55 protein-coding genes (2 of these 55 only partly in view) are annotated in these 57,671 nt (G+C 27.2%); 34 read left to right on the top strand and 21 right to left on the bottom strand.

Going from position 1 to position 57,671, the window contains the following annotated elements; translation table 11 throughout:
• On the top strand, positions 1–543 hold the end of the coding sequence (locus tag BFL38_RS09830; RefSeq protein WP_069726873.1) for a methyl-accepting chemotaxis protein. Its footprint begins 1,722 nt before the window's first position; 543 of the gene's 2,265 nt are visible here — the last part of the coding sequence; its start codon lies off the left edge, out of view; its stop codon occupies positions 541–543.
• A gap of 4 nt (positions 544–547) precedes the next feature.
• Here BFL38_RS09830 and BFL38_RS09835 read toward each other — a convergent pair whose 3' ends face one another.
• From BFL38_RS09835 to argC, 5 genes are all read right to left on the bottom strand, one after another.
• Positions 548–1,105 (bottom strand): DUF4416 family protein, encoded by a 558-nt coding sequence (locus BFL38_RS09835; protein ID WP_069726874.1) that lies wholly within the window; start codon positions 1,103–1,105, stop codon positions 548–550.
• Between the two features lie 244 nt (positions 1,106–1,349).
• On the bottom strand, positions 1,350–2,588 hold the full coding sequence (locus BFL38_RS09840) for an aspartate aminotransferase family protein (RefSeq protein WP_069726875.1): 1,239 nt from the start codon (positions 2,586–2,588) through the stop codon (positions 1,350–1,352).
• Positions 2,589–2,628: 40 nt separating this feature from the next.
• On the bottom strand, positions 2,629–3,495 hold the full coding sequence (gene argB, locus BFL38_RS09845; RefSeq protein ID WP_069726876.1) for an acetylglutamate kinase: 867 nt from the start codon (positions 3,493–3,495) through the stop codon (positions 2,629–2,631).
• A gap of 20 nt (positions 3,496–3,515) precedes the next feature.
• Entirely contained in the window at positions 3,516–4,748 is a 1,233-nt protein-coding gene (argJ, locus tag BFL38_RS09850) for a bifunctional glutamate N-acetyltransferase/amino-acid acetyltransferase ArgJ (protein ID WP_069726877.1), read from the bottom strand.
• A gap of 75 nt (positions 4,749–4,823) precedes the next feature.
• Positions 4,824–5,882, bottom strand: coding sequence for an N-acetyl-gamma-glutamyl-phosphate reductase (argC, locus tag BFL38_RS09855; protein ID WP_069726878.1), 1,059 nt, complete (start codon positions 5,880–5,882; stop codon positions 4,824–4,826).
• A gap of 451 nt (positions 5,883–6,333) precedes the next feature.
• On the opposite strand from argC, the gene BFL38_RS09860 reads away from it, so the two are divergent.
• On the top strand, positions 6,334–8,043 hold the full coding sequence (locus BFL38_RS09860; protein ID WP_069726879.1) for a hypothetical protein: 1,710 nt from the start codon (positions 6,334–6,336) through the stop codon (positions 8,041–8,043).
• Between the two features lie 79 nt (positions 8,044–8,122).
• Positions 8,123–8,800, top strand: coding sequence for an 8-oxoguanine DNA glycosylase (locus BFL38_RS09865; protein WP_069726880.1), 678 nt, complete (start codon positions 8,123–8,125; stop codon positions 8,798–8,800).
• Between the two features lie 8 nt (positions 8,801–8,808).
• On the opposite strand, the gene BFL38_RS09870 is transcribed toward BFL38_RS09865, so the two are convergent.
• Positions 8,809–10,089 (bottom strand): tetratricopeptide repeat protein, encoded by a 1,281-nt coding sequence (locus tag BFL38_RS09870; protein WP_069726881.1) that lies wholly within the window; start codon positions 10,087–10,089, stop codon positions 8,809–8,811.
• Positions 10,090–10,280: 191 nt separating this feature from the next.
• On the opposite strand from BFL38_RS09870, the gene BFL38_RS09875 reads away from it, so the two are divergent.
• Together BFL38_RS09875 and BFL38_RS09880 are read left to right on the top strand one after the other, a co-directional pair.
• Positions 10,281–11,408, top strand: coding sequence for a sialidase family protein (locus BFL38_RS09875; RefSeq protein WP_069726882.1), 1,128 nt, complete (start codon positions 10,281–10,283; stop codon positions 11,406–11,408).
• Positions 11,409–11,472: 64 nt separating this feature from the next.
• Positions 11,473–11,901, top strand: coding sequence for a hypothetical protein (locus BFL38_RS09880; protein WP_069726883.1), 429 nt, complete (start codon positions 11,473–11,475; stop codon positions 11,899–11,901).
• Between the two features lie 65 nt (positions 11,902–11,966).
• Here the strand turns inward: BFL38_RS09880 and BFL38_RS09885 are convergent, their stop codons facing one another.
• Entirely contained in the window at positions 11,967–13,034 is a 1,068-nt protein-coding gene (locus tag BFL38_RS09885; RefSeq protein ID WP_069726884.1) for a M42 family metallopeptidase, read from the bottom strand.
• Between the two features lie 310 nt (positions 13,035–13,344).
• On the opposite strand from BFL38_RS09885, the gene BFL38_RS09890 reads away from it, so the two are divergent.
• From BFL38_RS09890 to BFL38_RS09905, 4 genes are all read left to right on the top strand, one after another.
• Positions 13,345–14,973 carry a phytoene desaturase family protein gene (locus tag BFL38_RS09890; RefSeq protein ID WP_069726885.1) on the top strand — a complete coding sequence of 543 codons (1,629 nt, stop codon included), beginning with the start codon at positions 13,345–13,347 and terminating at the stop codon, positions 14,971–14,973.
• A gap of 79 nt (positions 14,974–15,052) precedes the next feature.
• Positions 15,053–15,553, top strand: a complete 501-nt coding sequence (locus tag BFL38_RS09895; protein WP_069726886.1) for a DUF2147 domain-containing protein — start codon at positions 15,053–15,055, stop codon at positions 15,551–15,553.
• 293 nt (positions 15,554–15,846) lie between these two features.
• Positions 15,847–16,740: a hypothetical protein gene (locus BFL38_RS09900; protein WP_069726887.1), complete on the top strand. Its 894-nt coding sequence runs from the start codon at positions 15,847–15,849 to the stop codon at positions 16,738–16,740.
• Positions 16,741–16,823: 83 nt separating this feature from the next.
• Positions 16,824–17,333: a DUF2147 domain-containing protein gene (locus tag BFL38_RS09905; RefSeq protein WP_069726888.1), complete on the top strand. Its 510-nt coding sequence runs from the start codon at positions 16,824–16,826 to the stop codon at positions 17,331–17,333.
• Positions 17,334–17,370: 37 nt separating this feature from the next.
• On the opposite strand, the gene BFL38_RS09910 is transcribed toward BFL38_RS09905, so the two are convergent.
• The 3 genes from BFL38_RS09910 to BFL38_RS09920 all read right to left on the bottom strand — a co-directional run bounded on the left by BFL38_RS09910 (position 17,371) and on the right by BFL38_RS09920 (position 20,371).
• Entirely contained in the window at positions 17,371–18,288 is a 918-nt protein-coding gene (locus BFL38_RS09910) for a DMT family transporter (protein ID WP_069726889.1), read from the bottom strand.
• A gap of 65 nt (positions 18,289–18,353) precedes the next feature.
• On the bottom strand, positions 18,354–19,490 hold the full coding sequence (locus tag BFL38_RS09915; protein ID WP_069726890.1) for an MFS transporter: 1,137 nt from the start codon (positions 19,488–19,490) through the stop codon (positions 18,354–18,356).
• Between the two features lie 110 nt (positions 19,491–19,600).
• A complete protein-coding gene (locus BFL38_RS09920; protein WP_008725738.1) occupies positions 19,601–20,371 on the bottom strand; it encodes an HAD-IIA family hydrolase in 771 nt (256 codons plus the stop codon).
• A 259-nt stretch (positions 20,372–20,630) separates the two neighbouring features.
• Between BFL38_RS09920 and BFL38_RS09925 the strand changes: the two genes are divergently transcribed.
• The 3 genes from BFL38_RS09925 (at position 20,631) to BFL38_RS09940 (ending at position 25,178) form a co-directional block, all read left to right on the top strand.
• Complete coding sequence (locus tag BFL38_RS09925; protein WP_069726891.1) at positions 20,631–22,589, top strand: hypothetical protein; 1,959 nt, start codon at positions 20,631–20,633, stop codon at positions 22,587–22,589.
• Between the two features lie 1,219 nt (positions 22,590–23,808).
• Positions 23,809–24,492: a hypothetical protein gene (locus tag BFL38_RS09935; protein WP_083249413.1), complete on the top strand. Its 684-nt coding sequence runs from the start codon at positions 23,809–23,811 to the stop codon at positions 24,490–24,492.
• 8 nt (positions 24,493–24,500) lie between these two features.
• Entirely contained in the window at positions 24,501–25,178 is a 678-nt protein-coding gene (locus tag BFL38_RS09940; protein ID WP_069726894.1) for a hypothetical protein, read from the top strand.
• 54 nt (positions 25,179–25,232) lie between these two features.
• On the opposite strand, the gene BFL38_RS09945 is transcribed toward BFL38_RS09940, so the two are convergent.
• Together BFL38_RS09945 and BFL38_RS09950 are read right to left on the bottom strand one after the other, a co-directional pair.
• The gene (locus BFL38_RS09945; protein ID WP_069726895.1) at positions 25,233–26,237 is read right to left on the bottom strand and encodes an aldose epimerase family protein; all 1,005 of its coding nucleotides are present in this window, start codon (positions 26,235–26,237) and stop codon (positions 25,233–25,235) included.
• Positions 26,238–26,518: 281 nt separating this feature from the next.
• Positions 26,519–26,914, bottom strand: coding sequence for a secondary thiamine-phosphate synthase enzyme YjbQ (locus tag BFL38_RS09950; protein WP_069726896.1), 396 nt, complete (start codon positions 26,912–26,914; stop codon positions 26,519–26,521).
• 95 nt (positions 26,915–27,009) lie between these two features.
• On the opposite strand from BFL38_RS09950, the gene BFL38_RS09955 reads away from it, so the two are divergent.
• From BFL38_RS09955 to BFL38_RS09975, 5 genes are read left to right on the top strand one after another with little or no spacing between them, the layout of a single operon-like run.
• Positions 27,010–27,504 (top strand): pyridoxamine 5'-phosphate oxidase family protein, encoded by a 495-nt coding sequence (locus BFL38_RS09955; protein WP_069726897.1) that lies wholly within the window; start codon positions 27,010–27,012, stop codon positions 27,502–27,504.
• Complete coding sequence (locus tag BFL38_RS09960) at positions 27,505–28,893, top strand: TldD/PmbA family protein (protein ID WP_069726898.1); 1,389 nt, start codon at positions 27,505–27,507, stop codon at positions 28,891–28,893.
• Positions 28,894–30,258, top strand: a complete 1,365-nt coding sequence (locus BFL38_RS09965) for a TldD/PmbA family protein (protein WP_069726899.1) — start codon at positions 28,894–28,896, stop codon at positions 30,256–30,258. It begins immediately after the preceding gene.
• Between the two features lie 50 nt (positions 30,259–30,308).
• Positions 30,309–31,490, top strand: a complete 1,182-nt coding sequence (locus BFL38_RS09970; protein WP_069726900.1) for a two-component system sensor histidine kinase NtrB — start codon at positions 30,309–30,311, stop codon at positions 31,488–31,490.
• A 3-nt stretch (positions 31,491–31,493) separates the two neighbouring features.
• Positions 31,494–32,843 carry a sigma-54-dependent transcriptional regulator gene (locus tag BFL38_RS09975; RefSeq protein ID WP_069726901.1) on the top strand — a complete coding sequence of 450 codons (1,350 nt, stop codon included), beginning with the start codon at positions 31,494–31,496 and terminating at the stop codon, positions 32,841–32,843.
• Positions 32,844–32,903: 60 nt separating this feature from the next.
• Here BFL38_RS09975 and BFL38_RS09980 read toward each other — a convergent pair whose 3' ends face one another.
• Positions 32,904–33,368, bottom strand: a complete 465-nt coding sequence (locus BFL38_RS09980; protein ID WP_069726902.1) for a PTS sugar transporter subunit IIA — start codon at positions 33,366–33,368, stop codon at positions 32,904–32,906.
• Positions 33,369–33,596: 228 nt separating this feature from the next.
• Here BFL38_RS09980 and nagE point away from each other — a divergent pair, with 228 nt between their 5' ends.
• Entirely contained in the window at positions 33,597–35,057 is a 1,461-nt protein-coding gene (gene nagE / locus BFL38_RS09985) for an N-acetylglucosamine-specific PTS transporter subunit IIBC (protein ID WP_069726903.1), read from the top strand.
• 116 nt (positions 35,058–35,173) lie between these two features.
• Positions 35,174–36,172 carry a PTS sugar transporter subunit IIB gene (locus BFL38_RS15705; RefSeq protein ID WP_069726904.1) on the top strand — a complete coding sequence of 333 codons (999 nt, stop codon included), beginning with the start codon at positions 35,174–35,176 and terminating at the stop codon, positions 36,170–36,172.
• Positions 36,173–36,568: 396 nt separating this feature from the next.
• Here the strand turns inward: BFL38_RS15705 and BFL38_RS09995 are convergent, their stop codons facing one another.
• Entirely contained in the window at positions 36,569–37,540 is a 972-nt protein-coding gene (locus BFL38_RS09995; RefSeq protein ID WP_069726905.1) for a tRNA dihydrouridine synthase, read from the bottom strand.
• 155 nt (positions 37,541–37,695) lie between these two features.
• On the opposite strand from BFL38_RS09995, the gene BFL38_RS10000 reads away from it, so the two are divergent.
• Both BFL38_RS10000 and BFL38_RS10005 read left to right on the top strand, forming a co-directional pair.
• A complete protein-coding gene (locus BFL38_RS10000; protein WP_069726906.1) occupies positions 37,696–39,468 on the top strand; it encodes a SpoIIE family protein phosphatase in 1,773 nt (590 codons plus the stop codon).
• Positions 39,469–39,516: 48 nt separating this feature from the next.
• Entirely contained in the window at positions 39,517–40,986 is a 1,470-nt protein-coding gene (locus BFL38_RS10005; protein WP_069726907.1) for a hypothetical protein, read from the top strand.
• A 102-nt stretch (positions 40,987–41,088) separates the two neighbouring features.
• On the opposite strand, the gene BFL38_RS10010 is transcribed toward BFL38_RS10005, so the two are convergent.
• From BFL38_RS10010 to BFL38_RS10035, 6 genes are all read right to left on the bottom strand, one after another.
• A complete protein-coding gene (locus tag BFL38_RS10010; protein WP_069726908.1) occupies positions 41,089–41,532 on the bottom strand; it encodes a (R)-mandelonitrile lyase in 444 nt (147 codons plus the stop codon).
• A gap of 27 nt (positions 41,533–41,559) precedes the next feature.
• Positions 41,560–42,069: a flavodoxin gene (locus BFL38_RS10015; protein ID WP_069726909.1), complete on the bottom strand. Its 510-nt coding sequence runs from the start codon at positions 42,067–42,069 to the stop codon at positions 41,560–41,562.
• 329 nt (positions 42,070–42,398) lie between these two features.
• The gene (locus tag BFL38_RS10020) at positions 42,399–43,376 is read right to left on the bottom strand and encodes an aldo/keto reductase (protein ID WP_069726910.1); all 978 of its coding nucleotides are present in this window, start codon (positions 43,374–43,376) and stop codon (positions 42,399–42,401) included.
• A gap of 438 nt (positions 43,377–43,814) precedes the next feature.
• Complete coding sequence (locus BFL38_RS10025; protein ID WP_069726911.1) at positions 43,815–44,735, bottom strand: aldo/keto reductase; 921 nt, start codon at positions 44,733–44,735, stop codon at positions 43,815–43,817.
• Positions 44,736–45,020: 285 nt separating this feature from the next.
• A complete protein-coding gene (locus tag BFL38_RS10030) occupies positions 45,021–45,482 on the bottom strand; it encodes a cyclophilin-like fold protein (protein ID WP_069726912.1) in 462 nt (153 codons plus the stop codon).
• Positions 45,483–45,493: 11 nt separating this feature from the next.
• Positions 45,494–45,883, bottom strand: coding sequence for a MerR family transcriptional regulator (locus BFL38_RS10035; RefSeq protein ID WP_069726913.1), 390 nt, complete (start codon positions 45,881–45,883; stop codon positions 45,494–45,496).
• Between the two features lie 318 nt (positions 45,884–46,201).
• Here BFL38_RS10035 and BFL38_RS10040 point away from each other — a divergent pair, with 318 nt between their 5' ends.
• The 13 genes from BFL38_RS10040 (at position 46,202) to BFL38_RS10100 (ending at position 57,106) form a co-directional block, all read left to right on the top strand.
• Entirely contained in the window at positions 46,202–46,906 is a 705-nt protein-coding gene (locus BFL38_RS10040) for a beta-ketoacyl synthase chain length factor (protein WP_069726914.1), read from the top strand.
• A gap of 49 nt (positions 46,907–46,955) precedes the next feature.
• Positions 46,956–47,216 carry a phosphopantetheine-binding protein gene (locus BFL38_RS10045; RefSeq protein ID WP_008725666.1) on the top strand — a complete coding sequence of 87 codons (261 nt, stop codon included), beginning with the start codon at positions 46,956–46,958 and terminating at the stop codon, positions 47,214–47,216.
• Between the two features lie 7 nt (positions 47,217–47,223).
• A complete protein-coding gene (locus BFL38_RS10050; protein WP_069726915.1) occupies positions 47,224–48,570 on the top strand; it encodes an AMP-binding protein in 1,347 nt (448 codons plus the stop codon).
• A 1-nt stretch (position 48,571) separates the two neighbouring features.
• Positions 48,572–48,916: an ApeI family dehydratase gene (locus tag BFL38_RS10055; protein WP_069726916.1), complete on the top strand. Its 345-nt coding sequence runs from the start codon at positions 48,572–48,574 to the stop codon at positions 48,914–48,916.
• 10 nt (positions 48,917–48,926) lie between these two features.
• Complete coding sequence (locus BFL38_RS10060) at positions 48,927–49,889, top strand: lysophospholipid acyltransferase family protein (protein ID WP_069727460.1); 963 nt, start codon at positions 48,927–48,929, stop codon at positions 49,887–49,889.
• A 3-nt stretch (positions 49,890–49,892) separates the two neighbouring features.
• A complete protein-coding gene (locus BFL38_RS10065) occupies positions 49,893–50,324 on the top strand; it encodes an acyl-CoA thioesterase (RefSeq protein ID WP_069726917.1) in 432 nt (143 codons plus the stop codon).
• 5 nt (positions 50,325–50,329) lie between these two features.
• Positions 50,330–50,908: a LolA family protein gene (locus BFL38_RS10070; protein WP_069726918.1), complete on the top strand. Its 579-nt coding sequence runs from the start codon at positions 50,330–50,332 to the stop codon at positions 50,906–50,908.
• Entirely contained in the window at positions 50,901–53,213 is a 2,313-nt protein-coding gene (locus BFL38_RS10075; RefSeq protein WP_083249414.1) for an MMPL family transporter, read from the top strand. Before BFL38_RS10070 ends, BFL38_RS10075 begins: the two co-directional genes overlap by 8 nt.
• 47 nt (positions 53,214–53,260) lie before the next feature.
• Positions 53,261–54,433, top strand: coding sequence for a beta-ketoacyl synthase N-terminal-like domain-containing protein (locus BFL38_RS10080; RefSeq protein WP_069726919.1), 1,173 nt, complete (start codon positions 53,261–53,263; stop codon positions 54,431–54,433).
• 18 nt (positions 54,434–54,451) lie between these two features.
• Positions 54,452–54,943 (top strand): ApeP family dehydratase, encoded by a 492-nt coding sequence (locus tag BFL38_RS10085; RefSeq protein WP_069726920.1) that lies wholly within the window; start codon positions 54,452–54,454, stop codon positions 54,941–54,943.
• 16 nt (positions 54,944–54,959) lie between these two features.
• Positions 54,960–55,688: a 3-oxoacyl-ACP reductase FabG gene (gene fabG / locus BFL38_RS10090; protein WP_069727462.1), complete on the top strand. Its 729-nt coding sequence runs from the start codon at positions 54,960–54,962 to the stop codon at positions 55,686–55,688.
• Positions 55,689–55,762: 74 nt separating this feature from the next.
• Entirely contained in the window at positions 55,763–56,431 is a 669-nt protein-coding gene (locus BFL38_RS10095) for an ankyrin repeat domain-containing protein (RefSeq protein WP_069726921.1), read from the top strand.
• A gap of 48 nt (positions 56,432–56,479) precedes the next feature.
• Complete coding sequence (locus BFL38_RS10100; RefSeq protein WP_069726922.1) at positions 56,480–57,106, top strand: D-sedoheptulose-7-phosphate isomerase; 627 nt, start codon at positions 56,480–56,482, stop codon at positions 57,104–57,106.
• A 91-nt stretch (positions 57,107–57,197) separates the two neighbouring features.
• Here the strand turns inward: BFL38_RS10100 and BFL38_RS10105 are convergent, their stop codons facing one another.
• Positions 57,198–57,671, bottom strand: the 3' end of a protein-coding gene (locus tag BFL38_RS10105) for an ABC transporter substrate-binding protein (protein ID WP_069726923.1). It continues 510 nt past the right edge of the window; 474 of the gene's 984 nt are visible here — the last part of the coding sequence; its start codon lies beyond the right edge, outside the window; it ends in the stop codon at positions 57,198–57,200.

Consider the following 57,671-nt stretch of genomic DNA (forward strand, 5'->3'; position numbering starts at 1 on the left):
GCCATGTCCAATATGGATGCACAAACTCAAGATAATAGTACATTGGTTTCATCTATGCATGAATCATCTAAAGAACTTGAAGATCAGATGGAGCAGTTATCAAATGCTATGTCTTTCTTTAAGGTTGGTGCTAGAAAGTTAGAATGGCTTGATCAGTACTATACTCATAATAAAACTATAGATGGTCAGCATGTTCAAATTATAGAATATGCTAATAAAGTTCATTCTGCTTTATATAATGGTGTAAAAGAGGATGTTGATGAAGCATTTAAGGGGGCTATTAATTATACTAAATACCATTTTGCTGAAGAACAAAAAATACAGGTGGCACATAAAGATAAATATCATAAGATTAAAGAACATTTTGAAGAACATAGAAGATTTGAAAGAGCTATTGATGATCAATATAAAGCATTTAAATCAAGCAGTGATTGGCGTCAGATAGCAACTGATTTCTCAGAACTTTTAGCTCAACTTCTAATAGAACATATTGGTGTATGGGATAAAGAGTTTGTAAGAATTGCAGGTATAAAAGATTCTTAAAATATTATTTCCAATTAGAACCAAATGGAGAGCTTTCTATGAGTCTATTATAGAAAAGCTCTCTTATTTTATTTAAAAACTTTTTTGTTTCTTCGCTTGAATAATCCGCATAAGTCCATTGTAATTCAGTATAGCCTTTTTTCTTTTTATATATAAGAGTTAAATCTGCAAATACTCCGTCTTTTAAATATATCCTATGTGTAAAGTTTTTATTTGTAACTAAAATAAAATTTTCTAAAGTCAATATTGCAGGATCTATATTAATTTTTCTTTTATTATTTTCATCTGAATATTCTTTTTCTATGCTATCTGTTATCTTTTTTACATCACTTATGTAGTCTCTTTCTATCATATATTTGAAAACCACAAATCTCTTATTTAGGGATTCTCCCATCTCTTCTTTATAATAAATGGAATGCGAAAATAAATATTCATCACTTATAATCTCAATTTCACCGAAATTATCAATAAGTTTTTCTAATACACAATTATATATATCTATGTCATTATACATTAGGGCAGTAATAAGAACTGCCTTTGATTGTTTTAATACTTTACTCATAATAATATATTATATTATTTTTATTTATATTTCTATATGTTTTAATCTGCATCATATTATTATTTTCTTATTATTGCTAATAAAAATTGTTCGCTAAATATGTATAGCAAATGACTTTGCTATACGCTCACAATTTTTATATTTATCTTTCTAGTATCTAAAAATTATTATTAATATAATTACTGTAACAAACTTATGATAAAGTGTAATTATAATTCACTTTTATTTTATCAAAACTATATTATTATTCTATACATTCACAAAGTATAGAAACTGCTTTCTCTAATTCTTTTTCTGTTATTGTAAGAGGAGGAAGAAGTCTTATTTTTGTTTTGGCAGTTAATGGAATGGCTCCTTTGGATATACATTTTTCTACTATTTCTTTAGCATTCAAACCTTCTTTAAGTTTTATTCCAAGCATTAAGCCTATACCATCAACACTTTCCACATTATCAAGTTTCATTAATTTATCTTTTATATATTTAGATTTCTTCTCAACTTCTTTTAGTAAATTTTTATCTATTATATTTAATACTTCCAAAGCACCGCTTGCCACTATAGGGTTAGCACCAAATGTAGAGCCATGATCTCCGTTATTAAATACATTAGAGCAAGTTTTACTCATAAGCATAGCGCCTATAGGAAGTCCTCCTCCTAAGCCTTTAGCTAATGTAGTTATATCTGGTTTGATACCGAAATGTTCTGAGCATAAAAATTTACCTGTTCTTCCAACTCCAGTTTGTACTTCATCAACTATAAAAAGTATATCATTTTCTTCACAGTATTTTCTTATATTTTGTACATATTCTTTATCAAGCGGTATAACCCCGCCTTCTCCCTGTATAAGTTCAAGCATTAAAGCACAAGCATTATCTTCTAATTTAGAAACAGTATCTTCATAATTGTTAGCCTCTGCAAATGAAAATCCTTCCAAAAATGGAAAAAAGTAATTATGAAAAACTTCCTGACCTGTAGCAGATAGTGTAGCCATAGTTCTGCCATGGAATGAGTTTTTTAATGTTACTATTTTATTTCTTTTATATTCTTTATCATTATTAGCATATTTATCAAAAGAGTATTTTCTTGCACATTTTATAGCAGCTTCATTAGCCTCAGCACCTGAATTGCAGAAAAATACTTTATCATATTTTGTTATAGTGCATAGTTTTTTAGCTAAATCAATATAAGGTTTTGTATAGTACAAATTAGAAGTATGCTGAAGAGTTTTAGCCTGATTATTTACGGCATTAATCCAGCTTTTATTGCCGTATCCTACGCTATTAACACCAATTCCGCTTCCTAAATCAATATATTCTTTTCCTTCAATATCTTTTAATTTAGCACCGCTTCCAGATTCTAAAACCAAATCAAATCTGGCATAAGTATTAGCAACATATTTTTTGCTGTTATTTATATATTCTTTTTTTAATTTTGACTTTTCATTATTTTCAGTATTTTGTTTATTTGTTTTTTTGCATGGCATATTTTTACCCTCATTTTTATTTTATTTACTCATTACTATTTTAGTCTTTATAAAACATAGTTCCTATACCTTCATCGGTAAACATTTCTATTAGTAGGGAATGGCATAATCTTCCGTCTATTATAAATACTTTTGATACTCCATTTTCAACTGCATCTATACAATGCTTAACTTTAGGTATCATTCCTCCTGATATAGTGCCGTCTTTTATTAAATTATCTACATCTTTAATATTTATCTGACTTATTAAAGAGTTTTCATCATCTTTATTTTTTAAAAGTCCCGGAGTATCTGTCATATATATTAAAGTTTCAGCTTTGAGACTTTCTGCTATTTTAGCAGCGGCAGTATCAGCATTGATATTATATACATTTCCTTCATTGTCGCATCCTACAGTTGCAACTATTGGAATATATTTATTTGTTATAATTGTATTTAATAAATCTGTATCCACTTCATCAACATCGCCTACAAATCCTAAATCATCATCTCCCTTGTATTTACTTACTTTAAACATACCTCCGTCAATACCGCATATACCTAAACATTTACCGCCTGAATTTTCAAGAGAAGCCGCTAAATCTTTATTAACCTTTCCAGCAAGCACCATTTTTACTACTTCTGCAGTTTCTTTATCAGTATATCTAAGTCCGTTTATGAATCTAGATTCTTTGCCTATTTTATTTAGTACCGCAGTGATATCTTTACCGCCGCCATGAACCACTATAACCTTTATACCAACTGTAGATAAAAGTGCAACATCAGTCATAACTTTCTTTTTTAATTCAGGGTTTTCCATAGCACTTCCGCCGTATTTTATGACAACGGTTTTTCCTGTATATTTTTGTATATAAGGAAGAGCCTGATTTAATATAAACGCTTTATCTCTATTTGAAATATTTTCCATTTTTATTTCCTTTATATTATTTAACTTCTGTAAGAGCCATTAATTTTTACATAATCATAAGTTAAATCACAGCCCCAAGCAACAGCCTTACTTGTACCGCAGTTCATATCTATTGTAATTTTTATCTCATCTTCTTTTAATATTTTCAAAGCCTCTTCTTCGCTGAACTCTACACCATATCCATCTTTATAAACATTCATCTCGCCGTATTTAGAACCTACATTAATAGATACTTTATTAATATCAAAATCAGCATCTTCAGTATACCCTATAGCACATGAAATTCTTCCCCAATTCATATCGCATCCGAACATAGCAGCTTTTACTAAATTTGAAGTGATTACAGATTTTGCTATTTTTCTAGCTAATTTCATATCGCTTGCATTTATAACTTCGCATTCTATTAATTTTGTAGCACCTTCTCCATCTTTAGCCATCTGTTTAGATAAATAAGTATTTGTCATATTTAATGCTTTACAAAATATTTTATAATTATCATCTTCTTTATCTATTATATTATTTTGAGCTTCTCCGTTAGCAAGCACTACGCACATATCATTAGTAGAAGTATCTCCGTCAACACTAATCATGTTATATGTATATTTCACATCCTCGCTTAAAGCCTTTTGCAGCATCTCGCTTGTAATATTGCAGTCTGTAGTTACAAATGCAAGCATGGTAGCCATATTAGGGTGAATCATACCGCTTCCTTTTGACATTCCTCCGATATGAACTTTTTTTCCGTCTATTTCAAATTCATAAGCAATTTCTTTCATAGTTGTATCTGTAGTCATTATAGCTGCTGCTGCATTTTGAGCATGCTCTTTAGAATGTCCTAAATTATCTATTAATACTTTCATATTTTTTTGTATAGGCTCTATATTAAGAGGGACTCCTATAACACCTGTAGAAGCAACTGCTACATCTTTTTCATCAATACCCAATACATCAGCTGCAAGTTTACACATTTCCTTTGCCTTTTCAACTCCGTCTTTATTGCAGGTATTAGCATTTCCAGAATTGCATATAACTGCTTTTGCTTTGCCGTCTTTTAAATGCTCTTTGCTTACAGTGATATTTGCTCCGCATACTTTATTTTGTGTATAAACAGCGGCTGCTGAACATAAACTTTCACTGTAAATTATTGCTAAATCTTTTTTTTCACTATTCTTTTTTATACCAGCATGTACTCCATTTGCTTTGAAACCTTTAGCAGCACATACACCGCCTTCAATTTGTTTAATGTTTGTCATCTATTTAATCTCCTATTGTTGCTAAAACTTATCATTAATAAAAAATTGTTATATGCCTATAATTATTATATTTTATTAAAAAGCTGGAGGAATAAAATTAAGCCCTTCATCTTCTTTCAAGCCTAATGCTATATTCATGTTTTGTATTGCCTGTCCTGCTGCTCCTTTTACCATATTATCTATTGCTGATACTATTATTAATTTATTTGTTCTATTATCTATATGCAAAGATATATCACAGTAGTTTGAATATTTAACATATTTTAAATTTGCTGTTTCGCCGATATTAAGCACTCTTACAAATGATGAATCTTTATAAAACTCATTATAAATATTATGTATATTTTCTAATGTATCATTTTTATTTTCTAATTTGGCATATATTGTTGAAACTATACCCCTATTTAATGGAAGCAAATGTGGTACAAAAGTTACTTTTATATCTTCTCCGTATATATTTGATAATGTCTGTTCTATTTCCGGAGTATGTCTATGTTCTGCGATTTTATACGGTGCAAATGCTTCATTACATTCTGTAAAGTGAGTATTTAATTTTAATTCTCGTCCTGCACCTGTAGCACCTGATTTAGAATCTATTATAATATCATCTTTTATTATCAATTTATTCACCAAAGCAGGAGCTAATGCTAAGCCTATAGAAGTAGGATAGCAGCCCGGATTTCCTATAATTTTTGCATTCTTTAATTCTTTTTTACCGTATACATTATCATATTTAATTATTTCTGGTATTGAATATATTGCCTCTTTATGAAGATTTTTATATTTATATTCTTTGCCGTACCATTTTTTATAATCTTCTTCATCTTCCAATCTAAAATCAGCACCTAAATCTATAAACAAAATATTTTTTTCAAAACATTTATTTGCAATATCATCGCTTAAACCTGCAGGCAGCGATGCAAATACAACATCAGTATCTTCAAATATTTCATTTTCATCTAATAATAGTTTATCTAAGTTTTTATTTAAATTGGGATATACTTCATTTATATTTTTTCCTACAAAACTTTTTGAAGATAAATTTTTTAATTCTACTTTGCTATGAGATAATAATAATCTTATTAATTCTGCACCTGCATATCCTGTAGCACCTATAACAGATACTTTTATCATATAAAACACTCCTATAATAATATTGATAAAGAATAATATATAATTGCTTTTATTTTTGAGAAATTTATTTTAATATGTGAATGAAATGAATGGAGGCTTAACGCCTTGAGAGATAATTTTTCATGTAAAAAAATATATTATACATTTTTATTTTTCCTAAAACTGTTTAATATTTGCGTATTATTATACTATTTATAATAAAAAAGTCAAGAATTTTTATTAAGTATTATAATATTTTATTTAATTATTAATTATAAAGAAAATGCAGAATATATGTTGAAAAATTCATATTTATAGTATAAAATGAGCGTATGTTTGATTTGTTATTGAATAATTTGCTTAAGGTTCCAAGCCAATAATATGAACTCGGTTTATTGTCAAGCATCAAAAAAAATTGCATAAAATTTTTTAGTAATAATAGTTTTATATCTAGCAGTAATAGGATTATATTATGAAAAAAATGTATTTTTTACTTCTTTTACTTATTTTAATAATAGTGATGATAATGTCCTGTAAAAAGATAAACATTTTAAGCCCTACACATATACCGCCGCCGACAGATTTTAGATTGCCTGAAGACACAATACCAAGTCATGTTGATGTTAATCCAATACCTGCTAAAGACGGCGAAGTATTCGGAGGTTTTAGAAGGAAGTTCAAATATCAAGGCAAATGGTATATATTGGCTGACTATATGTATGATTATGACCCTAAAAGTAAAGCATTAAATAAAAAAGCTGAAGACATAATACTTCAAATAGATGAGAGCGGAAATATAGTAGTTTATGATAAAGACAGTAAGGGCTATAGTGATTTATTAAGAATGAATATAATAGAAGAAAACAGAGTTTTATATGAAGATTCTTATTATGGAACTTATTCATATTCTTCAAGTTCTTATACTACTATAAACTGTAAAGGCGGAGAAAATTATCATTCATTTCGTACAGGCATAATTTTTAATAATGAGATAAAAACATCATCAGATTTAATAAATTGGACAACGGAGGGATCTAGTGATAATGTTTATAAAACTTTTCCTTCAGTAAGTACAGACCCTAATGCTAGCTTTCAAGGAAGATTTGGTGTTAGCAGTTATAAAATTGTAGAGTTTAAAGATTATATATATGTAATTGGTTTAAAAGAAGATTTTGATGAGCAAAATCCAAGCGGATGCCGAAATGAAAGTCAGGGACCATTTACAACAAGTAAAAATGTTTATTATAGAATAGATAAAAATAAAGATACATCTATGGGTGCTAATTGGGATAAGATTAATACGCCTTGGGGACAAAGAAGCAATCTTAGTATTCGCTATGATGAAAATAAAATATATGTTACAAAAGGTGAAAGGGTATATTATGAAAATGATTCTTCTATTAGTAAATGGGTGGATAAATATGAAAAATTTGAAAATGATAATACTATATGGTCAACTACTGACGGCGTAAATTGGCAAGTAGAGCCTAATTCTTCAGCTTATGATAATGCTGATTCGGTATATTCTCGTGATTCTTATATTGGAGGAGATTTACCTCCTATACAAAAAAAGATAAGAACTCCTGAAGAGCCTAATTGGATAAAACTTGATAATGGAAGATATTATAAATCTGACAATTCTCCTTATTCAACTTATACAATAAATAAGAAAACTTATTATGTTCCTATACCTCCTTATGAAGAAATAAGAGCTGCTTATGACAGCGGGCAGGAATATTTTACTATTACAGAGGCTCATATAAAGAGTGCTGGGCTTAATCAGTTTTTAACCAAGGATAAAGAGCCGAATAAAGATGAAGATTGGACAGTAATAACTCCTATAGACTATACAGATAAATTAATGGTATGGCAGAGCGGAGGTGAAAAAGTTATGCTTAATATTAATAATAAGGCAGTGCAGCTTGTAGACTATGAACAAATAGAAGTTATGTACAATACCATTAAAGAATATTCTATTGTAATAAATGATTTGAGAAAAACAGCAAAAGAATTGAGAGATGGAACTTATTGGAGTGATTTTTCCAATAGTTATATAAAAGATGTATGTGTTGGTATGGAGTATGATGCTAGGGCGGATATGCTTGAGCTTTTAATGAATAACAGAGAATATATTATGCCCGATGAGGCTGTTACGCATTATACTGTGGAGTTTAAATATTAATAAAGTATTTTATATATTGAAATTTAATTTATATAGTAGTATCATCAGTCTAATAATATTTTAGTTTTAGAGGCTGATTATGGATAAAGAATATGCTAAACATTTGATGGGTATATATAAAGATAAAGTTCTTCATGAGAGAATGAAAAGAAGACTTGAATATTTTGAGAGGGTTTTTAAAAGAGATAATGATAAAAGACTTTTTGCTGAACTTGCATTTTGTATATGTACGCCTCAGACTAAGGCTAGAAGCGGGGCGGCTGCTATAATTGATTTGTATAATAATAATTTGCTTTTCAAAGGAAGTGCTGAAAAAGTAGCTAATATATTAATAAAACATGTTAGATTTCATAATATGAAGGCTGAAAATATAGTGCTTGCCAGAAAGATTTATTTTCCTAATGAAAAGTTTGTATTAAAAGACAGAATAAATGAAGCTTTAAAAAATGATACTATGGTGGAATTAAGAAATGAACTTGCTAAAGAAGTTAAAGGCTACGGACTTAAAGAGGCTAGTCATTTTCTTAGAAATATAGGGTTTGGACAAAAAATTGCTATACTTGACAGACATATAATGCGTGTAATGGATAAGTTAAGCATTCTGCCTGAAGGTATGACGCCTAAAACAAGCCTTACAAAAAATAACTATCTAAGATGCGAAGCAAATCTGGTTGAATATTCAAAAAGCGAAAAAATACCTATGGAGTATTTGGACTTTGTATTCTGGTATGATGCCACTAATGATATTTTTAAATAATATTTAAGTTATTTAAATTTATTTCTTATTCTATTGAATATGGATATTTTTTCTTCCTTTTGCTGCAATGATTTATAATCTATATTTTCATTGCGGCAAAATTGAATAGCTTTTTCTATATTTTTATTTGCAAGTTCTATAATATTTTTTAGTACCAAGTCTTTTATTGAACTATCTATGTTATTATTATATAAATCTATAAAGTTAGAAGTGCATTTATCATAGTCATTTATATAATAGTATGATACTGCCTTGTTATAAATGCCGTAAATAAAATTATTATCTAATTCCAGCACCTTATCATAATAGTAAATCGAATTATTATAGTCTTTTAAGTCAAACAAAGTATTTGCTAAGTTATAAAGAGTATTTATTTTTAAATTATTATCATTTTCTTTTTTTAATTTTTCAAAGTTTTTAATATGTATTTTTATTTTTTTTAATTTTTTATCATAGTTATTATTAAATAGTTTTATTTTTCTTTTTGATTTTTTTAATATATTATTATTTATTATTAATGTTATTAATGTAAATACTATTATTATAACAGTTAAAAATGCAAACCAAAAATTGATAAGATTATTAGAAGATTTTACAGTTTCATTTAATGAAGTTTGAAGTCTTATATTATAATTATCCAAAATATTTTTTAATGAAGTTTCTAAATTGTCTAAAGATGTGCTTTTTAGTATTATATTATTTGTGATATTTTTATTGCTTGATATTTTACTTATTATAATATTTGTGTAATAATCTTCTTTTGCTATTATTATATTATTTAATGATGGGGCAAAATTTGTAATTGAATAATTAAGAGAGTTTTCTATTTTTTCATTATGAGTGATGTATATATTTCTAAATACTAAAATTGATATTATAAAGAGTATTAAAAAAGTGAGTATATAATATCTATGAATAAATTTTAAAAATCTAGTTATATATTTCTTTTTTGAATGCTCTTTTATTTTATCAATGCCGGCATTTGTAATATTTTTTACTTTTCCTTTTATATCTTTTTCATCAAGATATTTTTGAAATTTATCTATATTGTCTGATGTAAAATCTTTAGCTTTTTCAAATCCTTTTCCTGCAGCATCTTTAATTTTTTTTATGTTTTCATTATTTATATATTCTTTAGCTTTATTTGAAATATTTTCCTGAAATTCTTTTAATTTATTATTTTTTATTGTTTGTGAATTATTATTATTTTTTTTATTATATCTTCTTCTTTTTTTATTTATATTTTGTCTTTTTATATTTCTGTATTTATTTCTATTAATTTTACTCATTATATCTACCTTTATTATTTAGTATTTTAACATATTGATAATTTAATTTAAAGTGTAAATTTTTTTTATAATAACAATTTTTGTTATATGTTTTAGCATATAATATTATCAAAACATATGGTCTATTATATTTTTGTATATGCAGGACTTTTTATACCGAAAATTATTATATATAAATTTGAGGCTATATTATGAAAATAAATATTTTAGATGAAGCTATAATCTTTGAAGATAAAAATCTATATCCTGCTTTTCCTAGCATTATTAAACTTGATAATAATAATAAATATTTAGTAAGTTTCAGACTAGCACCAAAAATAAAAAAACATTATTCTCATCTTCATTCATTAAGTAAATCAATGCTTGCTGTCATCAATAAGAATAGGGTAGAGAAGATATTTGAGTTTGCTCAAGATGATGAAGCAGCAAAACAAGATGCACAGCTTTTTAGAATAGATGATAAAACTATAATGGCATATTATTTTAGATACACATTTCACCCTATTAATGAAAAAGATTTATTTAAAGATTATACTTTTATAGAATATGATGGTACTATAGCATTGCTTGATGGAATAGGAGTATGTATAAGCTATGATAATGGAAAAACTTTTTCAAATCCTCATATTATAAAAATAAATAATGATAATGGTATAATGAAAAACTTTGCAATTAGAGGCAGTATGTGTAAGTTAAATAATAATGAAATACTTGCTCCAATATATGCTTATAAAAAAAATATAAATAAAAATAATTCAAAATATCAGTGTTATATTATTTCTAGTAAAGATTTAATTAATTGGAAACTTAAAAGTTTTTTAGCTGAAACTGATTATAAAAAAATAAATGGAAAAAAGTCAAAAATAGAATATGTTGAGCCTTCTATTTTTAATGATAAAAATAATGTCATAGCTTTTATTAGAACGCATGTTAATAATGAATACGCCCTTACCTCTATAAGTTATTCAAAAGATAAAGGCAAAACTTTTTCAAGCCCAATATTTACTAATATAAAAGGCTATCCTTTAAATCCTTTATTTTTAAGTAATGGTAAAGTTCTTCTTACTTACGGATACAGATTAAAGCCTTATGGCATAAGAGCTATTTTACTTGATAATGCTGATAATATATTTGATATAGAAAAAATTAATTATAAAGCTTTAAATGAAGAGATAATAATAGACTCTTCTATGAAAAGCACAGACTGCGGATATCCTTGGTGTGTTGAGGATAACGGTATTGTATCATGCGTTTATTATGGATATAAAGATAAAAATAAAGTAAGAAAAATATATATGAAAAGGTTTACTTTTAATTAAAAATATAGTATAAAGTAAATATAACTATATGATAATGAATATTAATAGTGTATTGGAGGTTTTTATGGATGATAAAGATATAATGGATCCTAGTGTTTATCAGATAAAGCAGTCTGATTGGGAAGTTTTAGAAAATGATGATTATTATATTTATAAATTATTAGCATACAAATTATCATCTTGGAGTGAGGATACATATTTAATTGTAAAAGTTAATAAAGAAAATAACAATAAAGAAATAATAATAGATTGGAATAGTAAAGATTTTGTATTTGCTAATCATAAAACATTTTTTAGATTTGATAATGATTTGCCTGATAATTTAGACTGTAAAGCAAGCGAAGATAGATTAAGCTCAATAGTTTTAAAACCAGATTATGTTTATGATAATTTACTTGATGCTGATATGCTAATAGTTCGTGCTTCTTTAGAAAAAAGTAAAACTACAAGAATGTTTGATGTTTCAAAGTTTAAAGATATAGTAAAAAAATAAATATATAAAAAATGGTACTATGTTTTTTATAGCATAATACCATTTTATTATTTAATTAACTTTTATTAAAATTCTTTTATTTTTTCTTTGTTTAGAGTTTTTATCAATTCTTTAGCGATATTGATAGAAGCTATTATATCGTCATAAGAAGCATAACAGTAATGACTATGAGCATATCTTGTTGCTACTCCCAATACTACACTTGGAGTACCTAAATTAGTTTTATGATAAACAGCCCCGTTAGTAGAACCTTTTTCACGCACAATCACTTGATGAGCTATATTATTTTTTTTGGCTATATCTATTGTGTATTTATTTAATCTAGGATTAGTAATCATACCGCCGTCAATTATTCTAAGCTGAGAACCTCTTCCTATGGCACCATGAGCTCTATCTCCATAATAAAATGTATCATCAGCAGGAGAGCCTTCAAATACTATAACCAAATCAGGCTTTACTTTATTAGAAGCTACAGCAGCCCCTCTAGTTCCTACTTCTTCCTGAGCGGTCATCATTCCAACTAAATTAACATCTAGTTTTTCATCTTTTAAAGCTCTTAAAGTTTCTATTACGCATAAAGCTCCAACTCTATTATCTATTGCCTTAGCACATATACTTTTTGTCCTGTCATCATATCTAAAATCAACATCAGGAGATATAGGGTCTCCTATTTGTATGCCGAATATTTCTTCAGTTTCCTTTTTACTTCTAGTTCCCACATCAATATACATATCATGTAATGAAGGAAGTTTTCTTTTATCTTCTTCAGTCATAAAATGAGGAGGTTTTGAACCTATTACTCCTTTAACATATTCTCCGCTTGAAGATTTTATCACTACAGAGTTTGATACTATATTAGGTATATGCCAGCCTCCTAATGGTATAAAAGAGATTGTACCATTATCATTAATATGTTCTGTCATAAATCCTATTTCATCTATATGGCAGTCTAAACCTACTATAGGTTTATTTTTATCTATTTTGTTTAATCCTAAATAAAGATTATTAATAGAATCTCTTTCATTATCTATAAATGCTGTGTTTTTTCTTATAACTTCTATAACATCATCTTCAAAACCAGAAGGTCCGAATGCATTAGTTAAATCTTTCATTAAATTTAAAATATCATTCATAAAAAGTCCTTATATAAAAAAAATTTTAATTGCAAACATAATAAATCATTTGAATAAAATATCAATTGCTAAAGTGTAATATTATTGATTGATTTTTTACAACAATACAATTATGATGTAAAAATCATATTACATTTACTTCTTTTTTTAAAAAAAATGTAAATTTTTTAAAAAAAAGGAACTATATATACGCATTTTTTATAAAAAATGCTTGTATTTTTTATTTTTTATATTATTATTAATATATAAGCAAAAACAAATAAAAATGCTTATGATAGATAAATACAATTTATCAAAGGAGATTATGAATATGACTAACAATAAATATGATATAGTAATAATAGGTTCTGGTTTAGGCGGATTAACTTCCGGAGCTTATTTAGCAAAGCAAGGAAAAAAAGTTCTTGTATTAGAAAGCCATAATATAGTTGGCGGATGTGCCACAGGCTACAAAAGAAAAAATGTAAAATTTGAAGTAGGACTTCATGAATTGGATATGGCTAAAAAAAATAGAGAGATGAAGCATGTAATATTTAGCAAATTAGGTCTTTATGATAGAGTTAATTTGGTACAGCTTCCTCAAACTTGGAGAATAAAAACAGAATCTACAGATTTGGTTATACCTGAAGGTTATGAGAATGCTATAAATACTTTAGAGAAAGAGTTTCCAGAGGAGAAAGAGGGCATAAAAAAATATTTTTCCGGACTTTCAAGAATGATGTATATGATAAGAAGAGTACCTTATGACTTGAAGTTTTGGGATTATTTCTTCTTCCCTGTAACAACACTTCCTATGATTTTATATCAATTGTTTAAGCAGAAAAATACAGGAGATGTTTTAGATTCTATAATAAAAAGCGATAAGTTAAAAAGAATATTGAATATAAATATTACTTACTATCACCAAAACCCTTATGAGTTTACTTGGTATTATCATGCTTGTGCTCAGGGGGCTTATTATAATTCTGCTTATTTTATCAAAGGAGGAAGTCAGAACCTATCAAATGCTTTGGCTGATATAATCAAAGAAAACGGAGGAGAAATAAAAGTTTCTTCAGAAGTTAAAAAAATAAATGTAAAAGGAAATATTGCTGAGGGAGTAACTTATTATGATAAAAGAGCAAAAGAGGAAGTTACAGTTAATGCTGATTATGTAATAGCAAATGCAGCACCTCAAATAGTTTATGATGAATTACTTCCTAAAGGATATGAAGATAAGAGAATAAAGAAACTTAAAAACTCAGTATCGCTTTATACAGTTTACATAATATTTAAGAAAAAATTCTCAGAGCTTTATCCTAATAATGCATACTCTACTTTTATAACTACAGAAAAAACTTTAAATACAAATTTCAAAGAAGATGCTAAAGGACAAAGAGGTATACCAGTAGAAGACAGAAACTTTGTATTTGTAGATTATTCAGCAATAGACAGCGGACTTGTAGAAGAGGGAGATAACCGTTCATTTGCCGTACTTACAGGACCTTCATTCTTAGACGAATGGAAAGATTTAAGCGATGAAGAATATAAAGCTAGAAAAAAAGAAATGGCAGAAAAACTAATAGACAGAGCAGAGCAGCATTATCCCGGATTTAGAGATAATATAGAGTATTATGAGGTAGCTACTCCGAAAACAATTAAGAGATACATTAAAACACCAGACGGTACTCCTTACGGATTTGTACAGGATACTTACTTGAAAAAAAGCAGATGCGTAAGAGTATCGCCTACAGTTAAAAACTTACATTTTGCTAGTGCTTGGAACTTCCCCGGAGGAGGATTTACAGGTGCTTTATTAAGCGGATATTTTGCAGCACGTAATATATTATTCCCATTAAAACCTTATATAGTGCTTAGATTCCTATTATGCGGTGTTGTAGGAACGGCTATAGGTACTGCTTATCAATGGATCCCTGCTTTAATTAATTTGTTTAAATAAATAAAAGTTAATGGTTTTGTATAAAGCGATAGACAATGAAATATTTGTTTATCGCTTATATCGAAAAAAGGAGAATTTAATGAAAAATAAAATAATTACAATATTAATTTTTACATTTGTATTTAATGTATTAGCTTTTTCTCAGAATGCTGATGATATAACAGGTTTATGGTACAGTCAGGCAGATTCTCAAAATAGAATATCTGTAGTTGAAATATATAAAGAAAACAATAAATATTACGCTTATTCATTTGCCTATAAAAATTCAAATGATATAGTGAATGATGTTAATAATCCTAAAAAAGAATTAAGAAACTTACCTTTAAAAGGACTTGTTTATTTATATGATTTAGAGTTTGTTAAAGGTGAGTGGAAAAATGGAAAAATATACAATCCAGATGACGGTAAAACTTATCATGCCAAAGTAACTTTATCAGATAATGGTACAGAAATAAAAATAAGAGCTAGTGCTGACGGAGCAGGAATTTTTGGTAAAAATATAGTATGGCAAAAATTACCAAGCAGTGATGCAGCTAAATATAAACCGCTTAACAAAAGCGAGCTTAGAAAATTAAATTGATAAATACTTACACTTACACTAATTATATTTTTATGTTTATTGCTGGGGATTTGCTTTTTAGCAAACCCCCGCTTATTTTATTTTGTTTCAAATGTATGTATTAGGTGAATAAAATTCATATTTCTATATATTAAAATAATAACAAAATTAAAAGATTATCTTTATAGTTGTAAAATTAAATTATTTATTAATCTTTTATGTATTTATCAACATGTTTAATATAATCAATATAGATTGTGATTACTGCACAATAATAAAAATAAAATTTTATTTAATAATATTTAAGGAAAGTTATGAAAAAAATATTTATAATACTATATGCTATAATTATGAGCATACCATTATTGGCACAAGAAAATGCAGATTCTAAAAGATATTCAGATGAAGGCTGGTATTTCTCAAATCATTTTTTAGGAAGATGGAATCATTTTGGGGCTTTATATCAAGGGCAATTATTTTATAAAAAGGCTTTATTTAGAGAGATGAATAATTTCTTTTTTAATGATTCATATATTCTTGCAGGGATAGAACAAGAGTTAAGCAGTTTTTCAAGAACTTCAGCTTATGTTGAATTTCAGCCTCTAATAGCATTAAAAGTATTATTAAAGTTTACTTATGAAGCAGGACTTGCTGATGCTGGAAAACCTGTATTAGTTGATGGAAGTACAAAGGAGTTTAATCATGCCCTTCCTCCATTTACAGGACTTAATCCTATGACTAAAAAGCCTCAATATGTAGGAGGAAATACTATATATTTTCAAGTGGCACCTACTATTACAATAGGAGGACCGGCAGGCGAGGGATTAATAGCTTTAATATATACTCCTTATATAAATTATATAAGAGCTTTTGGAATTGATAAAGATGATTATATTTATTTGGCTAGAGAATCTATAGTGGTGAAAGCAGAAGATATGTATTTTAATCATGATATAAAATTGGGATACAGTATGAAAGAATGGGGTATGTCTTTTGCTATTAACACAACAATAGAGCAAATGCTTTCTAGTAAGGATTTATATAGGGTTGGTTTGTTTGCCGCTTATTCGTATAAGAAAGCATTAAATAGTGTGCCTAGTCTTTCTCCATTTGTCAGCACTAAAATTGGTACTTGGCTTATTGAGAAGCATACTCAATATAAATTTGCTGTACAGCTTGATGCTGGGATAGAATGGAAATTTTATTAAAATAACAATTATAAATATTTTACTAAAAATAAAAACTTATGTTTTATAATCGAATAATATTATTTAATAAATTAGGGTAAATTATGAAGAAAAAAATTTTATTTATTGCAGCAGCATTTACTTTTTTAGTATTATCATTGAATGCTCAGAATGTTAAGGCGAATGATGTAGTGGGATTATGGTATGCTGAAAAAGATTCTTTAGGCAGAATTCCTGTTGTTGAGATATATGAGGAAAATGGTAAATATTACGGTTATTCTTTTGCATATAAAGAGCCTTATAATGGTAAGGAAAGTTTAGATGAAAAAAATCCAAATCCTGAATTAAGAAAACTTCCATTAAAAGGACTTGTATATATAATGGGCTTATCTTTTAATAAGAATGAATGGAATGATGGTAAAATATATAATCCTTATGATGGAAAAACATATAATGGAAAAATGTCTATAGATAAAGAAGGAAAACTTATTTTAAGAGGTTCTATAGATAAGGCTGGAATATTAGGTAAATCTATGAAATGGACTAGGGTGCCTGATGCTGAAAAATCAAGATTTAAGCCTTTAAATAGAAATGAATTAAGAAAACTCAATTAAATATTGACTCATAACATAAACTATTTTTTATTGGAGGTTAATTGCCTCCTTTTTTTATTTTATCTCCTACAGAACTATATATTATCCCAGCGAGTATTAATATTCCGCCTATTACTTGCGATATCAATATATTTTCATGCAAAAGTATAACTGCTTCCAAAGATGAGAAGAAAGGTATTGAATCGTATATTATTCCTCCTTTTATAGCCCCTATTTTAGCAACAGCCATATTCCATAGTATAAATCCCAAAGCTGATGGAAATACTCCTACATATATAAGTATTAGGGCAGATTCCATATCAAGAGCATGCATATTATTTGAAGTATATGTAAACAGCATTCCTATTGCAAGCGGTATAAGTCCTATTATTACCATAAGATAAAAAAATGTTGATTGCGAAACTTCTTTAGGTCTTATTTTTAATGTTAATGTGTAAACTGCAAATAGTATAACAGCAAACAGCATGTATAAATCCCCAATAGCAAATTTTAAATTCATAAGAACTTCTATACTTCCTTTTGTTATTAATATTACAACACCAACTATAACTACAAGAAGCCCTAATTTCTGATTTAAAGTCAATTTAGTTTTCCATACTATTCTGCTTATTATTGCCATTACAATAGGAGACAATGTAGCAAGCAAAGACATATTAGCAGCATTACTTGTATGTGCCGCTAAATAAACAAATGTATTAAATATCGTTATTCCAAGTATTGATATTATTATAACTTTAATCCATCTTCCTTTGATATATTTTATACTTTTTATCAATTTTTTTATACAGAATGGAGTTAATACTATAAAAGTTACTAACCATCTGTAAAAAGAAATTTCTATTGGGGTGAAATGTACAAGAAATCTGGCAGCTACAAAATTACCGCTCCATATAATAACTGCTAGTATTGCTAGTATATAGCCTGAATTATTATTTGCTTTATTATTCTCTGACATAAGAAATCCATAAAATTTAATGCAACTATACTATTATAAATTTTATTTTTTGCAATTATTTTTTATTATTTTTCATGTTTATTTGAACTATAATAAACAATAGAAATTACAGCCGATAATAAAGAAATTAAAGTAAGTACAATATAAGCAATATTTATAGAGTATATATCTATTAGTTTTCCTGTTATTATAGGGAATATAAAAATACCAAATGAATAAGTTGATTGAAAAAATCCCATTGCAGATGATTTTTTATCTATGTCTATATCTTTTACAGATTCGCTTGTTAGAAGCGATGCTAATATTCCAGAAGAAAATCCCCCTAACACCTGAGAAGCTATTATTATAAATACATTATTAACAGATATAACTATAATGCAGTATAAAGCCATAATTATAAATGATATAGGTATATATTTCTTTATATTATTTTCATTTTTTATTTTACTAGGTACAAAAGCTCCTAGTATAGCAAAGAACATACTTATTATTGATGCAGCTCCTATATTTTGAGATGATCCTCCTAATTCTTTTATTCTATTCAAAGTAAAAGAAATGACAGCGGACATTTGTACTCCCTGCATTACAACAGCAAGCAGAGAAAATACTATTAATCTTTTATTTTTTATCACTGAAAATAAATCATTAAAAGACATTTTTTTATTATGTTTGCTGTCTTTTAAAAATAATCCTAATAATGATACCAATGCTCCAGATACAGTACTTACAAGAAGTATAAATTTCATTCCAAGTTTATCATAGAAAATAGCCGCTATTAAAAAGGCAATAAACATACCAAGTACGCTTGCAACTAATGCCTTACTAGTAGCCTTGTATTCTTCATTTTTGTCAAAATACGAAGCATATAAAACCATAAATACTGTCCAAATAGAAGCTGATATTCCGCATAATGTTCCTCCTATCAAAAATCCGTACTGATTTGTATTTAATAATCTTATTACTCCTCCAAGTGAAGTGAGAAATCCAGCTAATATTATGAGTGAACGGCATTTTCCTATATAATCATTGAGAAGCCCGAAAGGAAATTTTAAGAACATCTGAGCGGCACCGTAAACACCTATGATAATACCTATCATAGAAGATGTTATATTTAGAGATGATAAAAAAGTAACTTGATAGGGAATATAAACATACAACGAAAGCCATAAAAGAGTCATTATAATAAATAGTAAATTAGACATATATAATTCCTATTTTTATATAGTTTTTTAATATATAAATAAAGCTGCCTAATAAAATTAAACAGCTTTAATATCTACTATTATTATATATCTAAAAGATTATTTGTAAATTAAAATTTATCTACATCTATATCTGCCACAGAATTAAATATATAATTTGGTCTGTATGGGAACTCTTCTATCATATCTCTATTAGTAACCCCTGAAAGTACAAGAGCAGTTTTCATACCTGCCCCAAGTCCTCCAAGTATATCCGTATCCATTCTATCTCCTACCATAAGCGTATTTTCACTATGAGCATTTATTTGATTCTTAGCAATGGACATCATAATAGGATTAGGTTTTCCAACAATATAAGGTTTTTTTCCTGTAGCAGTTTCTATTGCAGATAGTATAGGTCCTACTGCCGGTATTAATTCACCGTTTGGTGCAGGATCTACTATATCTGGATTGCATCCTATAAACTTAGCACCTTTATTAATAAGATGCACAGCCTTTTGAAGCATATCAAAATTGAAAGCATTAGTTTTACCAACTACTACATAATCAGGGTTAACATCATTTATACTGTAACCCACATTATAAAGTTCGCTTACTAGTCCTCCTGTCCCTATAACATAAGCAGTACCATTGGCAAGCTGTCTTTGAAGAAATATTGCTGTTGCCTGTGCTGCGGTGAAAAAATGCTTTTCATCTAATCCATTTACACCTAATGACTCTAATTTTCTTTTTAAATCTCTTGGAGTTTGTTCAGCATTATTGGTTAAAAATAGAAATGGCACATTTTTATATAATAGCATTCTTATAAAATCTTCTGCACCTTCTATTAAATTATTGCCTCTGTATATAACTCCGTCCATATCTGATATTATACTAATCATAGATTCCTCTCTCTTATTTATTTTTAATTGTCAGATTGATATTTTTACTTAATTTTTATGATTCTGACAATTTTATTCTTAATTAAACTTATTTTATTTTTTATTTTAACACATGAATTGTATAAATATAAAATAAAAAGTCAATTACAATTTTTTTATTTTCTTTGTATAAAAAGCAGCGTAAAATTATAATACTTGTAAAAAAAGATATTTTATATATAATAAAAGATATTTTGTAGGAATGGATTGCGGGGGGATGATGTTCAAAAAGGTATTTTATATTTATATATTGTTTTTTACATTAATTTTTTTTAGCTGTCAGAAAACTTCAGAAAGCTCTTCTAATACTTCTAATAATTTAAATACTAATGATGTAAATACTAATGATGTAAAAGTAATAGAAAGTCAAAAACAGAATTCATCTTTTGATATGAAATATGTTTATAAATCAATCAGGGTTGATAGAGAATCTTTCAGTAATGCTTTGATTAGTTACTATCAGGATCCGAATTACAGCAACATTATAAATAGAAATAAAGATTTTCTTAATAGAAAACTTGTAGGGGATAATGATATAAAAAAGTATGCTATAGATTATATATCAAATACATATCATAATCGTTATAGTGATAGTGTACATGATAATAACTCAGTTTTTTCTTATGCATCTGAATATAATTATGTTGAACAAAATTTAGCTTTGAAAAAGGCTAGGGAACTTCTTTTGAGCATCAAAAATAAAGATGCCGATATTTATTTAGCTTTATTTTTATCTCATTTTACTACAGATTCTTTATATAACTTTCATGATATTCAAAATTATTTAAAAGAGTGGAAGAAATTTGGTGCTACAAATATAGATATGATGATTGGTATTGTTGGAGAAGGCAATAATGTAAATAATATCTATTCAAATAAAATGAAATTAATAAATTACATAATAGAAGCACCTTCTGATTTAGGAGCAGAAAAACTGATTGCCGATGCATATGAAAATGGTTTTTTAAGTGATATATCAAAAGATACAGGGTATTTGGATATTTATAATGAAAATAATTATAATTTATCTTCTGTAATATATAATAATACTTCTAACATATCATATTTTACATTGGCAAAAGATATAGTAAATACTAATATAATGGACAAGTATATTAGAACTTATACAGGAAAAACTTTAAGCAGAGATAAAATGATTTCGCCTGTGTATTATGAAAATTTTTATTATATATATAATCCTTCTCTGGACAGGAAATATGAAGATTTTGCAGATTTATATTTTTTAGAGTTTAATAAAAATACATTTATTTATTCAATAAAAGGAAATAAACTTAAAGGTATATATTATTTAAATCCTATGTTTCTTGATAATATTAAATATGCTGATTACGAAATAGGAGAAATATTTAACTTCCATCTTGGAGACGATTCAAAATTAGAGAGTGCAAAAATATCTGCTATTAAGACAGCCGATTTAAAAAATATAGCTTCAAATTCACAATTCATATTAGAAGGCAAATTTGATAAAAATAAATATATTGAATATTTAGATGATATACTCTCTTTTCCAATATACAATCCTGAGTTTTTCTTATGCGATATAAACAATGATGGAAAAGATGAAATAATGGTTAGAGGAACTTATGAGCATTCAGGTGAAAGGAGCGGTATAGCTTCATATACTTTGCTTTTAAAAGATGATTTAGAATTGAATTTAGAAAGTACTATTGGAAAATCTATAAATGGAAGCAGTAAGCAGGGGCTTAATAATATTCAAAGAATGTATTTAGAAGATGGTAAAAATAAAATACTTCTTATAGATCCATTAGCAAATACTGCACAGGATATGTTTGCAGAGAATGGTGTTGTAAATGTATATGAGTTTACATACAAAACATATAAGTATGAACCTAAATTGCTTTGGAAAGGAAAGATTATTAATGGTGTTCCTTACGGAGTTTTGAAAACAGATGCAGGTTTTGATATGTATAAAGCAGAAAGTGATTCTGATAGAGCTATAGTATCAGATAAAACTTTAAGAGTAGCAGATAAACTTATAAACTATGAATATTATAAAGAGGCTCAAAGGTTGGATAAAGATAAACAAGAGGAGTTTTTAGAAAAAAGACGCTCAGATATGAAAGCTATTCAGGATAAGTATGGAGATGTATTAGCGATAGAAAGTGAAATGATGAAAATCTTGGGTATAGATAAATAATAGTGAATAATGATAATATAAATACTTCTGCTTATAAAAATATAATTAGGAATTTTAATATAGTTATAGGTATTGGTTTTGTATTGCTTATCTCGGCAATATATGTTACTTATATATTAAATATTAATATTCCCCAATTAAATTCTAATACCAATTTAGAAACATTAGAAACTATTGCAGCAGAAAGTTTTATTTACAATATAAGAATATTCTTTTCTTTTTTAATTCCGCTATCATTTTTTATATTTTTATTTCTTTTTGTGCTTAATCCTATTAGTGTTAGAGCTATATTAATATCTTTTATTCTTATTTTTTTAACGGCCTTTTATTTATATAAACTTCCTTATGAAATATTAATTACTCCGTTTCAAAATTTATATTCATTTATTAATCTAATAATAAATATTATATCAGCGAATTTTATTATGCTTTTTATTTCTGGTTTATCATTTATCAGATATGATATAAAAAAGTTTTCTGCTTTATATGATTTTTATACTATGATTACTGAGATTATAATATGGAGTTTATTAATACTATTTATAATATTTTCTATAGCAGCAGTATTATATTTCGTATTATATTTCAATGGTAGAATAGATGCTAAGAGAATTTTTAGATTTTTAATAATAAATGATATGAAAAATTTGAAAATGATTTTATCTATTTTAGCAGTATTAAATTCTTTTGTAATTTATTTTTCGTATATGCTGTATAATAAGATGACTAATACTAAATTGTCTATAAGTGTTTCAAGAGTTATTACACCTTTTATGTCTTTATTATCTGTTATAATAATAGTATTAACTTTTAAATATGATTTAATTAATAATAATTATTTTAAATTGTTGTTATTATCATATTTTTTATTTATGATATTTTTTATATTTAATATTTTTTTGTTTAGAATAGACATAGAACATAACAAATTAGAATACTATATATATATAGTTTCAAATGTATTTGGAATTATATTTTCATTATTTTTATTATATATTTCCTTAGGTAAAATTTTATATAATTATTTTATTATCTTAAATATAGCATTTATTATAAATTGTTTATATAATATATTTGTTTCAATTATGAAAAAGTACATAAAATTCATATTTTTGTACAATTATATATATATAATTTTTTTTATTATATTGATGTTTATTGACTTTATATAATATTTTGCTATACTATATATATGTATGATAGTGCAATAGGAGATAAATTGAAAAATAGAATATTTTTAACAATTATTTTAATTCTTGTTATATCTTTTAACTTAAAAGCTGTAAATTTATCAGTTGGATTTATAAGTCAGTTTGGCTTAAGCGGAGCTAACACCAATGCCTCAAAGATATTTCCATCTGGTTTCAGAGATTTTGATACAGGATTTTCATTTTCAATAGGTATTAATCAGCCTATAGGGGATTCTATGTCTTTTTCTGTACTTCTTGATTTAGGATATTATCATGATTCTTATGATTTCAGATATACTATAAATGGAAAGAGGGTAACAGAAAATTATCAGTTTGATAGCTTTTTAGTAGGAGGATATGCAAGATTCAATTTTGCATTTTTATCAATAGGAGCAGGCGGAGGTGTTAAAATTCCGGGATCGGCTACATATAGAGTGAACGGATATAATATTGGAGGAAGGTATAGATTTTCTTTTGGTGATTTGAATGATATATTTGAAAGTGCCGTTATACCATATCTAAGATTTTCTATTGATTTTAGTATATTTAATTATTTACTTATTGGAGTATATGCCAATTATGATTTTCCGCTATACTTCCAGCATAATAATTATATGAGGGATGTATTTGTTAATAAAGATTCTATAAGTGCTTTTGATATAGGAATTCAATTTGGATATTATCTTAATATTAGTTTTGATAGGGATTATTAGGAGTTATTATGAAAAGAATTTTTGTATTATTAGTTTTATTATTATCTTTCAATGCTCTTTATTCTGCTGATTTTGTAGCTGGTTTTATAGGCCGTGTTGGAGGAAGCAGTGCCACTACTGACAAAAGCAAAGTATTTACATCAAATTTTAGAGATTTTGATAATTCTTTTTCTTTTCAGCCTGGAATATTTTGGGGATATGATGATTTATTATCAGCAGCTTTACTCTTTGATATAGGATATAATAAGGACAGATATGAAATTAAATATACTGTAAATGGAAAAAGAGTATTAGAGAATTATAATTTCAGCAGTTTATCTATAGGATTATTTCCTAGATTTAATATAGGATTTTTTTCCATAGGTGTAGGCGGCGGAATTAAAATACCATTACATTTACAATATTCTAAAGATGGAGATGAACTTAGCAGAAACAGATATTCATTAGATTTTGGAGATATACAGGATGCTTTTACAACTTCATATATACCTTATATAATGGCTTCTGCAGATTTTCTTATAAGATTCAGCAGAAAATTTATGATGTCATTTGGAGTATATGCGAATTATGATTTTCCGATTGATATAGATAAAAATGGCATATTCAAAGACTTTACAATTAATCAGGATTCTTTAGCTTCATTTGATATAGGTTTTCAACTAGGACTTTATTTCTTAAATAGATAATTTTTTATAAATAATAAATGAGGGCTTTATTTTTTATATTGCCCTCATTTTTTATTATATTAAACTAAATTTATATATTGTTCTATGATTATATTCTCTATCAGGATAAAGTATAATGCTTGGGAAATGATTAAAGTTTAAAGAACATGATAAATATTGAGTTTCTAAACAGAACGCTTCATGTTTATTTAATATTTGATTTCTCACTTTTAGGTTATTCAGATGATTAGCTGTATAAAATAATACAGAAGGCTTAGTCGTAAATACTTCTAAAGCTATATTTGTTTTTCTTGACAGTATTTTTACTCTTTGTTTATTTATATTATTATCATCAAAAATAAAGCAATTATCACATCCGTCTTTTGCTTTTATTATTTCATCAACTTTTTTTAATGAAGTGAAATCATAGGGAGTATTTTTTGTTTTTAATATCTCTCCTGAAGTTATTCCGTTATCATCAGCAAGATAATATTTGGCATCTATAAATATTTCATGATCTTTAATATTTCCTCCTCCATTTAAATTAAAATATGAATGATTCATTATATTTAAAGGAGTTGCTTTATCAGTAGTTGCAATGTAGTCTATTATTATTTCATTTTCATCTGTAATGCTGTATTTTACTATTAAATTAAGATTTCCCGGATATCCCTCTTCGCCGTCTTTAGATACATAAGAAAATAATACTTCATTGTCTTTTTTCTGTATTGAGTTGTAAATTACATATGAAAGTCCGTTAATTCCTCCATGTGTATGATCTGGGGCTTTATTTGGAGTTATATTATATTCTTTATCATCTATTGTAAATTTAGATCCAATAGTTCTTCCGGCAACTCTTCCTACAGTAGCTCCCATATGTCCATTTTTAGCTTTATCAGTATAAAACTCTATATCGTCAGAACCAAATGCCGCTTCTACTTCTTTTCCATCTTTATCTTTGAAGAATATTCCTGTTATAGTTGCTCCTACTTCTGCCAATTTTACTTTTAATCCATTATTATTTTCTAATGTATAGATATAAGAATTTTTTCCAAAATCTTCTTTTTTTGATTTGAACATAATAATATCCTTATGATAATTTATTTATATATTATACATCATTTTTATTTTTTTTATATAAAATATTTTTAAAAACAATTATTTAATTATACATATATATGGTATATTGACAATTTCTTTTATACTTATATACTATCAAAATAAATATTTAAACTTACGGAGTAAATATGTGAATAATAATAGAGCTAATTGGTTCAATTGCTAAATTTATAAAAAGAAAATTTTTTACTAGTAAATCCCAAAATACTAGAGATGAATAAAATTATATTATTATGTATTTTTTATTTTGATATAATCTGCACATATACTTTTCTGCTTCTTTCTCCGTCAAATTCAAAAAAGTATATATCCTGCCAAGTACCTAATACTATTTTTTTATTTTCTATTATTACAGTTAAACTAGGAGCTACTAAAGATGATAATACATGAGCCTGAGAATTACCTTCACTATGTTCATAATTATCATGCTGAGGCACTAATTTATTAAAAGCATTCTTCATATCAAAAACAACATCAGGGTCAGCATTTTCATTTATTCCGACAGCCGCAGTTGTATGCGGTACAAATATAACAGCGATTCCATTTTCTATGTTTTCATCATCTATGCATTTTTGAACTTCTCTTGTAATATCAATTATATCGAATCTTGCTTTAGTTTTTACATTAATGGTATGCATTATAATATCCTTTTTATTGTTTATATTATATATTATATGATAATAAAATACTTGTCAATTTGATTATTTTTTTATTAAAATATATAATATTAAGTATGTTTAGAGATATGAGAAGGAAAAATCAATTATTATCAAATTCACAAAGCATTTCAATATTAGAAAAATGCAGTTCTGGAGTATTGGCTGTATCAGGAGATTATAATTATCCTTATGCTGTTCCTTTAAGTTATGTATATTATGATAATAAAATATTTTTTCATATAGCTAAAAGCGGATATAAATTAGATGCTGTAAAAAATAATAATAAAGTTTCTTTTTGCGTCATAGAAAAAGATGATGTAAAACCTAAAGAATATACAACTTATTATAGGAGTGTTATTGTTTTTGGTAAGGCTTTTATAATTGAAGATGATAATAAAAAAAGAAAGGCTATTGAAAAACTTGCAATGAAATATTATACAAATGATAGTGAATTAAACAGGAATAATATAATTGATAAAGAGTATGATGCTTTTTATATTTTAGAGCTTAAAATAGAATATATTACAGGAAAAGAGGCTATAGAGTTAGTAATTAATAAAGGAGAATAAATGAAATATTTTAATTTTGATGAAAATTTTTTGCATACAGTTTTGGAAGAAGCTTTAAAAAATGGCGGCGAGTATGCTGATCTATTTTTTGAAGATACTAAAGTTAATTCAATAAGTTATTTGGACTCAAAAGTTGATGATATGAGTCTTGGAAACAATTATGGTGTAGGATTAAGAATTATAGTTAATAAAAAAACAATATATTTGTATTCCAATGATACGAGTAATGACAGTTTAATTAATTTGGCAAAATCGGCTTCTTCTATTGTAAATGATAAGAAGTATATAGTTAAAGACTTTATTCAGTCAAAAGAAAAGGATAATCACCCATTGCATATAAATCCTTTTGATGTTAATTTCAATGAAAAGATAGAAGTGCTTTCATATTTGGATAAAACATCAAGAGGAGTATCAGATAAAATAAAACAAGTGAATGCAATGTACTCAGAAAAGCAAAGAAATATTTTGGTATGTGCAAGCAATGGAATATTAAAAGAAGATTCTCAAACATATACAAGACTTGTTATGATGGCTATGGCTAGCGACGGAGCAAACACTCAGACAGCCCGCAGAACAAAAGGAGCATTAGACGGATTTCAAGTTATAAAAGATATTAATTTGGAAGATATGGCAGTAGAGACAGCAAATTCTGCTATAAAGATGCTTAATTCTAAATATCCTAAATCCGGAAAATATCCTGTTGTAATAGACAATGCATTCGGCGGTGTAATATTCCATGAGGCTTGCGGACATGCTTTAGAGGCTACATCTGTTGCTGATAATGCCAGCGTATTTTGCAATAAATTAGGTGAGAAAATTGCTTCAGATGTTGTTACTGCAGTAGATGATGGAACGATAAAAAATGCTTGGGGCAGCTACAATATTGATGATGAAGGTAATGAAGCACAAAGAACAGTTTTAATAGAGAAAGGAATATTAAAAAGTTATTTGGTTGATGAGCTTGGAGCTATGAAGATGAATCAGAAAATAACAGGAAGTGCTAGGAGAGAAAATTATAAATATCCTCCTACTTCAAGAATGAGAAATACATTTATAGATAAAGGTAATTCTAGTTTTGATGATCTTATATCAGGAATAGAGTATGGACTTTATGCTAAGAAAATGGGAGGAGGTTCAGTGGATCCTGCTACAACAGATTATAACTTTGCTGTTTCTGAAGGTTATTTGATAGAGAATGGTAAAATTACTGAAGCCGTAAGAGGTGCTACGCTTATAGGACGCGGAGACGAAACTCTTATGAATATAGAGGCTGTTTCATCAAATTTAGAATTAGCTGATGGTATATGCGGAAGTATTTCAGGATCTGTTCCTACTACTGTAGGACAGCCGGCTATTAAAGTTAAAGAGCTTACTGTGGGAGGAAGATAAATGTCAGAAAATAGTTTTATGAATAGAATGGAGAGAATAAAAGAAATATATAATGATATAAAAAATAAGGCAAAAGATATTGATGAAATAGAAATTTATATGTCAGTAAGCGGTGAAGAAGAGTTTTCTGTAAGAGAAAGAGATTTAGACAAATATACCTATGCTGAATCCGGAGGTATAGGATTAAGATTAATTAAAGATGGAAAAGTTGGAATAAGTTTTACAGAGAAGATAAGTTCTGATATTAATATAGATGATCTTATTAATAATGCAAAAATTTCATTGCAGTATGCCGATTCTGAAAAAGAATATAATAAACTTATAAATAAAGATGAAGATGAAAAAAGCTATGATATGATTAATAATGATATAGTTAATTTATCCAATGATAAACTTAAAGAAATTTCATTATCTATAGAAGATAAATTATATTCTCTTGATAATAGAATAGTTAATGTTCCTTCTGCCGGATTAGCAAGATATAATTTTAGTAAATGTATAATAAATAGTAATGGTATATGCAAAGAGGAGAAGAAAAACAGTATATCATATTATGGAGAAGTAATAGCTAAGGAAAGCAATACGGTAAAAACTTTTTTTGATGTTTATTCTTCAAGAGATGCTGTTTTTGATATTGATGTTTTTGTAAAGAATATAGTTGATAATGCTGTAAACAAATTATCTGCAAAGCCTATAGAAAGCGGAAAATATAAAACTGTATTTACAAATAAAGCTATGAGAACAATTATAGGTTCTTATTTAGGCTTATTTTCTTCTGAGGCAGTTCAGAAAAAATTATCTCTTCTTCAGGGAAAATTAAATCAAAAAATAGCAAGCGATATCATAAATATTAAAGATATTCCTTTGTATGATAAAGGTTTGGCAAATACAAATTTTGACGGAGAAGGCTCTAAAACTAAGGATTTAAATATTATAACTAACGGAGTTTTAAATAGTTATTTATACAATAATTATACCGCTAAGAAAGATGGGGTAAAAACAACTTCGCATGCTTCAAGAGGATTTAAAACTTCAATAGGAATATCATGTCATAATTTTATTTTGGAGAATGGCAATAATACTCGGGAAAAACTGATTTCTCAAATTCAAAATGGAGTATTAGTTGATTCTTTAACAGGAACTCATGCAGGAGTTAATGCTATAAGCGGAGATTTTTCTTTGCAGGCAGAAGGCATAAAAATAGAAAATGGTAAATTATCTTATACAGCAAGCCCTTTCATTGTTTCAGGCAATATATTAGAGCTTTTGAGCAATGTAGAGATGCTTGCCAATGATACTGATTATCATCATTCACCTATATATGCCCCTAGTGCTTTGATTAAAGAACTGTCATTTGCTTCATAATTTTTATTTATAGTATTGAAGTTTTTTTTATTTTTAATATACTCTATAAAATGAATAGAACTAATCAATTTGTTGATAAAATTTTGCAGAATTTCGATAAAGTTTCTGATAATGAAAAAAAGAATGTCATTCAAAGATTATCTACTCTTTTGTATTCTCAGAATGTTATTATAGAGAATCTTGAAGAGGGGATAATAGCAATAGATAATAGATTTATTATACAAGGAATTAATAAAAAGGCATGCTTTCTATTTTCAATACCTAGAAATGCTGAGGGTAAACTTCTTTCAAAATATATTAATTCTAATGATATATTAAAAACTATATTTGAGCTTATTAATAATAATGACAGCGAAACTAAATTATTAAAAGACAATGATAATGAAAGAATACTTCAAATTGATATACTTCCTATAGGAGACAGCGGAAGAATTATAGGTACTCTTATAAAAGCATTGGATATAACTAAAACTTATGAGAGTACGCAGAAACTTAAAAGAGCAGAACAATTAGCTTCTCTTACAACACTTGCAGCAGGAGTTGCTCATGAAATAAAAAATCCTCTTGGTTCTATTTCTATATATGTACAGCTTATAGATAAGATAATAAAAAAGAATATGGATAATGAATGTCAATGCTATAAGGATTTCAAAGAGTATTCTGATATTATAAAAGAAGAGATAGGCAGACTTGAAGAGACTATTAATTCATTTTTGTTTTCTGTTCGTAAATTGGAACTTAATATTGAAGATGTGAATATTAATGAAGTTATTTTATCTACAGTTGCATTTTTGAAGTATGAAATAGAAAAAAATAATGTTAATATTGATATTAAATTTGATAAGGATAACTTGATATTAAAATTAGATGAGAAGTATATAAAGCAGTCTTTAATTAACATAATACAAAATGCTATAGATGCTATGAGTGATAATTCTGATGATAAAAAGAAAGAGATTTTTATAAAACTTAAAACTATTGATAATTATGCGGTAATAAGTATAAAAGACACTGGTATTGGAATAAAAGAAGAAGATCTTGGAAAAATATTTGAGCCTTATTTTACCTCTAAAAGACATGGTACAGGACTCGGACTTACAAATGTAGTTCGCATAATAGAAGCACATAATGGAAATGTAAGTATAGAAAGCGAATATGGAAAGGGGAGTGAGTTCATTATAAAGCTGCCTTTACAGCAGGAAAATCAAAAATTTTTAAAAACGGATTTATAAATTATGCCTAAGATATTAGTAATAGATGATGAGAAAAATATAAGAGATGGTATTAAAAAATCATTAGAATTTGAAGGTTATGAAGTTGTAACGGCTGAAAACGGTGAGAAAGGTATAGAAATTGTTTATAAGGGCGGTATAGATTTAGTTATAACTGATTTAAAAATGCCTGAAAAAACAGGAGAAGAATTTTTAAAAGATATTTTAGATTTTGATAAGCATATACCTGTTATTGTGTTAACGGGGCATGGAAATGTTGAAACTGCAGTTGAGATGATGAGGCTGGGTGCTTATGATTTTATGACAAAGCCTTTTAATCTTGATAAAATGCTTCTTATCATAGCTAGAGCTTTAGAAAGTAAAAATATTAAGAAAACTAATGAAACTCTTGAAAGCAGAGTGGATTATCATGAAAGTTTTTACGGTATGATAGGGCATAGTCCTAAGATATTAAAAGTTTATGAGGCAATAAAACAGGTTGCAAGAACTAAAGCTACTGTATTGATAGAAGGCGAGAGCGGAACAGGTAAGGAATTAGTTGCTAATGCAATTCATAAAATATCAGACAGAGCTAAACAGCCTTATATAACCGTAAACTGTGCGGCACTTTCAGAGGGTGTTTTGGAAAGCGAACTATTCGGACATGAAAAGGGGTCTTTTACAGGAGCTATTGACAGAAAAATCGGGAGATTTGAAGCGGCTAATAAAGGCACTATATTTTTAGATGAAATAGGTGAGATTAATCAGATTGTACAAGTTAAATTATTGAGGGTATTAGAAGAAAGAGTTATAGAAAGGGTAGGTTCTAATACTCCTATTGAAGTTGATATAAGAGTAATTGCTGCTACGAATAAAAAATTATCAGAGGAAATAAAAGAAGGTAAGTTTAGAGAGGATTTATATTACAGACTTAATGTTATAAAAATAGAAATGCCTCCTCTTAGAGAGAGAAGGGAAGATATACCGCTTTTGATAGATAATTTTATAAAGGAGTTCTCAAAGGTTCATTCTATAGAAATAAAATCAGTTGATAAGAAAGTTTATAAAATATTATCTTCATTACAATGGGAAGGAAATGTAAGAGAACTTAGAAACACAATAGAAACTATGGTTGTTATGTGTAAGGACGGAAAAATTGATGAGAGCAATATACCAGATTGGGCTTTAAAAAATAGCAGCAGTAATTTTGTGGTTGAAAATGATGTTGCATTAGATGAACTTGAAAGAATGTATATTAATCATTTGCTTAGCAATAATAATTTCAATAAAGCTCAAGTTGCGAAAATACTTGGAATCGAAAGGGCTACTCTCTATAGAAAATTAAAAGAAGATGTAAAAGATAATAAAGAATAAAAAAGAGGAGCTTTTTATTACTCCTCTTTTAATAATGAAATATATATTATTTATTATTTTTTATCTAACAGCAGTCATTATGACATCACCCTCTGAAACATTTCTAGGTTCTGTTTTAGTCAATGATTTTAATTCAGAGAAATTCGGTATTATAACAGGAGAAGTAATATCATATTCTTTTTCTACTTCTTCTTTATCAAATTCTATAAGCAAAGTACCAACTTTAACTTTATCTCCTTCTTTTACATGTGCTTTAAAATGTTTACCGCCTAATTTCACAGTATCCATTCCAATGTGTATAAGTATTTCTACTCCCTTTGAAGATAAACCTATAGCATGATTACTATCAACCATTGTTATAACTTCACCGTCAACAGGCGAGTATACTTTTCCTTCATCTGGTATGATAGCCATTCCGTCTCCAAGTGCCTTTGTAGAAAAAGCTTCATCTTTTACTTCTGTAACATCTACTAATTTACCTTTTATAGGACTTTTTATTTCGATTTTTTTAGAGAATAATCCCATATATAAATACCTCCGCTAAATAACTTTATTCCATAATTCTAACACAAATGATTATAAAGTAAATAACTTTATGCTAAAAAATATTGTAATAGCTATTTTTATCTTCATAGCAGTAAAAACTTGTAAAAAGATAATGAATAAATTGTGTTATACTTGATAATATCATAAATAAGTATTATACTATGTAATATATGTAAAATAATTTTTTTTAATTTTTATGGAGGATATATGTTTAATTATCTACAAAGAATAGGTAAGTCTCTAATGGTTCCGGTTGCTGTATTACCAGCTGCAGCTATTCTTTTAGGAATAGGTTATTGGATTGACCCAAATGGCTGGGGTGCTCAAAGTCCTGTTGCGGCGTTTTTCATTAAAGCAGGCGGATCTATTATAGACAATATGCCTATACTTTTTGCTATTGGTGTTGCGTTCGGTATGTCTAATGATAGAAATGGTGCTGCTGCTCTAGCTGGTTTGGTTGCTTTCCTCGTTGTTACAACTCTTTTAGCTCCTGCAACAGTAGCCATGATTCAAAGTAAAGATGTTGCTGATGTAGCTCCTGGTTTTGCTAAAATTAATAACCAATTTATAGGTATACTTTGCGGAGTTATTGCGGGTGCTTTATATAATAAATTCTGGAATGTAGAACTTCCTAAATTTTTGGCATTCTTCAGCGGAAGAAGATTTGTACCTATAGTAACTTCTCTAGTTATGATGGTTGTTTCTTTTATTTTAATGCTTATTTGGCCTGTTGTTTACGGAGCTTTAGTAGGATTTGGGGAAGCTATAATAGGTCTTGGTCCTATAGGAGCAGGTATTTATGGTTTCTTCAATAGATTATTAATCCCTGTTGGTTTGCACCATGCTCTTAACTCAGTATTCTGGTTTGATGTTGCCGGTATTAATGATATACCTAATTTCTTAGGCGGTCAGGCTTCTATAGATGCAGGAAGAGCTATTATTGGACAAACAGGTATGTATCAGGCAGGATTTTTCCCTATTATGATGTTCGGATTAGTAGGTGCTTGTTTGGCATTCATTAAAAATGCTAAGCCTGAAAATAGAGCTAATATCAGATCTATAATGTTAGCTGCTGCTTTTGCCAGTTTCTTTACAGGCGTTACAGAACCTATAGAATTCTCATTTATGTTTGTTGCTCCTGCTTTATATTTAGTACATGCTGCATTAACTTGTATATCATTAATTATTTCTGCTAGTATGAAATGGATGGCTGGTTTCGGATTCTCTGCTGGTTTTATTGATTTAGTTCTTTCTACTAGAAATCCATTAGCAGTTAATTGGTATATGTTGATAGTACAAGGCTTAGTATTCTTTGTATTATATTTTGTTATATTTGATTTTGCTATTAGAAAATTTGATTTAAAAACTCCTGGAAGAGAGGATGATGATTCTAATGAAAGTGCTGTTTCAACTGCTTCTAATAAATCTTATGCTGATAAAGCTATTCTTTTGCTTCCTTTATTAGGCGGTGTTGAGAATATAGTTAATGTTGATAACTGTGCTACTAGATTGAGATTAGAAGTAAAAGATAATAGTATAATAAAAGATGCTGAAATTAAGAAATCTTTCCCTGGAGTATTTAAACCGGGAAAAACTTCTGTACAGGTAATAGTAGGTACAGATGTTCAATTCTTAGCTGATGAGTTTAAAAAATTAGTTAATAAATAATTTAATTTATTGATTGTAATTAGGCTTGCATTATTTATTATTGCAGGCCTTTTTTATTACTAGAAATAAAATAAATATTATGTTAGTATTATATATCATAATATAGAGGTTTAATAATGCTGTCAAATAAAAAAGATATAAAGTTTATACTTCCAATGAATTTACTTGGCGGAAGAGCAAATATAGTAAAAGTAAATAACTGTGCCACTAGATTGAGACTTGAGGTTAGAGATGCTGATAAAGTAAATGCCGAAGAGATAAAAAAATATTACCCAGCCGTACAGAAAATAAGTAATACTGAGGTACATATTATAGTTGGTACAAATGCAAGCAAACTTGCTGAGTCTTTAGAGCGAATATTAGCTTTTGATGATGAGCCTTCTAATATGGCTATGACTCTTCTTCCTTTGATTGGAGGCAGAGAAAATATAGTAAAGGTGAATAACTGTGCTACTAGATTAAGACTTGAGGTTAAAGATGCTGATAAAGTAAATGCTGAAGAGATAAAAAAATATTATCCAGCAGTACAAAAGATAAGCGATAAAGAAGTGCATATAATAGTTGGAACTTCTGTAAGCGAGCTTGCTGATGACTTAGAAAAGCTGCTTTCTTCTTATGAAACTAATAATCAAAATATAGCTTATGCTAATGATGCTTTAAATCTTATTCCTTTACTTGGCGGGGTAGAAAATATAGTAAAAGTTAATAATTGTGCTACTAGATTAAGGCTTACTTTAAAAGATGTTAATAAAGCTGATACTGAAAATATAAAGAGATATTATCCTGCAGTGCAAAAGATAAGTGATACAGAATTGCATATAATAGTTGGAACTTCTGTAAGTGAGCTTGCTGATGATTTAGAAAAGCTATTAGAAAGTCAAAGTGTAAAAACAGCATTGCTTCTTCCATTAGTCGGCGGAATAGAAAATATAACTAAAGTAAGTAATTGTGCTACTAGATTAAGACTAGAAATAAAAGATATTAATAAAGTTGATATTGAAGGTATAAAGAAATATTATCCGGCTGTTGAAAAGATAAATGATAGTGAGATTCATATAGTTGTTGGTACAAATGCTAATGAACTTGCAAATGAATTTAAAAAATTTGTAATCTAATAAAAAATAAAAGAGGGACTTTATTATAAAGCCCCTCTTTTTTATAAAATAAGATAAATATTATATTTTAACTACCTTACATGTTTCTAATGATTTAATCAAAGTTAAAATAGCTTGTATAGATTTTTTAACTTCTTTAGGTTTTATAATAAACTTGTTTCAAAATTAATTGACAAATAATTTTGCTGGTCTGTTATTTTATGATAAATTATATATTCAAGATGCAGAAATGCAGTTCTTCAGCATAATACATCTATATACATGTATAAAATTCTAACAGGCATATTTTATAAAGATACGCAGAAAAATATTTTAATAGAACAGTAACAAAATAAATAATATAAAATAAGTTCTTGCCATTATAACAGGAATTTATTTTTATTATTTATTATAATATTATTCTGCTATGATATTATCTAAAATTTTAAATAGTTCTTCTTTGCTTTCGCATTTCATAAGTTCTATTTTATTTTCCATTTTATATCCTGTGAGATATTTCATAACAAACTTACGCATAAAATGTATTCCGCTTATTTCACCATAGAGTTCGCAGCATCCGTTTATATGCTCTTTTATTATATTTTTTAATTTGTCTTCTTCTTTTATTTTATACTCATTATTATCTTCAAATATAGTATTAAGTTCTGCAAATATCCAAGGATTTCCAATAGCACCTCGTCCTACCATTATTCCATCAACTTTAGAGATATTGAATGCTTTTAGTGCATCTTCTTTATTTTTTATATCTCCATTTCCTATTAAAATATAATCTTTACCTAATGCCTCTTTCACTTTTGCTATAGCCTCCCAATCAGCATTTCCTCTGTACATATCGCTTGCATATCTTCCATGTAATGCTAGAAAGCATGCTCCGTTTTCTTTCATAGCTAAGGCTCTTTCTATTTCTCCTCCTTCACCTCTTTTTAGACCCAATCTTATTTTTACGCTTACAGGCAGAGGAGATACGCTTTTTACAGCATTTAATATTGAAATCATCTTATCAGTATCTTCTAAAAGTCCTGCTCCGCCATTATTTTTTACTACTTTTTTTGTAGGGCAGCCCATATTTATATCTATAAAAGAAAAGCCTTTCAAATCTGTTATTTCTATAGCTCTTTTATAATCATCTTCATTTGCTCCAAATAGCTGAAGCGATATAGGGTATTCATCTTCTTTATGCTCCATATACCTATATGTTTTTTTTACCTGTCTCGCTAGGGCAGCCGCACTTACTAGTTCTGTTATTAAAAGTCCTGCTCCGAATCTTCTTGATAATCTTCTAAATACATAGTCTGTATATCCAGCCATAGGGGCTAAGAAGAATCTTGATGGTATATTCACACCTTCTATTAATATGTTTTTTTCCATGTTTTCCTTGAATTAAAAGCGTTAAAATTTTGATATAATATAAACAATTAACTAAAAAACTTCAAGAGTATAAAAAGATTAAATATATGTTGACTATAAAATACTCTATGATATAATAAAATTGTGTGTACTAACTAATATATTAGAGGTAATTTGTGGATATATATGATATAGTTGACGATCCGGAAAAACAGTTGGAAGTATTTTCCGGCATTATTAAAAGAATGAATTCAAGTAATGATCATGATGAAACTTTAATTACTATTATATCTGAAATCAAAACTATAATGTATACAGATTCTATACTATTATATTTAGTAGATCAGGAATTATATAATTTGCATTATGAAATGTCCATAGGTCCTCTTGGAAGCAAATTTTTTGGTAATATTGTTGATAGTGAAAAACCATTGGCTGTAAGAGCTTATACTACATCATGTTCATTATATTCTAATGATCCTCAGGAAGATTCTGCTTTTATACCTATGAAAGAGATTTTAGGAGATGAATTAAAGAATATATTATTTGTGCCGCTAAAAGTAAGAAAGAAAAATATAGGTTCTTTATTTTTAATAAATAAAAAGAATGGTAAATTTATAGAGAAAGATACAGTTGTAATGTCATTATTTGCCAATCTTGTATCTTTAGCTTTAGTTAATAAAATGGTATATGACAGAGCACAGTCCAGAGCTTATGAGGTTGGGGCTTTGTATCAAATGTCTATATCCATTAATAAATGCGAAACTATAGAAGAAATACTTAATGACAATATAAGTATAGTTTGCGAGGCATTTGAAGCACATAGGGTATCTGTTATATTAAAAGAGAATGGAGTTTTCAAATTTAAGGCTGGAATTGGCATTGATGAAGATGTACTTAAATACGGAGTTGTAACTGTAGATGATAATGTACTTTCAGAAGTTCTTCGTACAGGAAAACCTGTTTATTCTTTTAATGTGGATAAAGATATAAGATTCAGACCTAATAAAGATCTTAGATATACTAGAAATAGTTTTATGGTAGCTCCGATAATGGCTAAAGATGAAATAATAGGTTTTCTTTCAGCAACTGAGAGAAATATTGACAAGGCATATAATTTAAGTAATTTATCACTATTAGAAATGCTTGCTCAGCAAATAGGGGAGAATTACATGCATATACTTTTGTCTGAGGAGTCTAAAATAAAAGAATCTCTTACAGAAGAAATTAATTTTACAGAGCAGCTTCAAAAAAGCGTACTTCCTAAAGAGTTTCCAAGCAATGGATTATTTGATATTGCGGCTGTGAGCATACCTAGTAAAAATGTTGGTGGAGATTTCTACGATTATATAAAAATAAGCGATACTAAATATGCTTTAGTTATAGCCGATGTATCAGGAAAAGGTTTGGGTGCCGGATTTTTTATGACTATGACTCGTTCTATACTTAGAGTGTATTTTTCTGAGATGGACGATCCTTCTAAGATATTAGAAGCTGCTAATAAACATATATATAAAGATTCTAATAATGGTATGTTTGTTACTTGTTTTTTGATTGTTATTGATACGGAAAATAAAACTCTTACATATTCCAATGCAGGACATTTAACTCAGTATTTACTAAAAAAATATGAAATTAGCACTTTAGACTCTATACTTGAAATGCATACGCATGGCAAGCCTCTTGGTTTTATTGAAAATGCTACTTATCAAAATAAGCAGATTTCTTATTCTAAAGGGGATACTATTATTTTGTATACAGATGGTATTACTGAAACTTTCAATAAAGATGAAGAAGAATATGGAGAAGAAAGACTTAAAAATATTCTCAAAAATGATTATGATAATGCTAAAGAATTAGTTGATGATATAGTTAATGAAACAATTTTGTTTAGAGATAAAACTCCTCAATTTGATGATATTACTCTTTTAGCTGCTAGATTATTATAATTTACTTATACTTGTCAATATATTTTATTAAATTAAAAGGATATATTTATGAAAAAAATATTTTTATTAACTACAATCATGTCTTTATTTATAATTCAATGCGGTAATAAACCTACTTCTAATAACAATGTTAATACAAATGAAACAGTACAGTCAAATGAAACTATACCAGCAACAGAAATATTATCACAGGCAGATGAAGCATTTTTAGAAAAGGTAAAAAATAAAATAATTATAAACGGCAGTGCTAAATACACTTTCAAAGATAACGGCGATATAGAATATGTATTTGAGTATGGAAGTTATAGAGAAGATAAAAATTATATCTTTGAATCTTCAAAAGACTCAACTAATGCTTATTATTATGAACTTTATAATATACAGGATAAGTACGAAAAAGGACCGAGTAATATAGCTACAAATTATAAAGGCTTTTCAGTAATAAACGGAATTCTTTATGAAGATAATTATGTAGGCTATGAAGGCGATCCTATTGAGACAATAATGACTAAATGGGAAAAGGAAAATTATTATTCTAATTACTATTACAGAGAAGTAAAAGAGAATCCTAATTTTGATAATTTTCCTTATGAGAATAAAGCCGATGTAACTTTTGATGAGTACAATAGAATATCAAGAGGTATATTAATATCAAAATCAGACTACAAACCAGAAGAAGTAGGGGATATTAATAATTATAATTTTGATAATGTATATACAAATGGTTATAATGCTTCTATTGAATTAAAGAAAAACGATGACGGAACATTTTATTTCTATGCTATTAACATAACTACAGATGAAAATGGACAAACAGTAACTAATATTCAAAGTACAGATACAAATAAAATGGTATTAGAAGAAAATCAGTATATTGAACCTTATTGCGGTATAGGTTCTCAGACTTTAGATTATGAAGAGGTTGTAGGTGCTGATGGAGGTTATATTATATCTATTCAGCCTATAAATATTGATACTATTATGGTAACAGAGCCTAACGGAAACTATGGATTTACAGGTATATATAAAAAAGTTCCTGAAATAATAAATGCTGATGATAAAAGCACTAAAGAAAAAGCGTATTATAATGCTTGCAGATGGTATGCTGAAAATTATAGTGAATTAAATGATATTTTTAATAAAACTGTAGATTTTGATTTTGAGGGCGGCGGATATTATGAAATTAATATGGAGAATGTATATCTTTATATAGATAAATTTGAAAATTCAGGATATTTTTCTGACAATTATATTAAAAATTTAGAAAATAGTTTTGAAGAAATAAAAAAGCATTTGGAAGAAAATAAACAAAATGACGGAGCTGTTGAGGGTATGGAAGCAGACTGGTTTTTAGCTACTCAGGAAATTGATTATTATCTTAATATTATAACTAATGAAATGACGCTTAAAGATATAGTAAATTATGATGGAGATTCTCTATGCATAAGTGATGAGTCTGGAGAGTCTGTAATTTTAGAGGTTAAAAAATATGGTGATGAATGGCTAATTGAAAAGTAAATATTCTATTGTATATAGATTAAATATTCAGTAAATTTATTATGAGTGTCTTATTTATAAAAGGCACTCATATTTTTTATAAGTTTTGTGTAGTTAATTAAATTATTTCTTTTTATAAGCATTATATTCTTCATCAGTAACATGTTCTAACCAAGTAACATTATTACCGTCTTTATCGCCTGTTATTGCAATATGCTTCATTCTGCAGTCTGGAGAGGCTCCATGCCAATGTTTTTTATCTTTAGGGCAGTAAAGTGCTTCCCCCTCATGAAACTCTAAAATCTCTCCTCCCTCTTCCTGAGTAAGTCCTATACCTTCAACTACTATCAAATGCTGTCCGCAAGGATGAGTATGCCATGCACTTCTTGCTCCTGCCTCAAATGTTACATAAGCTACAGAAAAATGAGAATCTTCATTAGGTTCTGTTAATAATTCTACTTCAACATCGCCTGTGAAACATTCTTTTGAACCTTTAAATTTCCTTCCTTCTCCTTTTTTTATAAATACTGTTTTTTCTGGTGCTTTTTGGTATTCATAATCTGACATTTTTCTTCTCCTTATTATTAAATTTTTTTATTTTACATTTATTTTTATATCATTAATCCATTTTTTTATTTCGTTTTCTGAATTATTTATACTGCTTGTACTTCCATATACGCTTAATATTTTTCCAACCTGTTTTGATTTAGTTAACTTTTCTATATCTGCTCTGATAATACCAGATCCGCCTCCTCCATGCGTACAGAAAGGCATAATAATTTTATTAGAAAAGTCAAAACTGCTTATAAAAGAGCTTACAGGACTTGCCATTGTATTCCACCAATTAGGACTTCCTATAAATATAACATCATAATCCTCTATACTTCCAATATTATTTTTTAGTTTTGGTTTATGATTATTTTTTATATCTCTTTTAGATTCGTCTAGTACTTTATTATAGTTTGATGAGTATGGTTTTTCTGGTTCAGTATAGAAGAAGTCTATTTTTACATTTTGAAATTCTGATTTTAGAACTTTTGCTATAATTTCAGCAAGTTTTTTAGTATTTGCTGAATGCGAATAATATGCTATTAATATTTTCATAATTGATCCTATTATTGCTAATAAAAATTTCGGGCTTAAAGGCTCTTTTAAGTAAACTTAAAAGAGTCCCAAAATTTTTATATTTGTTGCTATCAATAAACTCGCTTAAAATTTATAGAAGCTCGTTTATTTCATTATTGCTAATAAAAATTGTTCGACGCTTTGCGTGTCTTTGGCAGATTATCTGCTAAATAAATTTAGCAGATGTTCACAATTTTTATGGTTGCTGCTAATAAAAATTTGGGGGTTAAAGGCTCTTTTAAGTAAACTAAAAGACGCCAAAAATTTTTATATTTGCTCTTATCAATAAACTTGTTTTAATTAATTCTTTATTTTCCTACTATCTCTAAATGCTCTTTTGGATATCTGTCTCCGTATATTTTTATGCTTGAAATAGCTTTATTAATATCTTCTAATTCCTCTTTGCTAAACTCTACATTGACAGAAGCTATATTTTCTCTTAATCTCTCTATTTTTCTTGTTCCGAATATTGGTACTATAAATGGTTTTTGATGCACTACCCAAGCTAATGCTATTTGAGATTTTGTTGCATTTTTTCTTCTTGCTATATCTTCCAAGACTTCAACTAAAGTATAATTATCTTTTATATTTTCTTTTTGAAATCTAGGAATAGAGCTTCTAAAATCATTATTTGAAAAGTCTGAAGCATTATTAAATCTTCCTGTTAAAAATCCTTTACCCAAAGGTGAGAATGGTACAAAACCAATATTTAATTTTTCTAACAACGGTATAAGTTCCTTTTCTGGCTCTCTCCACATTATAGAATATTCGCTTTGTATAGCTGTTAATTTGCATACTTCATCAGCTTTTTTTATAGTATTAACACCTGCTTCAGAAATACCCCAATGCTTTATTTTACCTTCTTTTATTAAATCTTTCATTGTATCGGCTGCTTCTTCTATTGGAGTATTAGGATCAACTCTATGAATATAGTACAAATCAATACAGTCTGTTTTAAGTCTTTTTAATGAACCTTCCAATGATTTTATTATAGTTTCTCTTTTAGCATTAAGTACAGGTTTACCATTTACAGTTTTTATTCCGCATTTTGTAGCTATTACAACTTTATCCCTGTATTTTTCTAATGCCTCTCCTACAACCTCTTCGTTTTTGTATGGACCGTAAGCCTCTGCTGTATCAAAGAAATTAATACCCAATTCTATAGCCTCATGTATAACGGATATTAATTCTCTTTTGTCATAATGCTCATCATACACGACGCCGTATCCCATACATCCTAAACCTATTTCTGATACTTCTAAATTTCCTAATTTTCTTTTTTGCATAATTGCTCCTATTATTGCTATCAATAAACTCGCTTAAAATTTCTAGCAACTGAGGTTGCTAGAAGCTCGTTTATTTCATTGTTGCTAATAAAAATTGTTCGCCGCTTTACGTGCCTTTGGCATAGTATCTGCCAAATAAATTTAACATATGCTCATAATTTTTATGGTTATTGCTAATAAAAATTGTTCGCTCGCTTTTCGTGCCTTTTGTAGATTATCTGCCAAATAAATTTAACATATGCTCATAATTTTTATGATTGCTGTTAATCAAAATTTCAGGCTTAAAGGCTCTTAAAAGACGCCCTAAATTTTTATATTTGCTGCTATCAATAAACTCATTAAAAATGAGATATTAACCAAACTACTATATAATTTTTTATTTACTTAAAAAATATGTACTTTAAAAACTCTATATATAAATCACATCTCAATCAATTTTTAGTACCAATCATGTTTTTCATCACGGTTTAATTCTGCTATTTTCTTCATATCTTCATCACTTAATTCAAAATCATATATTTCTGTATTTTCTATTATATGCTCTCTATTATTAGATCCGGGTATTACAATTACTTCTCTTTGCAAATTCCATCTTAATATAATTTGTGCAGCTGACTTATTATATTTTTGGGCAATATCCTTTAATACTTTATCATTTAAAAGTTCTCTCTGATGTCCTCTTCCTCCCAAAGGATAACAGCCTTGAACAGCTATACCCAAACTTTGAATATACTCTATAACATTAGTATCCTGATAATAAGGGTGAATTTCATTCTGAACCAAAGCAGGCATTATAGTTATTTTAGGAAGAAACTCTTTTAATTCTTTAATGTACCAATTAGAAAGTCCTATAGAGCGAATTTTTCCTTCTTTTACTGCTTTCTCCATAGCCTTGTATGCTTCAACATCATTTTGGCTTGGGTGATGAAGAAGCATCATATCAATATACTCAACATCTAACTTTTTTAATGCCTCATTTATAGCATTTTCTGCATCTCTGTATTGATTAGGATATAATTTTGTAATAATAAAAATATCTTTTCTATCAACCTTTGAGTCTTTTACAGCTTTTCCAACCTCTTCTTCATTTCTGTATATATATGCTGTATCAATTAATCTTACACCATTTTGTAAAGCAAAAAGTACAGAATTGTAGCATTCATCATTTAATAGACTATATGTACCTATGCCGTTTAATGGTATTTCGTATCCGCTGTTTAATTTTGCTGTTTTTGTATTAAAGTTAAAAACTACTTTATTGTTTTCCATATTAGTATTTGCCTCTGCTTTATTATTTAATGAAAATATTGTTATAATAAAAATAAAAGTAAATAACAAACCAAAAAATATTTTTTTCATTGTTTATCCTTTTTATTAATTTATAAACTATACACCTATAATGCATTAGGATATTTGTTTATTTCTATGAAAGAAATTTATAATTAAGTTACAAACTATCAAATTGTATAATTGCATAAATATTTTACTGTTTCAATATTAGTATGCTATAAAAATAAACTCTTTACTATATAATTAAAAATTAAATACATAAAAGTTTTTTATTATAAAAAAATTGTTTATTTATTATTTGCAAATTATAGCATTATAGTTCACTCCAATCTCAATAGTTGTTTTTATAATTTTTTAATTTACACTAAAAGCTATTTCAACATTTCCTCTTCCAAGTACTTCTTTTAAACCTTCTGTATTTTCTATATATCCAAGCCTCGTATAACTGTATGAAGTTCTAAAACTCTCATAGAACAATACTATGCAGTTGTTACCGTATAGTAAAAAATCACCTGTTTTTATACTGCCTATATTTTCAGTTTTAGTTGTGAGATTTTTGCTTAAGTTATAATATTTTTCATTGCTGTTTAAATCATTCATATTAACTGTTAAAGGAAGAAGTGTCAAAAAATCTTTTGCTGTTTGATTATCATATAATTTTAATTTGTATTCTTTATCTTTTATTTTTACATTAATTGTAGTATTCAAAGTATTTAAATTATTCATAGTTGTATTATCTCCATAAACTGAATTACATGCTATAGATGACATAATAGAAAAAATTAATAAACTTAAAAAATATTTTTTTATTTTCATAATATTTATCCTTAATCATTTTTATTTTTAAGCATATCTTTTTCATGTACTGACATTTGATGTCCGTAATTTTCTATTTTTTTATTTAGTTTATCTAAAGCAGCTTGAAGTTCATTTAATTTTTCCTGCATAGCATCTCTCTGACTTACTAAAAGCTGTTTTCTAGCTTCTAATGTAGCATCGCCTTTATTGTATAGTTTGATATATTCGATTATTGATTCTATAGACATACCTGAGTTTCTCATACATTTTGAAAACTCTATCCATCCCAAATCATAATCAGTATAATTTCTTATTCCGTTTTCACTTCTTTCTACTTCAGGTATTAGACCTATTCTTTCATAATACCTTAAAGTATCAGCTGATAATTGAGTTTTTTTGCTTACTTCTGCTATTGTCATTTATTAATTACCTCCTTTATTTTTGCAGATTATAGCATTAGAGTGCACTCCAATGTCAATATTGTTTTTATATTATTTAGTTTAATTTATTATATAATTATATCAAATACTTATATATTATGATTATATATAACTATAAAGTATTATATTTTTGAGTTTATTGTGCTAATTTAAACTATAAGGAATATCTGTTTTTTTAAAACTAAAAGGGTGAAATATCTATGGCTCTTAAACAAACAAGTATATTATAGTTGACTTTATAGGATAATTTTGTATAATAAAAAATAGCAACATTATGATTTTTATTTTAGGAAGTTTATGCTGGATTTAAGTTTTAGAGTTTTGGATTGGGATTTTTTTGCTCCTAATATGGATAAAAAATTTATATTGGAAAATATAAATAATGACATAAAAATTACTTATGGGGACTCTAATCCTGAATTGGATTTTATACCAAAAGCTCAAAAAAGAAGATTAAGCCAAATAACTAAATTTTCTTTTGAATCAGTTAAAAGTATTTTAAATGAAAATGATCAGATACCGTTTTTTTTTGTATCTAAATATGGAGAAATAAAACAGCAGTATAATATGTCAAAAAAGATAGTTACAGAACATGAGGTATCTCCTGCACTTTTCAGTTTTTCAGTATTCAATACTGCAGTGGCACAGCTTACTATTTTTTATAAAAATTATAAAAGAGCTATTGCAGTTACATGCTATAATAATTTTATAGATACGGCTCTTATACAGGCTATTGCTTTCTTAAAAACTTCTGATAATGATAAAGCCCTTATATTAATAGCTGATGAAAAATTACCAGAAAGTTATGAAGAGATATCGAGAGAGGGTAATTATTCATTTGCATTTTCCTGTCTTATTTCTAAAAAAGACCCAAATATCTATATCGATGTAATTGACAGCGATGCAGATAAAGATGAAAATTCAATTATAGATTTTATTAAATTTATATCAACTGATACTTCCGATTTAGAATTAGGAAAAATAAAATTAATAAAAAAATAATATATTTTATTGATAGATTTATGTGAAATTATAATAAGGAGAAAACTATATGAGTATTGAAGATCAAATAAAGCAAATTGTAATAGAATCTGCAAATTTGGAAGGCGTATCCATAGAAGATATAGATACAGATGCTCCTTTATTCGGAGATGAATTGGGACTTGATTCTATAGATGCTTTGGAAATAGGTGTTGCTATCAGAAAAAAGTTTAATATTACTTTTTCTGATATAGAAGAAAATAATAAACAGTATTTTTATTCTGTTGCAACTTTGGCAAAATATATAAGAGAAAATTCAGATAATAAATAAAAATATTATGAGAAAATTAAGCAATACAAATTTTTATTCATTAAAAGATTCAGAGGATATTTTTCTTATTCATAAAGAAAATAAGAATTTTATAAAATATAAAGAGTTTGTTTCTGATATAGTTAAAAGTTTAGAATATATTTCTAAATTTGAAGAAGATACTATTACGGTATTTATTGAAAATGCATATAGATTTATTTCAGTTATTACTGCAGGATTTATTCTTAAAAAAAGAGTAAATGTTTTAAACAATAATAGTCCTAAATATGTTGAAAGTATAATAGATAGCTCTATGGTTTATATATCAGATACAGAAAAATCGAATTTAAATTTAGATGAAGTCTTTGAAAGTGAGTGTAATGATAAATGGTTTGATTTACTTAAAGAAACAGTAATAGATGAAAATGTATATATAAATTTTTATACCTCAGGCTCTACAGGATATCCTAAACTTATAGAAAAAACCTTAAAGCAGTTTGAAGCTGAGGCTGTTAAAATAGTGGATCAATTTACTGATAGCATTAAAGATTCTTTATTCTTGTATACAGTTCCGCATTATCATAGTTATGGTTTTGTTTTTGCGGTATTAGTTCCTTTTATGCTTGAGGTTAGATGTATAAATAATAGAATAAATTATTTAGAAACTGCTAATAATTTTTCAGATTATGACAAAATTACTATGGTTACTACACCTGCTTTTTTAAAGAGAATAGATGCCTCTTCTTTAAAAATAAAATCTAAATGGTATTTATTTTCTTCTACAGGAATGCTTGAAGAGAAAATTAATGATCTTTGCAAAGATATATTTGGTACTGATGTTACAGAAATTTATGGAAGTACTGAGGCTGGTGCTATTGGATACAGACGAAGAAGTGAAAATAAATTATGGACAAGACTTAGTGTTGTAAAAATTAAAACTGATGAAAATGGAAGTATAGAATGCTGTTCAGGATATACAGGTGATGATGTTTGGATACATGTGGGCGATGTTGTGAATATGAAAAATGATGATGAGTTTGAGCTTTTAGGAAGAGAAGATTCAATAGTAAAAATAGAGGGTAAAAGAATAAGCGTACAGCAGATAGACAGACAAATACTTATGGATAAGCATTTTAAAGACAGTTATACTATATATTGTAAATCTGATAAAAGAGAATATATTGCTTCTTTTATAGTAATGAATAACAAAAATAGAAATTTGGAAGATATGAAGAAATATGTTATTTATTATTTAAAAGATTATTTTGAAACTATAGTATTGCCTAAAAAAATATATTTTGTTGATTCTATACCTAGAAATGAAATTGGTAAAATTGACAGAGAGGCTCTTGATGCTATAATGGAAGGAAATTAATTTGGATAATTATATCGATTATAAAGATTATAAGATAGAAGAAAAAACTTCTGATATGTTTAGAGTAAAAGTTTTTATAGACGAAAAAATGCCTTATTTTGACGGTCATTTTGAAAACTTTAAACTTTTACCTGCTATAGCTCAGGTTAAAATTACTCTTGATATATGTAAAAGTATTTTTAGCAGAGATTTTTCTGTCAATAAACTTTTAAAATTAAAATTTACAAATATGATTCTTCCAAATACAAATATTTTTATAGAATCTCATTTTTCTGATAATATTATTTCATTTAAAATATATGATAATAATAAAAAATATTCAGATGGTAAATTGTATTTTTCTTAAAGGTTTTTCTATGGCGCATTGGACGGAAGAAAAAGAAATAGGTAAGAGATGGAAAGCATTATTTTCCATATCTGTTTATAAAATTTTAGGAAGAACTTTTATAATACTTTATCTTATTCCTATAAGTATAGTTTATTTCTTTTATTCAAAAACTAGAATGCAGGCTTCCAGAGAATATTTAAAAAAAATGTCTAAATATAATAAAAAAATCAAATCGAATTTTATTAGTTCTTATAGGCATTTGCTTTCATTTGTAGTATCTATTTCAGAAAAATTTTCGGCTTGGAATGGAGATATACCTATAACAGATTTGGTTGTAAAAACTAAAGATAGTTATAATGAAGTTATTGATTTGCTTAATAAAAAAAAAGGAATGATAATATTATTTTCTCATATAGGAAATATTGAGCTTTTAAAAGGATTAGCAGCTATTAATGAAGGCAATCCTATAAAAAACTATAAAATAAATATAATAATAGATCCTAAGGTTAATAAAAATGTTAATATAGTTCTTAGCGAGAGTAAAAACAATTCTTTTATAGACTTTATAGATGCTTCTAATATAGGACCGCATACTATAATAAGTATTGAGGATAAATTAAATAATGGTGAGATAGTAGCGATAGCAGGAGATAGAACCAGTAATAAAACTGATAAAGTTAATTATATAAATTTTTTAGGAGAAGAAGCACCTTTCCCATGCGGAGCTTTTTTGATACCTATTTTGCTTAGATATCCTGTTTATTATTTCTTTGCTTTGAGAGAGAATGACAAAATACTTTCAAAGAAATACAATTTTTATATATATCCTTCAAAAATAAAATTAAATGATGAAGAATTAAAAAATCGAAAAAAGAAAAATGAAGTTATATTAGAATTAACAAAAGAATTTGCTTCCATTATAGAACAAAAAGCTATAGAATATCCATATCAGTGGTATAATTTTCATGATTTTTGGTATAAAGGGGATTAATTTATGTCAAACAAAAAATATTATTTAGAAAATGATTATTATATAAAGCCGTCTTTTTATGATTTGGATCCTATGGGAGTTGTTTGGCATGGTAATTATATAAAGTTTATGGAGCAGGCTAGGGAGGCTATGCTTGAAATTATAGATTATAATTATGATATTATGACAGCTAAAGGTGTTATGTGGCCTATAGTAAAATTAGAAATTAAATATATAAATTCTATTAAATTAAATCAAAAGATTAGGATACATACGGCAATTACTGAATATTTAAATGGTATGAGAGTAGAATATACTTTTTATGATGAAGATAATAAAATCATATCAAAATCAAGCACATTGCAAATGCCCATAGATTCAGAAACTAGAAAAGGTTTTTTGAATAATCCTAAAGATTTTGTAGATAGAATAGAAAAAATTAATAATAATGGATAATCAATATGAGAAATATTTATTTTATAATTATGATTTCTTTTGTATTTACATCTGTTTTGTTTACTCAGATTAAAGATGAATATAAAAATGCGAAACTATTGAAAGGCAATTATACTCAAATAGTAACTCAGAAAGGAAGAAGTTTTGAATCTTCAGGGGATTTTATTATAGTAAATGGTTATGGTATATGCTGGTTTACTAAAACTCCTCAAGAGTCTATAACGGTAATGGGTGAAAAAAATGTGGTTCAGATAATGCCTGACGGAAAAAAGAAAGTTATGGCTGATTCTAATAATGCTATGTTTGCTCAGATAGCTAATATAATAAAATCAATTTTTACTTATGATGAGAAAAGTATAAATGAATCATTCAATCAAAGTATGAATGGAAATATTGCAGTTTATAGCCCTAAAACTAGCGAGATAAAAAAAATAATAGAAAAGATAGAAGTAACTTTTTCTAGTGCCGGATATATAGAAAAAATAAAAATGTATTCTTCTAATAACAGCACAACAGAATATATAATGGAAGTTTTATCTAAATCTGATAAAATAACTTCTGAGGAGATAAAATATTTTGAATAAAACTATTCTGAATAATGATATAAGAACTATTCTTACTATTATTTGGATAATTTTTCATTTATTTGCAGTTATATTATTTTTAGTAAGATTTGAAAAAACAGCAAAAATAGATACTAATTTTTTATCTATAACACCTAAGTTCTTAGAAGATAAAGATTTTCAAAAACCTTTGGAAGATTTTTTTTATAAAAATTCAAGCAGTGTAAAAATATTTATAGAAAGTGAAAATTTTGATGATGCCAAGTATAATGCATTAAAATTAGATGAATATATAAAACAGTCTTATAGTAATGTTTCAGTTAATTTATATTCCAGAAATTATGATGATATTTTAGCTGCAATGATAAAATATAAATATCAGCTTCTTTCAAAAGAGATAAGAAATTATTTATTGAATGATGAGGCGTATATTGTTGCTGAAAATGCCTTAGCAAATTTTTATTCTCCTTTTTTTATACCTATAGTTGATAATATTGAAGATGATCCTTTTTTAGCTGTTAATTCAAAAATAAATGAGATTCTCACTTCAGAAAATAATTTACAGTCCAGAGATGCAATACAATTTATAAATTATAATGATAAATATAATATTCTTGTTAATATCGATATGCCTAAAAATATTGATAATGAAAAGTTTTTTAATGATATTACAGGATATTTAAAAATATTAGAAAGAGAAGGAAATGTAAATACATATATTTCAGGCGTACCGGTGCATACTTATTATAGTCAGAAAAGTGCTAAGTTTGAAATTACTATTATATCTATAGTGTCATTTATTGTTATTTGTCTTATATTTATTTTTATATTCAAATCTTTGAAGCCTTATATAATTTCCATGGGTACTATATTACTATCAGGATTATCAGCATTTTTATATTCATCTGTATTTTTTGATTCCATTCATATATTTACATTTGTATTCGGAACAAGCCTTATAGGTATATCAATAGATCATTCTATACATTTTATAACTGAATGGTATAATGAAGAAGATAAAAAAGAAGTATTAAGAAAAATATTTCCAAGTATGCTTTTGGGATTTATAACTACTATAGTGAGTTATTTATCATTATCTTTAACCTCTCTTATATTGTTGAAACAGATAGCAGTATTTTCCATATTCGGACTTTTAAGTTCTTTTCTCACAGTAAATATAATATATCCTTTATTATTTAAGAATGATAAAAGTGTGATAAATAAGTCTATACTTAATAAAAGTAGGAATATATTGAATGATTATGTAAAAATAATAAGCATAAGAAATGTATTAATTATATTGATAGCAGTTATTATAGTTTCTATAATATTCATACCTAAAATAAAAATAAATTTCTCTGCTAATCAGCTTTATAATACACCTGACTTTTTATTGAATAGCGAAAGAGAAGTTTATAATAGATTGGATACATCTCTTGCAAAAAATATTATTATTTCAAGGGGCGATACTCTTTCAGATGCATTATCAGCAGAAGAGAGTATAGAAGATAATTTTAGTAATAATAATTATACAGCTATATCTAAAATACTATATTCAGAAGAGAGGCAAAGAGATAATATTAAGTTAGTAAATGATAAATTAATGCCTATATTAAAAAAACAGACTGATGCTCTGAATTTAGATTTTAATTCTTATAATAAAATAAAATCAGAATTTGAAGAAACTAAGGATGAAGTTCTTGATATAAATAAAATACTTGAAAATACAAATTTCAGTGATTTAAATAAAATTATAGTTACTAATAATAATAAATATTTTATTATAGCAACAAGTGATTATGATACAAATAATATAATAAAATCAGATAATAATGATGTAAAAATATTCAATATAAATGAGGAAATTAATGACGCTTTGGATAATACGGCAAAAACTGCTGTAAAAATGGCTGTAATTGCTTATATTATAATATTTATAGCTATGATAATATTTTTTGAAACTAGCAAGGCTATATCTATAATAATTGTACAGTTAATGTCTGTATTAATAAATTTATCAATACACTCTATATTTGGTATTAATATAAATATATTTTCTATATTTGCTTTGATACTGTCAATAGGAATATCAATAGATTATTCTATATTTTTCTCAAATAGTGCGGCAGATAAAGAGATTACATTTTTAGCGGTATTTTTGTCTATGATGACAACTGTATTATCATTCGGCACATTAGCATTCAGCAGTTTTATACCTGTAAAATCTTTCGGATTATTTTTATTTATTGGAATTTTATCATCATTTATAATTTCACCTGTATTGTTAAATTTTAATAAATTGATAAAAAATAATAATATTAAATAATTTGACTTTTTTGTTATAGAATTATATACTCGACTCTGAGGTATTGTATGAGTAATGTATTATTAGATTTCGGAATTATTAATTGTTTGGCTAGGAATAAGGAAGAATTGTATAATAAATATTTTTTAAACGGAGAATACGGTTTAAAAGAAAATAATGATTATGTTAAAAAATTTTTCTTAGGAAAAATAGATAATGACTTTTTTAATTTTGAGCTTGATAATCCTTATAATAATAAAATAAATAAAATGGCTTTGCATGCAGTTAATCAATTAAAGCCTATAATAGATGAGGCTAAAAAAAGATACGGAAAAAATAGAATATCAGTTATAGTAGGTACTTGCGAGAATGGAAGCGATGAAACTAAGGATTATATATTAAAAGGAAGTGTAATTGATGAGAAAAAAATATTGATTATGCAAAGCCTTAATATATGCTGTGATTTTTTAAAGAAATATTTTGATGTTTCAGGAATATCATTTACTGTATCTACTGCATGTACTTCTAGTGCAAATGCTATAATAGCGGCAGATGAGCTTATAAGAATCGGAGTAATAGATGCTGCTATAGTTGGAGGAGCTGATGTTGTAACTGACACTGTCATTTACGGATTTGATTCTCTTGAAGTGGTTGATTATAATAAAACTAATTCTTTTTCAAAAAATAGAAAAGGTATAAATTTAGGAGAAGGTGCGGCATTTACAGTTCTTGCCAAAGATAATTTAATTGATTCAAAAAATGCTCTATATCTTAAAGGCTATAATAGTAATTCAGATTCTCATCATATGACTAGTCCTGATATAAACGGTACTACTACAAGCAAATGTATCAATGATGCTTTAAAACATGCTGATATGAATATAAATGATATAGATTATATTAATCTTCATGGCACAGGTACTTCAATAAATGATAAAATGGAAAGCACTACTCTCAATATAGTTAATGCTGCTAATATATACTGCAGTTCTAGTAAAACATCATTCGGTCATACTATAGGTGCTGCAGCTGCTATGGAGCTTGGAGTTTGCTATATTGCACTTTCTGATATTAATAAAGAAAAAATATTGCCTCCGCATTTATATGACGGGGAGTATGATGATACATTAGCTAAAATAAATTTGGTTACAGGTAAAGTTAAGGCTGAAAGACTTGAAAATTGTATGAGCGTATCCTTTGGTTTTGGAGGAAGCAATACTTGTTTGATAGTCGGAAAATAATTTTGTATTAATAATATTATGAAAAATAAATATAAATTGAATATACCGCATAAAGGAAAAATGCTTTTAATAGATGGTATTGCGGACATTAATTTTGATGACAAAGAGATACTTTCTTTTTCTGATATTAAAAACAATAATATTTTTTATGATATTTCAGAACCTGAAGGTATAGACTCTTATATATTTACGGAATATGCAGCACAGACTGCGGCGGCTTATAATGGTGCTTTATCAGATAATGATGATAATAAAAGAATAGGTTTTATTTTAAATATAAAAAAAGCTGATTGTTATATGCAAAAGATAAAATCTGATAATAGAGTTTATATATTTGTGAAAGAAACTTTTAACGATAAAAAAATCGCTTATTATGATGCAGAGGCTATTCTTTATAATGATGATATAAATACTTTAGATGAATATAAAAAAATAGCTAATGATGAGAATAAAATTATGGACTGTTCTATAATGGTTATGGAAAGTTCTGCAGATGCTTTTAAAATATAGTATAAACGGATATAAAATGAAAAATAAATCTATTTTAATAACAGGTGCTTCAGGAAGTATAGGATTTGCTATATCAAAAAAAGTTATAGAAAACGGATACGATGCTGTAATGTGCTACAATAAAAATGATTCTTTTATAGAAAAAATAAAATGTTTTGCAAAAGATTATGATGTTAATATAAGATTTTTGAAAATGAATATTACAGACAGAGAAGAAGTTAAAAATACTCTTATTAAAGATATAGAAGAAAACGGCACTTATTACGGCATAGTGCTTTCATCTGGAATAACTATGGACAATGCTTTTCCTGCTATGACTGAAGATGAATGGGACAATGTTATAGATGTTAATCTTAAAAGTTTTTATAATGTAGTTAATCCTATTATTATGCATATAATAAGAGCAAGAAAGGGAGGAAGAATTATAGCAATAAGTTCAATATCCGGCATTATTGGTAATAGGGGGCAGGTTAATTATGCTGCTTCTAAGGCGGGGCTAATAGGTGCTGTTAAATCTTTAGCTATAGAATTGGGTAAAAGAAATATTACTGTAAATTGTATTGCTCCAGGTATTATTGAAAGCGAGATGATAAATGATGAAATAATAGAGCATGCTAAAAATATGATAGCTTTAAAAAGAATAGGGAAACCTGAAGATATTGCTAATGCTGTAAATTTCTTATTGTCTGATGATTCTAATTATATTACTAAACAAGTTATAAGTGTTGATGGGGGAATGTATTAATAATTTAAAAAAAATATTTTACAAATATTATTTTAATGATATTATATATAATAGTTATATATATTGAGTTGTTTATGAAAAATTTAGTAAATATTATTTTCATTTTTGCACTATTGGTTAATGTATCTTATGCCTTGACTGATAATGAAAGCAAATTTTTAAAATCCTGTGAAGAGGGTAAATATGATGCGGTTGTATCTTTTATCAATAAAAAGGTTAATATTGATACTGTATCAGAGGACGGAGTTACAGGATTGATGCTTGCATCACATCATGGACATACTGCCATTGTAAGGCTTTTGATTAATTCTAAAGCGGATCCTAATATTGCTGATAAAGTAGGATATACTGCTTTATTAATGGCTGCTGCAGGCGGATATCATGATATTATAAAGATTTTATTAAAGGCAAAAGCCGATGTCAATGCTGCCAACAGTTATGGTGAAACTGCTTTGCATATAGCTTCATATAAGTTGTATGCTGATATAGTTCAGACTTTGATTGATTATAAAGTTAATATAAATGCTGTTAATAATGACGGAGATAATGCTTTAATAATGGTTTTTATGTCGGCTGATAAAAGTGAGAATATGCTCCCTGTTGCTAAGCTTCTTTGCGATAATGGAATAGATGTTAATGCCAAAGATAAAAATGGAAGAACTGCTCTTACTTATGTTAAGAATAATTATAAAAAGCCTGATACTTTGATATCATTTTTAACAGAATATGGTGCTTCTGAATAATATTTTATAAATTTTTAATTAATTAGAATTTATTTTAAGGAATATTAAATGATAGAAGAATTAATAAAAAGAATTCCAAAATTGGAAAATATAAAATCGAATATTGAATCTGCTATAGATGAAACCATAAAATGCTATGAAAGAGGAAATAAAGTTTTAATAGCGGGAAACGGAGGAAGTGCCTGTGATAGTGAGCATATAGCAGGTGAGTTATTAAAGAGTTTTTTAAAGAAGCGTCCTATTAATGAAAAGATAAGAAATGGGCTTTTACAGTTTGATGATGGCGAGTATATTGCTGATAATTTAGAATCTCCTTTGAGAGCTGTTGCTTTAACTTCGCATTTAGGACTTTCAAGTGCTTACCTTAATGATAAAGAGCCTTATTTGGTATTTGCTCAGCAATTATTAGGATTCGGAGATAAAGGAGATATATTCTTTGCTATAAGCACATCTGGAAATGCCAAAAATATTATTTATGCTGCTAAACTTGCTAAGGCTATGGGAATAAAAGTTGTATCTTTTACCAATGAAAACGGGGGAAAACTTGCGGAGATGGCTGATATTGCTATTAAAGCTCCGGCAAAAGAAACTCATATATCTCAGGAATTTCATGAAGCAATATATCATGAAATTTGTATAAGAGTGGAAGAACATTTCTTTAAAGAAGACAGATAATTGTTAAAGGTTAAAAATAGCGGGCTTGCAATTATTATATAATTGCAAGCTCTATTTATTATGTAGTAATATAAAAAGGAACTATTATTGTTTAATTATTATAAATATTGTTTGGTATAGTAAGTCCTAATTTATCAATCATATTAGTATTAACAACAAAGTCATGATTTTGAGAGGGCTCTAACGGTATGTTTTTTATATCATTTATACCTTCTAATACTTCTATTGTTTTTTTAGCTGTAAGTATTCCCATGTCATAATAATCAACGGAATATGTAACAGTGCCTCCTATTTTTGTCATGCTGGCATCGGCACATACAACCGGAATTTTTGTGCTTTCTTCTATCATAGCAACATTAGCCATGCTGTTTGCTATTATATTGTCTGTAGGAGAGAATATAGCATCTACTTTATTTACGGCACTTAACATAATTTGCTGTATTTCATTGGCATTTGCAACAGTTAAATCAACATACTCAATTCCAAGAGAATCTAATTTTTCTTTCGCTAATTTTATTTGATATGCAGAATTAATTTCACTTGAGCAGTATAAAAGTCCTATTTT

Origin of the sequence: Brachyspira hampsonii, from assembly GCF_001746205.1 — a bacterium.
GTDB classification, from domain to species: domain Bacteria; phylum Spirochaetota; class Brachyspiria; order Brachyspirales; family Brachyspiraceae; genus Brachyspira; species Brachyspira hampsonii_B.

What these genes read in the sequence shown, in the direction of transcription:
- BFL38_RS10080 (WP_069726919.1), top strand. Translation starts at nt 53,261, where the DNA reads ATGAGTAATGTATTATTAGATTTCGGAATTATTAATTGTTTGGCTAGG.
- BFL38_RS09955 (WP_069726897.1), top strand. Translation starts at nt 27,010, where the DNA reads ATGTTTAGAGATATGAGAAGGAAAAATCAATTATTATCAAATTCACAA.
- BFL38_RS09860 (WP_069726879.1), top strand. Translation starts at nt 6,334, where the DNA reads ATGAAAAAAATGTATTTTTTACTTCTTTTACTTATTTTAATAATAGTG.
- BFL38_RS09865 (WP_069726880.1), top strand. Translation starts at nt 8,123, where the DNA reads ATGGATAAAGAATATGCTAAACATTTGATGGGTATATATAAAGATAAA.
- BFL38_RS09950 (WP_069726896.1), bottom strand. Translation starts at nt 26,914, where the DNA reads ATGCATACCATTAATGTAAAAACTAAAGCAAGATTCGATATAATTGAT.
- BFL38_RS10010 (WP_069726908.1), bottom strand. Translation starts at nt 41,532, where the DNA reads ATGTCAGATTATGAATACCAAAAAGCACCAGAAAAAACAGTATTTATA.
- BFL38_RS09885 (WP_069726884.1), bottom strand. Translation starts at nt 13,034, where the DNA reads ATGAATGATATTTTAAATTTAATGAAAGATTTAACTAATGCATTCGGA.
- BFL38_RS10030 (WP_069726912.1), bottom strand. Translation starts at nt 45,482, where the DNA reads ATGAAAATAAAAAAATATTTTTTAAGTTTATTAATTTTTTCTATTATG.
- BFL38_RS10050 (WP_069726915.1), top strand. Translation starts at nt 47,224, where the DNA reads ATGAGAAAATTAAGCAATACAAATTTTTATTCATTAAAAGATTCAGAG.
- BFL38_RS09970 (WP_069726900.1), top strand. Translation starts at nt 30,309, where the DNA reads ATGAATAGAACTAATCAATTTGTTGATAAAATTTTGCAGAATTTCGAT.
- nagE (WP_069726903.1), top strand. Translation starts at nt 33,597, where the DNA reads ATGTTTAATTATCTACAAAGAATAGGTAAGTCTCTAATGGTTCCGGTT.
- BFL38_RS10060 (WP_069727460.1), top strand. Translation starts at nt 48,927, where the DNA reads ATGGCGCATTGGACGGAAGAAAAAGAAATAGGTAAGAGATGGAAAGCA.
- BFL38_RS09870 (WP_069726881.1), bottom strand. Translation starts at nt 10,089, where the DNA reads ATGAGTAAAATTAATAGAAATAAATACAGAAATATAAAAAGACAAAAT.
- BFL38_RS10045 (WP_008725666.1), top strand. Translation starts at nt 46,956, where the DNA reads ATGAGTATTGAAGATCAAATAAAGCAAATTGTAATAGAATCTGCAAAT.
- BFL38_RS09940 (WP_069726894.1), top strand. Translation starts at nt 24,501, where the DNA reads ATGAAAAGAATTTTTGTATTATTAGTTTTATTATTATCTTTCAATGCT.
- BFL38_RS09890 (WP_069726885.1), top strand. Translation starts at nt 13,345, where the DNA reads ATGACTAACAATAAATATGATATAGTAATAATAGGTTCTGGTTTAGGC.
- BFL38_RS09925 (WP_069726891.1), top strand. Translation starts at nt 20,631, where the DNA reads ATGTTCAAAAAGGTATTTTATATTTATATATTGTTTTTTACATTAATT.
- BFL38_RS09945 (WP_069726895.1), bottom strand. Translation starts at nt 26,237, where the DNA reads ATGTTCAAATCAAAAAAAGAAGATTTTGGAAAAAATTCTTATATCTAT.
- BFL38_RS09920 (WP_008725738.1), bottom strand. Translation starts at nt 20,371, where the DNA reads ATGATTAGTATAATATCAGATATGGACGGAGTTATATACAGAGGCAAT.
- BFL38_RS09880 (WP_069726883.1), top strand. Translation starts at nt 11,473, where the DNA reads ATGGATGATAAAGATATAATGGATCCTAGTGTTTATCAGATAAAGCAG.
- BFL38_RS09840 (WP_069726875.1), bottom strand. Translation starts at nt 2,588, where the DNA reads ATGCCATGCAAAAAAACAAATAAACAAAATACTGAAAATAATGAAAAG.
- BFL38_RS09895 (WP_069726886.1), top strand. Translation starts at nt 15,053, where the DNA reads ATGAAAAATAAAATAATTACAATATTAATTTTTACATTTGTATTTAAT.
- BFL38_RS10085 (WP_069726920.1), top strand. Translation starts at nt 54,452, where the DNA reads ATGAAAAATAAATATAAATTGAATATACCGCATAAAGGAAAAATGCTT.
- argC (WP_069726878.1), bottom strand. Translation starts at nt 5,882, where the DNA reads ATGATAAAAGTATCTGTTATAGGTGCTACAGGATATGCAGGTGCAGAA.
- BFL38_RS09915 (WP_069726890.1), bottom strand. Translation starts at nt 19,490, where the DNA reads ATGTCTAATTTACTATTTATTATAATGACTCTTTTATGGCTTTCGTTG.
- fabG (WP_069727462.1), top strand. Translation starts at nt 54,960, where the DNA reads ATGAAAAATAAATCTATTTTAATAACAGGTGCTTCAGGAAGTATAGGA.
- BFL38_RS09960 (WP_069726898.1), top strand. Translation starts at nt 27,505, where the DNA reads ATGAAATATTTTAATTTTGATGAAAATTTTTTGCATACAGTTTTGGAA.
- BFL38_RS10020 (WP_069726910.1), bottom strand. Translation starts at nt 43,376, where the DNA reads ATGCAAAAAAGAAAATTAGGAAATTTAGAAGTATCAGAAATAGGTTTA.
- BFL38_RS09910 (WP_069726889.1), bottom strand. Translation starts at nt 18,288, where the DNA reads ATGTCAGAGAATAATAAAGCAAATAATAATTCAGGCTATATACTAGCA.
- BFL38_RS09900 (WP_069726887.1), top strand. Translation starts at nt 15,847, where the DNA reads ATGAAAAAAATATTTATAATACTATATGCTATAATTATGAGCATACCA.
- BFL38_RS09980 (WP_069726902.1), bottom strand. Translation starts at nt 33,368, where the DNA reads ATGGGATTATTCTCTAAAAAAATCGAAATAAAAAGTCCTATAAAAGGT.
- BFL38_RS09965 (WP_069726899.1), top strand. Translation starts at nt 28,894, where the DNA reads ATGTCAGAAAATAGTTTTATGAATAGAATGGAGAGAATAAAAGAAATA.
- BFL38_RS10035 (WP_069726913.1), bottom strand. Translation starts at nt 45,883, where the DNA reads ATGACAATAGCAGAAGTAAGCAAAAAAACTCAATTATCAGCTGATACT.
- BFL38_RS10040 (WP_069726914.1), top strand. Translation starts at nt 46,202, where the DNA reads ATGCTGGATTTAAGTTTTAGAGTTTTGGATTGGGATTTTTTTGCTCCT.
- BFL38_RS09875 (WP_069726882.1), top strand. Translation starts at nt 10,281, where the DNA reads ATGAAAATAAATATTTTAGATGAAGCTATAATCTTTGAAGATAAAAAT.
- BFL38_RS10070 (WP_069726918.1), top strand. Translation starts at nt 50,330, where the DNA reads ATGAGAAATATTTATTTTATAATTATGATTTCTTTTGTATTTACATCT.
- BFL38_RS10065 (WP_069726917.1), top strand. Translation starts at nt 49,893, where the DNA reads ATGTCAAACAAAAAATATTATTTAGAAAATGATTATTATATAAAGCCG.
- BFL38_RS15705 (WP_069726904.1), top strand. Translation starts at nt 35,174, where the DNA reads ATGCTGTCAAATAAAAAAGATATAAAGTTTATACTTCCAATGAATTTA.
- argJ (WP_069726877.1), bottom strand. Translation starts at nt 4,748, where the DNA reads ATGACAAACATTAAACAAATTGAAGGCGGTGTATGTGCTGCTAAAGGT.
- argB (WP_069726876.1), bottom strand. Translation starts at nt 3,495, where the DNA reads ATGGAAAATATTTCAAATAGAGATAAAGCGTTTATATTAAATCAGGCT.
- BFL38_RS10015 (WP_069726909.1), bottom strand. Translation starts at nt 42,069, where the DNA reads ATGAAAATATTAATAGCATATTATTCGCATTCAGCAAATACTAAAAAA.
- BFL38_RS10095 (WP_069726921.1), top strand. Translation starts at nt 55,763, where the DNA reads ATGAAAAATTTAGTAAATATTATTTTCATTTTTGCACTATTGGTTAAT.
- BFL38_RS09905 (WP_069726888.1), top strand. Translation starts at nt 16,824, where the DNA reads ATGAAGAAAAAAATTTTATTTATTGCAGCAGCATTTACTTTTTTAGTA.
- BFL38_RS10025 (WP_069726911.1), bottom strand. Translation starts at nt 44,735, where the DNA reads ATGAAAAAAATATTTTTTGGTTTGTTATTTACTTTTATTTTTATTATA.
- BFL38_RS10005 (WP_069726907.1), top strand. Translation starts at nt 39,517, where the DNA reads ATGAAAAAAATATTTTTATTAACTACAATCATGTCTTTATTTATAATT.
- BFL38_RS10100 (WP_069726922.1), top strand. Translation starts at nt 56,480, where the DNA reads ATGATAGAAGAATTAATAAAAAGAATTCCAAAATTGGAAAATATAAAA.
- BFL38_RS09975 (WP_069726901.1), top strand. Translation starts at nt 31,494, where the DNA reads ATGCCTAAGATATTAGTAATAGATGATGAGAAAAATATAAGAGATGGT.
- BFL38_RS09835 (WP_069726874.1), bottom strand. Translation starts at nt 1,105, where the DNA reads ATGAGTAAAGTATTAAAACAATCAAAGGCAGTTCTTATTACTGCCCTA.
- BFL38_RS09995 (WP_069726905.1), bottom strand. Translation starts at nt 37,540, where the DNA reads ATGGAAAAAAACATATTAATAGAAGGTGTGAATATACCATCAAGATTC.